This is a genomic window from Gilliamella sp. BG1 (assembly GCF_046635625.1).
GTDB classification, from domain to species: Bacteria; Pseudomonadota; Gammaproteobacteria; order Enterobacterales; family Orbaceae; genus Gilliamella; species Gilliamella bombi.
The window spans coordinates 1-57671 of sequence record NZ_JBIDFG010000001.1 but is presented as its reverse complement, the minus strand read 5'-3'; the positions used below and the strand labels follow the sequence as shown (position 1 = coordinate 57671).

At 34.5% G+C, this 57671-nt stretch carries 49 protein-coding genes (1 of these 49 running past the window's edge); 39 read left to right on the top strand and 10 right to left on the bottom strand.

All coding sequences use genetic code 11. The features are described 5' to 3' along the window. The 19 genes from ACGH80_RS00245 to ACGH80_RS00155 form a co-directional block, all read left to right on the top strand. On the top strand, positions 1–246 hold the 3' portion of the coding sequence (locus ACGH80_RS00245; protein ID WP_174798863.1) for a DUF4312 family protein. It extends 51 nt beyond the left edge of the window; the window shows 246 of its 297 coding nt (coding positions 52–297); the start codon falls outside the window, past its left edge; it ends in the stop codon at positions 244–246. A gap of 20 nt (positions 247–266) precedes the next feature. Then, positions 267–1019, top strand: a complete 753-nt coding sequence (locus ACGH80_RS00240; protein ID WP_034910435.1) for a DUF4311 domain-containing protein — start codon at positions 267–269, stop codon at positions 1017–1019. 29 nt (positions 1020–1048) lie between these two features. Next, positions 1049–1687, top strand: coding sequence for a DUF4310 family protein (locus ACGH80_RS00235; RefSeq protein ID WP_065589668.1), 639 nt, complete (start codon positions 1049–1051; stop codon positions 1685–1687). Between the two features lie 58 nt (positions 1688–1745). Then, positions 1746–2900, top strand: coding sequence for an amidohydrolase/deacetylase family metallohydrolase (locus ACGH80_RS00230; RefSeq protein ID WP_411578239.1), 1155 nt, complete (start codon positions 1746–1748; stop codon positions 2898–2900). After that, positions 2878–4017: a DgaE family pyridoxal phosphate-dependent ammonia lyase gene (locus tag ACGH80_RS00225; protein WP_065589632.1), complete on the top strand. Its 1140-nt coding sequence runs from the start codon at positions 2878–2880 to the stop codon at positions 4015–4017. Before ACGH80_RS00230 ends, ACGH80_RS00225 begins: the two co-directional genes overlap by 23 nt. Beyond that, positions 4017–4757 carry a 2-dehydro-3-deoxy-phosphogluconate aldolase gene (dagF, locus tag ACGH80_RS00220; protein ID WP_065589631.1) on the top strand — a complete coding sequence of 247 codons (741 nt, stop codon included), beginning with the start codon at positions 4017–4019 and terminating at the stop codon, positions 4755–4757. Before ACGH80_RS00225 ends, dagF begins: the two co-directional genes overlap by 1 nt. Positions 4758–4760: 3 nt before the next feature. Then, on the top strand, positions 4761–6680 hold the full coding sequence (locus ACGH80_RS00215) for a BglG family transcription antiterminator (protein ID WP_174798865.1): 1920 nt from the start codon (positions 4761–4763) through the stop codon (positions 6678–6680). 242 nt (positions 6681–6922) lie between these two features. Then, a complete protein-coding gene (gene yceD / locus ACGH80_RS00210) occupies positions 6923–7432 on the top strand; it encodes a 23S rRNA accumulation protein YceD (protein WP_065561382.1) in 510 nt (169 codons plus the stop codon). Positions 7433–7436: 4 nt separating this feature from the next. Then, positions 7437–7604 carry a 50S ribosomal protein L32 gene (rpmF, locus tag ACGH80_RS00205; RefSeq protein WP_025316508.1) on the top strand — a complete coding sequence of 56 codons (168 nt, stop codon included), beginning with the start codon at positions 7437–7439 and terminating at the stop codon, positions 7602–7604. Positions 7605–7637: 33 nt separating this feature from the next. Continuing rightward, the gene (plsX, locus tag ACGH80_RS00200; protein WP_081298000.1) at positions 7638–8684 is read left to right on the top strand and encodes a phosphate acyltransferase PlsX; all 1047 of its coding nucleotides are present in this window, start codon (positions 7638–7640) and stop codon (positions 8682–8684) included. Between the two features lie 4 nt (positions 8685–8688). Next, on the top strand, positions 8689–9642 hold the full coding sequence (locus ACGH80_RS00195) for a beta-ketoacyl-ACP synthase III (protein WP_174798866.1): 954 nt from the start codon (positions 8689–8691) through the stop codon (positions 9640–9642). Between the two features lie 35 nt (positions 9643–9677). Beyond that, positions 9678–10613, top strand: coding sequence for an ACP S-malonyltransferase (gene fabD / locus ACGH80_RS00190; RefSeq protein ID WP_174798867.1), 936 nt, complete (start codon positions 9678–9680; stop codon positions 10611–10613). A 19-nt stretch (positions 10614–10632) separates the two neighbouring features. Beyond that, positions 10633–11367 carry a 3-oxoacyl-ACP reductase FabG gene (fabG, locus tag ACGH80_RS00185; protein WP_174798868.1) on the top strand — a complete coding sequence of 245 codons (735 nt, stop codon included), beginning with the start codon at positions 10633–10635 and terminating at the stop codon, positions 11365–11367. Between the two features lie 150 nt (positions 11368–11517). Further along, the gene (gene acpP, locus ACGH80_RS00180; protein WP_174798869.1) at positions 11518–11751 is read left to right on the top strand and encodes an acyl carrier protein; all 234 of its coding nucleotides are present in this window, start codon (positions 11518–11520) and stop codon (positions 11749–11751) included. 161 nt (positions 11752–11912) lie between these two features. Continuing rightward, positions 11913–13157: a beta-ketoacyl-ACP synthase II gene (gene fabF / locus ACGH80_RS00175; RefSeq protein WP_174798870.1), complete on the top strand. Its 1245-nt coding sequence runs from the start codon at positions 11913–11915 to the stop codon at positions 13155–13157. A gap of 351 nt (positions 13158–13508) precedes the next feature. After that, complete coding sequence (locus ACGH80_RS00170; RefSeq protein ID WP_167370036.1) at positions 13509–13676, top strand: hypothetical protein; 168 nt, start codon at positions 13509–13511, stop codon at positions 13674–13676. 180 nt (positions 13677–13856) lie between these two features. After that, positions 13857–17336 (top strand): DNA polymerase III subunit alpha, encoded by a 3480-nt coding sequence (gene dnaE, locus ACGH80_RS00165; protein ID WP_411630369.1) that lies wholly within the window; start codon positions 13857–13859, stop codon positions 17334–17336. Positions 17337–17580: 244 nt separating this feature from the next. Then, complete coding sequence (gene accA, locus ACGH80_RS00160; protein WP_411630368.1) at positions 17581–18540, top strand: acetyl-CoA carboxylase carboxyl transferase subunit alpha; 960 nt, start codon at positions 17581–17583, stop codon at positions 18538–18540. Between the two features lie 21 nt (positions 18541–18561). After that, entirely contained in the window at positions 18562–18930 is a 369-nt protein-coding gene (locus ACGH80_RS00155; protein WP_034910464.1) for a diacylglycerol kinase, read from the top strand. A gap of 549 nt (positions 18931–19479) precedes the next feature. On the opposite strand, the gene ACGH80_RS00150 is transcribed toward ACGH80_RS00155, so the two are convergent. Continuing rightward, the gene (locus tag ACGH80_RS00150; RefSeq protein ID WP_174798874.1) at positions 19480–19716 is read right to left on the bottom strand and encodes a hypothetical protein; all 237 of its coding nucleotides are present in this window, start codon (positions 19714–19716) and stop codon (positions 19480–19482) included. 21 nt (positions 19717–19737) lie between these two features. Further along, entirely contained in the window at positions 19738–20817 is a 1080-nt protein-coding gene (gene aroB / locus ACGH80_RS00145) for a 3-dehydroquinate synthase (protein WP_034910466.1), read from the bottom strand. 120 nt (positions 20818–20937) lie between these two features. On the opposite strand from aroB, the gene ACGH80_RS00140 reads away from it, so the two are divergent. Continuing rightward, positions 20938–22542: an NAD+ synthase gene (locus ACGH80_RS00140; RefSeq protein WP_174798875.1), complete on the top strand. Its 1605-nt coding sequence runs from the start codon at positions 20938–20940 to the stop codon at positions 22540–22542. Between the two features lie 24 nt (positions 22543–22566). After that, positions 22567–22905, top strand: a complete 339-nt coding sequence (glnB, locus tag ACGH80_RS00135; RefSeq protein ID WP_034910467.1) for a nitrogen regulatory protein P-II — start codon at positions 22567–22569, stop codon at positions 22903–22905. Positions 22906–22911: 6 nt separating this feature from the next. On the opposite strand, the gene ACGH80_RS00130 is transcribed toward glnB, so the two are convergent. Then, positions 22912–23535 carry a hypothetical protein gene (locus tag ACGH80_RS00130; RefSeq protein WP_051634156.1) on the bottom strand — a complete coding sequence of 208 codons (624 nt, stop codon included), beginning with the start codon at positions 23533–23535 and terminating at the stop codon, positions 22912–22914. A gap of 326 nt (positions 23536–23861) precedes the next feature. On the opposite strand from ACGH80_RS00130, the gene ACGH80_RS00125 reads away from it, so the two are divergent. Beyond that, on the top strand, positions 23862–24488 hold the full coding sequence (locus ACGH80_RS00125; RefSeq protein WP_174798876.1) for a TfoX/Sxy family DNA transformation protein: 627 nt from the start codon (positions 23862–23864) through the stop codon (positions 24486–24488). A gap of 153 nt (positions 24489–24641) precedes the next feature. Here the strand turns inward: ACGH80_RS00125 and rhlB are convergent, their stop codons facing one another. Then, positions 24642–25871: an ATP-dependent RNA helicase RhlB gene (gene rhlB, locus ACGH80_RS00120; protein ID WP_065609437.1), complete on the bottom strand. Its 1230-nt coding sequence runs from the start codon at positions 25869–25871 to the stop codon at positions 24642–24644. A 150-nt stretch (positions 25872–26021) separates the two neighbouring features. Here rhlB and trxA point away from each other — a divergent pair, with 150 nt between their 5' ends. The 5 genes from trxA (at position 26022) to nrdG (ending at position 32522) form a co-directional block, all read left to right on the top strand. After that, positions 26022–26348 (top strand): thioredoxin TrxA, encoded by a 327-nt coding sequence (gene trxA, locus ACGH80_RS00115; RefSeq protein WP_085163891.1) that lies wholly within the window; start codon positions 26022–26024, stop codon positions 26346–26348. A 363-nt stretch (positions 26349–26711) separates the two neighbouring features. Beyond that, positions 26712–27974: a transcription termination factor Rho gene (rho, locus tag ACGH80_RS00110; RefSeq protein WP_034910472.1), complete on the top strand. Its 1263-nt coding sequence runs from the start codon at positions 26712–26714 to the stop codon at positions 27972–27974. A gap of 172 nt (positions 27975–28146) precedes the next feature. Then, a complete protein-coding gene (gene gndA, locus ACGH80_RS00105) occupies positions 28147–29562 on the top strand; it encodes an NADP-dependent phosphogluconate dehydrogenase (protein WP_411578244.1) in 1416 nt (471 codons plus the stop codon). A 343-nt stretch (positions 29563–29905) separates the two neighbouring features. Continuing rightward, positions 29906–32041, top strand: coding sequence for an anaerobic ribonucleoside-triphosphate reductase (gene nrdD / locus ACGH80_RS00100; RefSeq protein ID WP_085163892.1), 2136 nt, complete (start codon positions 29906–29908; stop codon positions 32039–32041). A gap of 16 nt (positions 32042–32057) precedes the next feature. Next, positions 32058–32522: an anaerobic ribonucleoside-triphosphate reductase-activating protein gene (gene nrdG / locus ACGH80_RS00095; RefSeq protein WP_065589618.1), complete on the top strand. Its 465-nt coding sequence runs from the start codon at positions 32058–32060 to the stop codon at positions 32520–32522. Positions 32523–32536: 14 nt separating this feature from the next. Here the strand turns inward: nrdG and can are convergent, their stop codons facing one another. Then, the gene (gene can, locus ACGH80_RS00090; protein ID WP_034914468.1) at positions 32537–33196 is read right to left on the bottom strand and encodes a carbonate dehydratase; all 660 of its coding nucleotides are present in this window, start codon (positions 33194–33196) and stop codon (positions 32537–32539) included. Positions 33197–33242: 46 nt separating this feature from the next. Beyond that, positions 33243–34334, bottom strand: coding sequence for an FAD-binding protein (locus ACGH80_RS00085; RefSeq protein ID WP_411630367.1), 1092 nt, complete (start codon positions 34332–34334; stop codon positions 33243–33245). A 483-nt stretch (positions 34335–34817) separates the two neighbouring features. Here ACGH80_RS00085 and murA point away from each other — a divergent pair, with 483 nt between their 5' ends. From murA to ACGH80_RS00040, 9 genes are all read left to right on the top strand, one after another. Beyond that, positions 34818–36071: a UDP-N-acetylglucosamine 1-carboxyvinyltransferase gene (gene murA, locus ACGH80_RS00080; protein WP_174798879.1), complete on the top strand. Its 1254-nt coding sequence runs from the start codon at positions 34818–34820 to the stop codon at positions 36069–36071. A gap of 51 nt (positions 36072–36122) precedes the next feature. Then, positions 36123–36698, top strand: coding sequence for a DJ-1 family glyoxalase III (locus ACGH80_RS00075; RefSeq protein ID WP_174798892.1), 576 nt, complete (start codon positions 36123–36125; stop codon positions 36696–36698). Positions 36699–36709: 11 nt separating this feature from the next. After that, positions 36710–37606 carry a cation diffusion facilitator family transporter gene (locus ACGH80_RS00070; protein ID WP_065589615.1) on the top strand — a complete coding sequence of 299 codons (897 nt, stop codon included), beginning with the start codon at positions 36710–36712 and terminating at the stop codon, positions 37604–37606. A 93-nt stretch (positions 37607–37699) separates the two neighbouring features. After that, positions 37700–38662, top strand: a complete 963-nt coding sequence (gene pfkA, locus ACGH80_RS00065) for a 6-phosphofructokinase (protein ID WP_034914458.1) — start codon at positions 37700–37702, stop codon at positions 38660–38662. 235 nt (positions 38663–38897) lie between these two features. Further along, the gene (locus ACGH80_RS00060; RefSeq protein ID WP_085163896.1) at positions 38898–39158 is read left to right on the top strand and encodes a GNAT family N-acetyltransferase; all 261 of its coding nucleotides are present in this window, start codon (positions 38898–38900) and stop codon (positions 39156–39158) included. 696 nt (positions 39159–39854) lie between these two features. Beyond that, positions 39855–42143: a class 1a ribonucleoside-diphosphate reductase subunit alpha gene (nrdA, locus tag ACGH80_RS00055; protein ID WP_411630366.1), complete on the top strand. Its 2289-nt coding sequence runs from the start codon at positions 39855–39857 to the stop codon at positions 42141–42143. Between the two features lie 144 nt (positions 42144–42287). Then, complete coding sequence (gene nrdB / locus ACGH80_RS00050) at positions 42288–43418, top strand: class Ia ribonucleoside-diphosphate reductase subunit beta (protein WP_065608766.1); 1131 nt, start codon at positions 42288–42290, stop codon at positions 43416–43418. Positions 43419–43596: 178 nt separating this feature from the next. Then, complete coding sequence (glnD, locus tag ACGH80_RS00045; protein ID WP_411630365.1) at positions 43597–46251, top strand: bifunctional uridylyltransferase/uridylyl-removing protein GlnD; 2655 nt, start codon at positions 43597–43599, stop codon at positions 46249–46251. A 25-nt stretch (positions 46252–46276) separates the two neighbouring features. Then, positions 46277–47200, top strand: a complete 924-nt coding sequence (locus tag ACGH80_RS00040; RefSeq protein WP_065609266.1) for an AEC family transporter — start codon at positions 46277–46279, stop codon at positions 47198–47200. Positions 47201–47290: 90 nt separating this feature from the next. Here the strand turns inward: ACGH80_RS00040 and ACGH80_RS00035 are convergent, their stop codons facing one another. Both ACGH80_RS00035 and ACGH80_RS00030 read right to left on the bottom strand, forming a co-directional pair. Then, a complete protein-coding gene (locus ACGH80_RS00035) occupies positions 47291–47968 on the bottom strand; it encodes an HD domain-containing protein (protein ID WP_411630364.1) in 678 nt (225 codons plus the stop codon). A gap of 17 nt (positions 47969–47985) precedes the next feature. Next, positions 47986–49488, bottom strand: coding sequence for a hypothetical protein (locus tag ACGH80_RS00030; RefSeq protein WP_411630363.1), 1503 nt, complete (start codon positions 49486–49488; stop codon positions 47986–47988). Between the two features lie 401 nt (positions 49489–49889). Here ACGH80_RS00030 and mprF point away from each other — a divergent pair, with 401 nt between their 5' ends. Both mprF and ACGH80_RS00020 read left to right on the top strand, forming a co-directional pair. After that, positions 49890–52493 carry a bifunctional lysylphosphatidylglycerol flippase/synthetase MprF gene (mprF, locus tag ACGH80_RS00025; RefSeq protein ID WP_411630362.1) on the top strand — a complete coding sequence of 868 codons (2604 nt, stop codon included), beginning with the start codon at positions 49890–49892 and terminating at the stop codon, positions 52491–52493. 1 nt (position 52494) lies between these two features. Then, the gene (locus ACGH80_RS00020) at positions 52495–53775 is read left to right on the top strand and encodes a virulence factor family protein (protein ID WP_411630361.1); all 1281 of its coding nucleotides are present in this window, start codon (positions 52495–52497) and stop codon (positions 53773–53775) included. Positions 53776–53861: 86 nt separating this feature from the next. Here the strand turns inward: ACGH80_RS00020 and ACGH80_RS00015 are convergent, their stop codons facing one another. Further along, a complete protein-coding gene (locus ACGH80_RS00015; RefSeq protein ID WP_411630360.1) occupies positions 53862–54758 on the bottom strand; it encodes a DMT family transporter in 897 nt (298 codons plus the stop codon). A gap of 732 nt (positions 54759–55490) precedes the next feature. Beyond that, positions 55491–55646 (bottom strand): hypothetical protein, encoded by a 156-nt coding sequence (locus ACGH80_RS00010; protein WP_411630359.1) that lies wholly within the window; start codon positions 55644–55646, stop codon positions 55491–55493. 364 nt (positions 55647–56010) lie between these two features. Between ACGH80_RS00010 and ACGH80_RS00005 the strand changes: the two genes are divergently transcribed. After that, entirely contained in the window at positions 56011–57081 is a 1071-nt protein-coding gene (locus tag ACGH80_RS00005) for an acyltransferase family protein (protein WP_065589605.1), read from the top strand. The last annotated feature ends 590 nt before the right edge of the window (positions 57082–57671 follow it).

The window sequence follows — 57671 nt, the reverse complement described above, 5'->3', positions numbered from 1 at the left end:
AAGCAGCGAGCTTTTGCTATAGCTTTAAGTCAGGTTCAGAAAGAAGTACTCAAAAACATTAATAATATTATGTTGCGAATAGAACCAATTGATATTCAAGTTGTATCAGCAATAGAAAAGATAACAACAGAACGTTTTTTGTTTATCTTTTTGCCAAGGAAAAAGACATTTTATGAAATCACGCTTGATGTATCTGTTAACGTAATTTTTATTGATTTAAATGATATTAAGTTTACTTCAAAATAACATAACGTAAAAGGGAAGTTATGGAAATTTTAATTATTGCATTCAAGTCTATTATTATCGGCGGACTTTGTGGTTTTGGGGTCGGTGCGGGAGCTGCTCGAATGTTTCATGCGCCAACTTATCAAGGGATGGGTGCGTTTCGGACATTAGGTGAACTTAATTCTTGTGAAGGTGATCCTGCAGCGCACTTTTCATTTGGTTTAGGGTTTTTTTTTAATGCGTGGGCTTCATCGGTTGCTGCTGGTTCTTTTACTCAAGACGTTGATCATCGCATCATCCCTAACTGGGGTGGAGCTTTATTGATGATAAAAAATCGTAATCTTGCAGAAACCTTACATGATCCTAAAAAAATGGCATTTGCTTGTGCATTTATTGGGATGATTGTGGTGTTATTTTTAAATACAACCACTTCAGTTATTCCTGATTCGCTAAAAATTACTGCAACGAAGGTTCTTGTTCCTGCCGCTAACTTGTTAGTTGCAACGGTTATGCCTGTTATTTTCTGGTTAGCCGCTCTAGATGCAGGGCGTCGTAGTGGATTTTGGGGAACGTTATTTGGTGGGCTTGCACAGTTAATTATGGGCAATGCAGTACCAGGGTTGGTGTTGGGTATATTGATTGGCAAAGGTGTAGATGATAGTGGCTGGAACCGTGTGATGAAAATTATGTTAGTTGCTGTCATTATTTTATTTGTTATGAGTGGATATTTCCGTGGTTTTGATTTGAAGATGATTAACTCGTTTAGAGATGGTTTATCTTATTGGTTTAAATAATATAGGGACACATTATGAATACACAAACAATGGTCAATAAAAGTTTTTGGTATGCCGATTGGTCTTTCCCTATTATTTGTGGGCTATTATCTGCCGGTATTTTTGCTGGAACGCATACATTCTATGTGTACGGTATTGGTGCATTTAATGAAATTGCATTTGTTGCTATGCTCAAATCAGGAATGACCACTGGCGATTATGGCGCTGTTGCGGCTTTTGGTGCTAGTTTTTTATTTGCTCGTGTTATTGAGGGTTCCTTGGTCGGCATTTTAGATATCGGTGGTGCATTGCAAACAGGTATTGGGCTTGGTGTACCTGCGTTACTGCTAGCTGGCGGCTATACTTTACCTATTGAAAATTTTTTTGCAGCGTTAGCAACTGGATTGATATTAGGTGTGCTTATAGGCTTAATTATTATTATTATCCGTAAATTCACTGTCAATAGTGGTGGTGGTTCGACTTTTGGTGCTGATGTCATGATGGGGGCAGGTAATGCATCAGGACGATTTCTTGGTCCTATGATTATTTTATCTGCGATGGTTGCTTCAATTCCTATTGGTACCGGTTCATTATTGGGGGCGCTACTTTTTTATGTATGGAAAAAACCAATCACAGGTGGAGCTATTTTAGGTGCTATGATTTTTGGTGGTATATTTCCAATTTTATAATATTAGTTATTCCCCTCTGTAATTTATTAAATTGCAAAGAGGGGATTCGGAATAAATTATGTATGATTTAATTATAAAAAATGCCAAACAAATTGATGAATCAGTAACAGATATTGCTATTCATCATGGAAAGATTGTTGCGATTGCTAGTTCTATTACAGACCAATCTGAGCGTGTCTTAGATCTACAAAATAAGCACTATATCAGTGCCGGATGGATTGATTCACACACCCATTGTTTTGCTCATTCACCTATTTATCATGATGAGCCTGATTTGATCGGCGTTAAAGCTGGTGTTACTGCGGTTGTTGATGCTGGTAGCATTGGAGCTATCGATGTAGATGAGTTTTATCAATTAGCTCAGCAAGCAAGTACACATGTTTACTCTTTTTTAAATATTTCTAAAATCGGGTTATTAAGGCAAAGTGAACTCGCCGATATACAAGATATTGATGTACCCTTATTTGATGAGGCATTAGCTAAGTATCCCGATTTTATTATTGGGATCAAAGTGCGAATGAGCCGTAGTGTAGTAGGTGAAAATGGCATTTTACCCTTAATTAAAGCTAAAGAAATGCAAAGAAAGAGTGGTTTACCTTTAATGATCCATGTTGGCAATAATCCTCCAGAGCTTGATGAAATTGCTGATTTGTTAACAAAAGGTGACATTATTACACATTGTTTTAATGGTAAACCCAATCAAATCTTTGATAAACAAAATAAACTGCGTGGTTCAATTAAACGAGCAATTGAACGTGGTGTGATATTGGATGTCGGTCATGGTGGTGAAAGTTTTAGTTTTTCAGTAGCAGAACGAGCTAAATGCTTAGATATTTATCCTAATACTATTAGCTCTGATATTTATTCTAAAAATCGTTTACAGGGACCAGTTTTTAGCTTGGCTAATGTGATGACAAAGTTTATCTGTCTTGGTTATAGTCGAAAAAGAATCATTGATAGTGTGACGAAAAATGTGGCACAAGTTTTGCAACTTAAAAATAAAGGTGTTTTATCGGTTGGTTATGATGCAGATTTGACTATTTTTGATATTAGACAGCAAACAGTTTCATTATTAGATTCAGAAGGTGAAGTTAGACAAAGTGATGAGCAATTTGTTCCTCTAGCCTCTATTGTTGCTGATGAGAAAAACCATTTGATACGAATTGAAATAACAGAAGAAGGTAGTAAAAATGAGCTCAGAATCTCAAACTGAAAAAGATGTTTACAGTAAATATAACCTAAAAAAGGTAATTAATGCATCAGGACGAATGACAATTTTAGGTGTTTCAACGCCAAGGCCTGAAGTGGTCGATACTGTATCCCATGGGCTAAATGAATATTTTGAAATTAAAGATTTGGTTGATAAAACAGGCCAATATATTGCTAAATTGCTTAATGTTGAAAATGCGGTGGTAGTATCATGTGCTTCTGCTGGTATTGCCCAAGCTGTTGCTGGATTAATTATTAAGGATGATCGCGATTTATTATTTAATTTACATTCATCTGACAAATATGTCCCCCGTGAAATCATTGTTCCTAAAGGTCATAATGTTAATTTTGGTGCACCAATTGGCACAATGGTTTCTTTAGGTGGAGGGATTATTGTTGAAGCTGGTTATGCCAACGAGTGTAAGCCTGAGCATATTGAATCACTAATTAATCCAGATACTGCCGCAATTTTATATATTAAGTCACATCATTGTGTACAAAAAAGTATGTTGTCGGTTGCACAAACAGCAGCAATTGCAAAAAAACATAATGTCCCATTAATTGTTGATGCAGCGGCAGAAGAAGATTTACAAACTTATTATCAGCAAGGCGCAGATTTGGTTGTTTATAGTGGTGCTAAAGCAATCGAAGGGCCAACTAGTGGTTTGGTTATTGGTCGTCATCAGGCGGTGGAATGGTTAAAACTACAATCACAAGGTATTGGCCGACCAATGAAAGTAGGAAAAGAAGGTATTTTAGGATTAACAAAAGCTATTGAACTTTATATTACTGATAAAAAGACTGAAACAGGACAGCAAATGGTGACTAAAATGACGCCATTTATTGAAAGCCTAAATACACTTGATGGAGTATCAGCCAGAGTCGTTTGGGATGGCGCAGGACGTGATATTGCGCGTGCAGAAATAACGTTTGATGCAAGTGTAATAGGTAAATCTGCAATTGAGATAGTTGACCTGATGAAAAAAGGCGAAATAGCAGTGTATTTCAGAGAATATAAAGCCAATGAAGGTAAAGTTGATGCCGATGTGCGTAGTGTAACATCAGCCCAACTCGATATTATTTACAACAAAATCAAAAATATTATTCAAGGAGCAAAATAATGCAACTGACTCCAAATTATTATAATGATCGTGTTTGTTTAAATGTTTTAGCAAATTCAATCGATAATGCAAAAGAGATTTATGAAGCGGCACAAAGTCATGTAGTTGTTGGTATCTTATCTAAAAACTATTCAGATAATGAATCGGCGATTGAGGATATGCAAAAATACGCTGCAGCTATCGATAATGCTATTTCTGTGGGGCTTGGTGCAGGTGATCCAAATCAGTCAACTATGGTGTCTGAAATTTCAGCGGTACTTCAACCACAGCATATTAACCAAGTTTTCACGGGTGTTGCGACTAGCCGAGCATTGTTAGGACAAAAACAAACAATCATTAATGGTTTAGTTTCGCCGACAGGTAAAGTTGGTTTAGTTAATATTGCAACTGGACCTTTAAGCTCAAATTCGCCAGCAGGAGTTATTCCAGTGGAAACAGCTATCGCTTTACTGAAAGATATGGGCGGCAGTTCAATAAAATATTTTCCTATGGGAGGTCTAAAACATAAAGATGAATTTGAGTATGTGGCTAAGTGTTGTGCTGAGTACGATTTCTATCTTGAGCCGACAGGTGGAATTGATTTAGATAATTATGAAGCAATTTTAAAAATTGCCTTAGATGCAGGTGTAAAAAAAATTATTCCACACATCTATAGTTCTATTATTGACAAAGCGACTGGTGCAACGCGAACCAATGATGTCAAACAACTTTTAGCTATCACACAAAAACTAGTAGGATAAATGATGTCATCTAAAGTGCTTTTCTCTTATCAGCGATTAGCGTATTTATTTGATACTATAAAAAAAGAGACACTACCTCAGCAAGAGTTAGCTAATCGCTTTTCAGTATCTACTCGCACAATTCGTACTGATGTTTCAGCACTTAACGATGTTTTACGTAGTTATGGTGCTCAAGTTGATTATACTAAAAATGTAGGATATCAACTTGTAGTAACCGATCCAGTCAGTTATGCTCAATTGCCTATTACTCAAGCAATTGAGCAAGTACCAAGAACTAGTAAAGAAAGGGTTTCGGCTTTATTGATTGCTTTTTTAACACAGTCCATTTCTGTGAAATTGGATGATATAGCTGATGAGTGGTTTTTAAGTCGCAGTACTTTACAAAATGATGTTATCGAGGTTAAACAATATTTAGATAAGTACAATTTATCTCTTGAAAATCGTCCTTATTATGGGATGTACTTAGTTGGAGAGGAGTCATCAATTCGAGCATGTTTAACTGATATATTGTGGCAACGTCATATGGCAGAAGATACTATAAACGTAAACAGGCTTCGTCAGACAATATTAAATGATATTGATTTAGATTATCTTGAAAAGATTTTACAAAACCAACTTGAACGTTTTGAACTAAAGTTAAATGCTGAAGGACAGGGATATTTGCTTTACAGTTGCGCTGTATCTATTACTCGTATTACTCAAGGTTATGAGCTGCTTGAATATCAAGTTGATCAAATTAATACAACAGTTATTAGTGCTGCACGTGAAATTTCAGAAGAGTTTTCATATTTTTTAGGCAGTGTACTTTGTGATGCGGAATTTAATTATCTGTGTGTACAAATTATTTCTCGAATAATAACAGAATCCCCAAATCAAGCAAAAAGTTTGGCGTTAGTTGAGCATATATTATCTTATATTAATGATACATATCACTATAATTTATGGGATGATACTAAATTACGCCAAGATATGCTGATTCATACGTCATCAATGTTATCTAGGATAAAATATCAAATAAGAACAACCAATCCTTTATTGCATGAAATTAAACAATATTATCCATTTGCTTATGATATTACGCTTTCTGCGTTAACTAATACAGAAAAATACACTGAATCAAAAATGACAGAGGATGAAATAAGTTATTTAGCCTTACATATTGGTGTAGCATTGGAGCGAAATTATAGTGCAGGGCATGAAAGATTTGCACAAATTCTATTAGTTAGTGAGCTCAGTAACTCAACTTTGCGTATGGTTGAATCAAAAATTAAGAGAGATTTTCCGCATATCCAAATTAATCGTACACTTTCCTATCGAGAGTATGAGCAATTAACACAAATAGAAGAGGATTTTGTTGTATCAACTGTTCGCTTAACCGAAAAAGACAAACAAATTGTCAAAATAGCACCATTTCCGACAGCTTATCAGCTTGAACAATTAGGGCGATTGGCAATGGTTGACCGAAAAATGCCTTATATTATTGAACGTTTTTTTGATGAAAAGTTCTTTATTATTATTGATAAGCCAATGACACAAAAAGAAATTTTTAAAAGTATTTGTGTAAGGCTTGAACAATCAGGATATGTTGGTGGTGATTTTTATCCATCACTTGTTGAGCGGGAAGAAATAGTCTCTACATTATTAGGTGAAAATATTGCTATTCCTCATTCAGTTGGATTGTTGGCAAAAAAAACTGTAGTTACGACTATTTTAGCACCACAAGGTATTGTTTGGGATAAAAATGAAGTTGCGCATGTTATTTTTTTATTAGCAATTAGCAAAGATGAATATGAAGATGCTATGCGAATATATAATTTGTTTGTAAACTTTGTCAAAGAAAAGTCTACCAAACGTTTATTAGATAGCAGAACTTTTGATGATTTTCGAGCGATTATGAAAGATAGTTTGTGTCGATTATCATAATAAATGAAAAGACCAAAATGACAACTTTTATACTGAAATATGGGTGTTTTCTGAAAAAACTTTGCAAGAAAAAAATAATCATTAACAAAATGAATATTAAAGTAATAATCAACAACTAAAACAAATTATATTGTGTGATCCCATTGACGAAACCTTGATTTAAAGGTAATATGCGCGCCTTATGGCATTGTGTAGTTTTTAACTACACTAAAAAAATTTTTTTAAGGTAGTATGCATATCTTATGCAAAATAAATTACCATTTACTATTGATCCGATTAAATCGGCACAAAAACGACTTGATTATATTGGATATTATCCACTTCAAGCGGTAAATAGGGTTGATAGCCCAAAAAGTGATATTGAGTGTAGTTTGTCTTTTTATTATGATGAACAAAAACTCTGCATTATCAATATTGATGCAAAATTAACGTTAGAACAAACTTGTCAACGTTGTTTTAAACCTTTTGTCACTGAAGTTCATGTGACGAATAAATTTAGTCCTGTTAAGAGCGATGCTCAAGCAGAGACGCTACCGGAACATTATGAACCCGTTTTGATGAACGAGTTTGGTGAAGTAGATATATTAGCGTTACTTGAGGACGAAATTATTCTCTCGTTACCAATTGCGCCGGTACATGATAGTAAACACTGCGAAGTGTCAGAGGCAGATATGGTATTTGGTGAAATTCCTACTGAGAATGAAAAAACAAATCCATTTGCAATTTTAGTTAGTTTAAAGAATAAGGGGTAAATCCATGGCTGTTCAACAGAATCGTAAAACTCGTGCAAAACGTGGTATGCGTCGTTCTCATGATGCATTAACTGTTGCTAATATCTCAGTTGATGAATCAGGTAAAACACATTTGCGTCATCACGTAACCGCTGATGGTTATTATCGTGGTCGTAAAGTGATTTCTAAATAATTATTTAGTAATTAGAAATCCTCAGGTGACATTTTGGATAATCTAACCATTGCGTTAGATGCTATGAGCGGGGACTTCGGTCCTCGTATTGTTGTTCCTGCTGCAATACAAGCACTAAATAATTATCCAACTCTTTCAATTTTTCTGGTAGGGTGTCTAACAGAAATCAATCTTTTTTTGCCTAAAGAAAAAGCAAAGTTAATTACTCAATACCAACAAGAAGGTCGATTAATGTTGATAGAATCGACATCAGTAATAGCTAATGATATGAAACCTTCTTATGCAATTCGTCATAGTCAAGGATCTTCTATGAGAATTGCGCTTGAACTAGTTAAAGATAATAAAGCTCAAGCATGTGTAAGTGCCGGTAATACTGGTGCGTTAATGGGGCTGTCAAAACTACTTTTGCATTCATTGACGGGTATAGATCGTCCTGCACTCGTCGCTATAGTTCCAGCATTAAACAATCAAAATACAGTAGTATTGGATTTAGGAGCTAATGCTGAGTGTGATAGTGATATGTTAGTTCAGTTTGCGATAATGGGTGAAATTTTAGCTAAAACAGTGCTTAATATTGAATATCCTCGTGTTGCATTACTTAATATTGGTGAAGAAGACATTAAAGGTTTGGATAAAATTCGTGCGGCTTCTGCTATTTTGAAATCAAATAACAAAATTAATTATATCGGTTATTTAGAAGGTAACGAACTTTTAACGGGTAAAACCGATGTACTTGTTTGTGATGGTTTTGTGGGTAATGTAACGTTAAAAACAGTAGAAGGTTTAATAAAAATTTTTATGTCTTCTTTTAAATTATCGTTAGGTCATCATTCACTATTATTGAAATTATTGAGTAAATGGCTACAAAGGAAAATTGCAAAAAATTTTGGTTATTTAGATCCCGGACGATATAATGGCGCTTGCTTGCTTGGACTTCGAAGTATTGTGATTAAAAGTCACGGTAGTGCCAATCAAAAATCATTTTATGCAGCAATAGAACAAGCTATTTTGGCTATACAAACAAATATACCTGAGAAGATTGCAACGAGCCTTTCTTCCGCACTACCCAAGAGCGAATAATTAGATGTATACAAAGATATTAGGAACTGGGAGTTATCTTCCAAAACAGATAAGAACTAATGCAGATCTTGAAAAAATGGTTGATACCAGTGATGAATGGATCACAACGCGTACTGGTATTAAAGAAAGACGTATCGCAGAGCCAGATGAAACAGTAACGAGCATGGCTTATGAAGCTGCTATAAATGCAATTGAAATGGCCAATATCGATAAAGAAGAAATAGGTATGATTATTGTTGCAACAGCAACTTCGGGCAATGCATTTCCAAGTTCTGCAACAGAATTACAAGCTAAATTAGGTATTGGTGATGTCGTTGCTTTTGACGTGTCAGCTGCTTGTTCTGGGTTTATTTATGCGCTTGATATTGCTGACAAATATGTTAAAAGTGGTGCAATTAAAAATGCTTTAGTTGTTGGTTCTGACATGTTAACCCGTGGTGTTGATCCAAATGATCGAGGCACCATTATCATTTTTGGGGATGGTGCAGGAGCGGTTGTTGTCGGTGCATCAGAAGAACCTGGTATTATTGCTTCGCATCTCCATGCTGATGGTCGTTATGGTGATTTATTAAAATATCCATATGTTGATCGCCGTAATATGAATGATCCTGTTTATATGACAATGCATGGCAATGAAGTGTTTAAAGTGGCAGTTAAAGAGCTATCAAATTTGGTTGACGAGCTTTTAACTGAAAACACGCTCAATAAAGCAGATTTAGATTGGTTAGTTCCGCATCAAGCTAATTTAAGAATTATTTCTGCAACCGCAAAACGCTTAGATATGGATATGAATAAAGTTATTGTCACATTAGATAAGCAGGGCAATACTTCTGCTGCTTCTGTGCCTTGTGCTTTAGATACTGGTGTAAGAGATGGACGAATTCAACGAGGTCATCTAATTTTATTAGAAGCCTTTGGTGGCGGATTTGTTTGGGGATCTGCACTAGTTAGATTTTAGTTTATGAAGTATTTTTAATGATCAAGGATTTAAGAATGACCAAATTTGCAATGGTATTTCCAGGACAAGGCTCTCAAGCTGTCGGTATGTTAAAAGATCTTGCTGATAATTTTCCGATTGTCAAATCAACATTTGATGAAGCTTCTGATGTGTTAGGTTATGATTTGTGGGATTTAGTACAAAAAGGCCCAGTTGAAGAACTAAATAAAACATGGCAGACACAACCAGCACTACTTGCTTCATCTGTTGCAATATTTAGAGTCTGGCAAAGTGTTAATGGTACTCAACCTGATTTTATGGCTGGTCATAGTTTAGGCGAATATTCTGCTTTAGTTTGTGCAGGCGTGATTGAGTTTAAAGATGCGATTAAATTAGTCGAATTACGCGGAAAATTAATGCAAGAAGCCGTGCCAAGCGGCACAGGTGCAATGTACGCTATTATTGGATTAGATAACGAATCAATTAGCAAAGCATGTGAACAAGCGGCTCAAGGGCAGATTGTTGCGCCAGTGAATTTTAATTCACCTGGTCAAGTAGTTATTGCTGGTAATAAGGAAGCTGTTGAACGTGCAGGCTCACTATGTAAAGATGCGGGTGCTAAGCGTGCATTACCGCTTTCTGTTAGCGTACCATCACATTGTGCGTTAATGAAGCCAGCAGCTGACAAATTAGCGACTACATTAAATGATATTGAATTTAATACACCAAAGTTTGCTGTTATCAATAATGTCGACGTTAAAGTTGAAACATCTGCAGAAAAAATTAAAACTGCATTAATTGCTCAGCTTTACAGCCCTGTACGTTGGACTGAAACTGTTGAATATATGGCAAAACAAGATGTAAAACTTTTAATCGAAATGGGCCCTGGGAAAGTGTTAACGGGATTAACTAAACGTATTGTTGATACACTTTCTGGTCTTGTGGTTAATGATAAAGTATCATTAGAAACGGCATTAGAAAACACAAAGTAAAATGGTAAAAGAGGTGGTTATGAACCTATCAGGAAAAATTGCTTTAGTTACGGGAGCAAGTCGTGGAATTGGTAAAGCAATTGCAGAAAAATTAGTTGCTTGTGGCGCAACTGTTATTGGTACGGCAACAACAGAAAAAGGTGCTGAAGCTATTAGCCATTACTTAGGAGCAAATGGTAAAGGTCTTGCTTTAAATGTGACAGATCAAACATCAATTGAGTCAGTTATTGGTGCAATTAAGGCTGAATTTGGTGATATTGATATTTTGGTTAATAACGCAGGTATTACTCGTGATAATTTATTAATGCGAATGAAAGAAGACGAATGGCAAGATATTTTGAATACAAATTTAACATCTGTTTTTCGCTTATCTAAAGCATTATTGCGCACAATGATGAAAAAACGCTATGGAAGAATTGTAACCATTGGCTCAGTAGTAGGCACAATGGGAAATGCGGGCCAAGCTAACTATGCTGCAGCTAAAGCTGGATTAATTGGTTTTAGTAAATCATTAGCACGTGAAGTTGCATCACGAGGTATTACTGTTAACGTGGTTGCACCTGGTTTTATCGCAACTGATATGACCAATGCATTAACCGATGAACAAAAATCTTTAACATTAGCACAAGTTCCTGCTGGACGATTAGGTGAACCAACAGAAATAGCTAATGCAGTAGCATTTTTAGTATCAGATGAAGCATCTTATATTACTGGTGAAACTTTACATGTCAATGGTGGCATGTATATGGTGTAATTGGTTAGAATAGTGTAAAATGAGCCATTATTTTAACGTTTTGAACAAAAACTAAGCAATTGGGTTGGAAAATGATTGGCATCTTTTTCAACATTTTATAAACTTACATTCACCGCCACTTTCGGCGATTTTTATAGGAAAAAAAAGAGTATGAGCACTATTGAAGAGCGAGTTAAGAAAATTATTGTTGAGCAACTTGGTGTAAAAGGGGAAGAAGTTAAAAACGAATCTTCTTTCATTGAAGATCTTGGCGCTGACTCTCTTGATACAGTTGAATTAGTTATGGCTTTAGAGGAAGAATTTGATACTGAAATTCCTGACGAAGAAGCTGAAAAAATTACAACTGTTCAATCTGCAATTGATTATATTACTGCAAATCAATAAGGTTAGTAGAGTTTTTATGATAGGCGGTCAAATGATCGCCTAGTTTGTATTTATATCTTTAATTATTAAATTAAAAATAAGTCGGTATAAATCTTTAGAAAACTCAAAATAAAATTTTTCAATGATTCAAATTTCATTTCAATCCTTTCCTGGAGGGCAATGTGTCTAAACGCAGAGTTGTTGTTACTGGAATGGGCATGATATCTCCTGTAGGTAATACAGTTGAATCCACTTGGCAAGCTTTATTAGCTGGGCAAAGTGGTGTTGAACTCATAGAGCACTTTGATACAGCCCCTTTCGCAACGCGCTTCGCAGCGATGGTTAAAAACTTTAATGGCGAAGATTATAATATTTCACGCAAAGATGCACGTAAAATGGATTATTTTATCCAATATGGCATTGCTGCAGGTATGCAGGCAATGCAAGATGCAGGCATTGAAATCACGAATGAAAACGCAGAACGAATCGGTTGTGCTATAGGTTCTGGTATTGGTGGGCTTGGGTTGATTGAAGAAAACCACAGTGCATTAGTAAATGGTGGACCACGCAAAATTAGCCCGTTTTTTGTACCATCAACAATTGTTAATATGATTGCAGGCCACTTATCTATTATTTATGGATTAAAAGGACCGAGTATTACTATTGCAACAGCTTGTTCTTCAGGTGTTCATAATATTGGTCATGCTGCACGCATGATTGCTTATGGTGATGCAGATGCGATGTTAGCGGGTGGTGGCGAAAAAGCGAGTACCCCATTGGGTATCGGTGGTTTTGGTGCAGCTCGTGCTTTATCAACTAATAACGACAATCCTAAAGCAGCAAGCCGTCCTTGGGATAAAGACCGTGATGGTTTTGTGTTGGGTGATGGTGCAGGAATCATGTTCTTAGAAGAATATGAACATGCCAAAAAACGCGGAGCTAAGATTTACGCTGAACTAGTTGGATTTGGTATGAGTGGTGATGCTTATCATATGACTTCGCCTCCAGCCGATGGTAGTGGTGCGGCCTTAGCAATGAAATGTGCACTTCGTGATGCAGGTATTGCTCCAGAACAGGTTGGTTATATTAATGCTCATGGTACATCGACCCCCGCTGGTGATAAGGCTGAAACCCAAGCGGTAAAAAGTATTTTTAAAGAAAATGCTAGCAAAGTGATGGTGAGTTCAACTAAATCTATGATAGGGCATTTATTGGGTGCAGCTGGTGCAGTTGAGTCAATTTTCACTGTCCTAGCATTACGTGATCAAGCTGTTCCGCCGACAATTAATCTTGATAATCCTGGTGAGGGATGTGATCTTGATTATGTTCCTCATACAGCGCGTCAGGTTAAAAATTTAGAATATGCACTTTGTAACTCTTTTGGTTTTGGCGGAACCAATGGTTCGGTCCTATTTAAAAAAATATAATTTTAATTATTTTCCCATCACTAAAAATGGTGGGAATTTATTCATCTCTTGTTAATGTGTTGTCAATAATAGTCCATTTTTATTAAGTAAAAATGTAGCGTATTCCTCATTTTTCTAACATTCTATTTGGTAAATTGAATGTTAAAGCTTGTTTTATATTTATATCAACAAATATATTTTCTCCTTGATTGGAGACGATATGTTTAGTGTATGTTCAAATTTTATTCTTATATTTTAGAAGCTTTAAATGTGGCGAATGCCTGCTGCTCATGCCATTCATAATGGCTTTACTGTATCAGAAACAACGCATGATTATTGGCTGGAGAAACAGTAGCGATAGGTACATTGGTAATGTTAATCGATAGTAATTCAGATATGATTGAAACTGTATATAATTTCTGCGAATCTGTCGGTTTATCAACCATGCTGGCTGAATTTGGCTTAGCTAATACCAGTGATGAAGAGTTGATGAAAATCGTTATAAAAGTAGCAACTACAGAGGGACTACGTCGTAAATAGTTTTGCACTTTTTTAGATTAATTGTGCTAACTTTAAATGTACTCTGGTTGGTTTTTTACATCAAGAATTTTTATTTCTTTTACATTTTGTTGTAAGTTCATGTAGGTAAAGAGAATAAGAATATTCTTCTTGCTTGTGTTATAATTCAAAGCTAATTTTATCGCTTCATTTCTGGTAATTATGGCAGAACCAAAATTTATTCATCTTCATTTACATAGTGATTTCTCTATGATTGATGGAATTGCTAAGGTAGGTGCATTAGTAAATGAAATGAGCAAGTTGCAGATGCCTGCATTTGCAATCACTGATTTTACTAATCTTTGTGGACTGGTTAAGTTTTACGGCTCAGCAATGTCAAAAGGTATTAAACCTATCATTGGTGCAGATCTCGCTATTAGAAGTTCTCAATTGCCTGATGATATTTATCATCTAACTCTGTTAGCAGCTAATAATCAGGGATATCAAAATCTTACTTTATTGATTTCTAAAGCTTATCAGCGAGGATACATTGGAGATTTGCCTGTTGTTGATAATGAGTGGTTAATTGAGCATCGAGAAGGGTTAATTGTATTAGCTGGACGAGAAAGTGATATTGGTATCGGTATCGTTCGCAATAATCAAACTATTATTGAGCATGCTATTAATTTTTACCTTGAAAATTTTAATGAGCATTTTTATTTTGAGCTAGTACGGACTAAACGAATCAATGAAGAGCTATTTATTCATAGTGCAGTAAGATTGGCTGAACAGTATCAATTACCCGTGGTTGCTTCTAATGATGTTCGTTTTTTAAAAGCTTCAGATTTTGAGGCTCATGAAATTCGTGTTGCTATTCATGATGGGAATACACTTGAAGATCCTTCCCGACCTAAAAATTACTCAGCAGAGCAATATTTACGATCTGAACAGGAAATGTGTGAACTATTCTCTGATATACCAGAAGCGCTTGAAAATAGTGTTGAAATAGCAAAGCGCTGTAATGTAACCATCCGGTTAGGTGAATATTTTTTACCTAAATTTCCTACTGGTGATATGTCGACCGAAGATTTTTTGGTGCATAAATCGCGTGAAGGTTTAGAAGAAAGACTTGAGTTTTTATTTCCCGATCCAGAAGTTAGAAAACAAAGAAGACCTGAATATGATGAGCGTTTAGAAACAGAATTAACGGTTATTAATCAGATGGGTTTTCCTGGATACTTTCTAATTGTTATGGAATTTATTCAATGGTCGAAAGATAATGATATTCCCGTGGGACCTGGGCGTGGTTCAGGTGCGGGTTCACTAGTTGCGTATGCTTTAAAAATTACCGATTTAGACCCATTGGCGTTTGACTTACTTTTTGAACGATTTTTGAATCCTGAACGTGTTTCAATGCCTGATTTTGATGTCGACTTTTGTATGGAAAAGCGAGATCTAGTAATTGATCATGTTGCTGATATGTATGGTCGTGATGCAGTCTCTCAGATTATTACTTTTGGAACTATGGCGGCTAAAGCAGTAATCAGGGATGTTGGCCGAGTACTTGGACATCCTTATGGCTTTGTTGATCGGATTTCCAAATTAATTCCCTTAGATCCGGGAATGACATTGGTTAAAGCTTTTGAAGTTGAGCCTCAACTTCAGGAGTTATACGATAATAATGAAGAAATTAAATCATTAATTGATATCGCACGTCAATTAGAAGGTGTAACTAGAAATGCAGGTAAGCATGCTGGGGGCGTTGTAATTTCACCAACTAAGATTACAGATTTTTCGCCAATTTATTGTGATCCAGAAGGAAATCACCCAGTAACCCAGTTTGATAAAAATGATGTTGAATATGCAGGCCTTGTTAAATTTGACTTTTTAGGACTAAGGACATTAACCATTATTGATTGGGCAATCAAAATGATTAATGAACGTCAGTTAAGAGAAGGAAATAAACCTATCGATATTACTCGAATTCCTCTCGATGATCAGGCGTCATTTGATTTGTTATTGAAAGCCGAAACAACAGCTGTGTTCCAACTTGAATCTCGAGGTATGAAAGACTTAATAAGGCGATTAAAACCTGACTGTTTTGAGGATATGATCGCTTTAGTTGCTTTATTTAGACCCGGTCCGTTACAATCAGGCATGGTAGACAACTTTATTGACCGTAAACATGGCAGAGAAGAAGTATCCTATCCTGATATTAAATATCAACATGAATCATTAAAACCTATCTTAGAACCAACATACGGTATTATTTTGTACCAAGAACAAGTTATGCAAATTGCTCAGACTTTGTCGGGTTATACATTAGGTGGTGCGGATTTATTACGTCGAGCTATGGGGAAGAAAAAACCTGAGGAAATGGCAAAGCAACGCTCTGTTTTTAAAGAAGGTGCCGAAAAGCAAGGTATCGATGGTGAGCTTTCCATGCGCATTTTTGATTTAGTGGAAAAATTTGCCGGTTATGGTTTTAATAAATCTCATTCAGCAGCTTATGCGCTTGTTTCTTATCAAACATTATGGTTAAAAACTCATTATCCAGCAGAATTTATGGCTGCAGTTATGACTGCCGATATGGATAATACTGATAAAATTGTCGGTTTGGTTGATGAATGCTTACGGATGGGATTAAAGGTTAATCCACCAGATATTAATAGTGGTCTTTATCACTTTCATGTGAATGATAAAGGTGAGATTGTTTATGGGATTGGGGCTATAAAGGGTGTCGGTGAAGGTCCTATTGAGGCAATTGTTGAAGCACGTAATAGTGGTGGATATTTTAAAAATATATTCGAACTTTGTGCTCGAACAGATATGAAAAAGATCAACCGCCGTGTACTTGAAAAACTTACTATGGCAGGGGCATTTGATAAATTAGGCCCTCACAGAGCAGCTATTTTGCATAGTATTAATGATGCAATGCAGGCAGCGGATCAATATGCAAAAGCTCAAGATATTGGTCAAGAAGATATGTTTGGAGTCTTAGCTGAAGAACCTGAACAAGTTGAGCATGCTTATGCTGCGGTACCTGAATTACCCGATCAAGTTTTGCTTGATGGAGAACGTGAAGCTTTAGGGCTTTATTTAACAGGGCATCCTGTAACGCAATATTTAAAAGAATTAAATCGTTATACTGGTGGATTGCGAATTAGTGAAGCATCTCCGACAGGCTGGGGAAAAACAGTTACTTTTGCTGGTATTGTTACTGATGCTAGGACTCGAATTACTAAAAAAGGTAAAAAAATTGGCTTGTTTACTTTAGATGATCGTTCAGGTCGTATTGATGGTATGCTTTTTGCAGAATCTTTGGAAAATTTTGGACATTTACTCGTAAAAGATAAGATCTTAATTGTTACAGGCCAAGTTAGTAATGATGATTTTAATGGTGGTTTTAAAATGTCAGTGCGAGATATTGTTGATCTAAAAGATGCCCGTACTAAATATGTAAAAGGACTGTCCATTACATTAACAGAAAGCGAAGCAAATCAAGCAATATTGCAACGTTTACAACAACTTTTAGAACCTTATCGTCATGGTAGTGTGCCTGTTAGCTTATATTATCACCGGGGTGATTCGGTTGTTAGGATTCAATTCGGTACGACATGGAGGGTTATTCCAGAGGACGCTATGATTATTGAATTAAAGACACTTATTGGTATTGATCGTATTGAATTTGAGTTTGAATAAGAAAATAAACTTATTAATAGTAGTCTGGTTGATTAATTAAATTTATTAAATAATGTTACTTTAATTAAATGTAAGTGGTATAACATTTTGAATAGTTGAAGTCTAATAATATAAATTTAGGTGACTTCAATGAGTATTACATAGTAGAATTGGATTAATTTTATTTTAAGAATTAGCCAGTATACTGTATTAGATGTGTATTTTTTTAAAATACCAAATAAATTAAGAGGCAATTACAAGCGTTATGAACAATTTTTTGGAATTTGAAAAGCCGATAGCGGAATTAGAAGCAAAAATTAATTCCTTAAAGAATATTGATTCGCAACAAGTTGAATTAGATATTAATTTAGATAAAGAGATTAAGCAATTACATAAAAAAAGTCGTGAATTAACAAAAAAAATATTTGCTAATTTAACTCCCTGGGAAATTGCGCAACTAGCTAGACATCCAAATCGTCCTTATACATTGGATTATCTGAAAGAAATTTTTACTGATTTTGATGAATTAGCTGGTGATAGGGCTTATGCCGATGACAAAGCAATTGTTGGTGGAATAGCTCGTATTGATGGAAGATCTGTGGTGGTTATTGGGCATCAAAAAGGTCGAGAAACAAAACAGAAAATTTATCGGAACTTTGGTATGCCCGCTCCAGAAGGGTATCGTAAAGCTTTACGATTAATGCAATTAGCGGAGCGTTTTAAATTACCAATTATTACTTTTATTGATACTCCAGGTGCTTATCCTGGTATTGGTGCCGAAGAGCGAGGTCAAGCAGAAGCTATTGCTCGTAATTTAAGAGAAATGTCACGTCTTAAAGTACCAACTATTTGTACAGTAATTGGAGAGGGAGGCTCTGGGGGCGCTCTTGCTATTGGGGTTGCAGATAAAGTTAATATGCTTCAATATAGTACTTATTCTGTCATATCGCCAGAAGGTTGTGCTTCGATTCTATGGAAAAGTGCCGATAAAGCACCAGTTGCAGCTGAAGCTATGAATATGACTGCAGATAAATTACTAAAATTGAATCTTATTGATTCAATTATACCTGAGCCTCTGGGTGGTGCCCATCGTGATTATGCTGTCGTATCTGCTTCACTCAAAACACAATTACTTAGTGATCTTAATGAACTTGAAAGTATGGATTTATCTATATTATTAGAAAGAAGATATCAACGTTTGATGAACTATGGTTACGTAAGGTAATTTTAAATTTGGAATATTGTAATGAAAAAATCGACAGGCTTACTACGTATCCTTAAAGCAACAAAATATTCTTTAAAAGGCTTAAAATCGGCGATCAAACATGAAGCTGCATTTCGCCAAGAGTTAATTCTATTAGTTGTGGCTTATATTGTTGTAATGCTAATTGATTTCTCTATTTATGAACGTATTTTGCTACTTGGTTCAATTGGAGTGGTGATGATTACTGAGTTAATAAATAGTGCAATTGAGTGTGTAGTTGATCGTATTGGCTCTGAAAGGCATGATTTATCTGGCCGAGCAAAGGATTATGGCTCGGCGGCGGTATTTTTGTCGTTATTATTGACTATTATTTTGTGGATTTATCTATTTTCTTGTCATTTTTCATCATGATTTTTGATTTAAACGTAGGTTTTCCTGAAAGTTTTTGACAATAGTTTAATCGCAAAAAACTATTCTTAAACTAGAATAGGATTGGTTTTCCAATAAAAATTTATAAAAATATTATTATAATTACGCTGGAAAATAAAAATAACAACGCTTTTGTAGGAAAATACAGGGTTATTTACACTTTATGGTTAAAATAATCCTCTAAAAACTTATAAGGCGTTTTTTTCGAAATCGCTTTATGGGGTTTAATTGTATTATAATAGTTAATAAATCGTTTAATATTGTGTTTTCTATCTTTTTAATGGCTAAATATTTTCTGATTATTCTACATTTCCATTAAAGATCGTATCACTCTTTTGAGCTTTCCCATTCGTTTGTGGACAGGCTAGTTTCGTGAATTTTTGATGGATACGATGGTTGTTACACGTTTTAACAAATAGCTCTTCACCTGTGCCTTGATATTCATGTCCATTCTTGGAATAAATACATTCAATGATAAAGGATATAGGGTTAACACATTGTTTGTATAAATAGTGCTAGTTAAATCGGGATTTATTGGGAGTAAATGCCTGCATAAAGCTCTTGTGAAAAATCATCAATACTGACCGACAAATAAATACTCTCGCCTCTTTTGTTTGGCTTCGTTTTTAAGTAAAGGTAAACGTTTGGTATTGTAGTATTTCCTCCCAGATAGGTTTTGTTATAGCGTTTAGCTTGTCGCCTTAATTTAACTTCAATGGACTTTCCGCCTTTAACCAGACGTTTAATTTCTATATGTAAATGATGCAACTATTGGTTATCAATTATAGATTAAGTTAATTGTATAGACTGAATTACCATATCTTTATCAATACCATCTATCACTTCAGCATGGCCAATTTTAGTTGGTATAACAAGCCTTAATTGCCCAGATAATACTTTTTTGTCTCGTAACATATGTGGCAGATAAGATTCAATTGACATTTTTTTTGGTCTGTTAACAGGTAGTTTAGCGCGAATTAATAAGTTCTTAATTCGTTCAATATCAGTTTGATCCAATTTACCAAGTAATTTGGCTGTTTGTGCAGCCATTAGCATACCAACACTGACAGCTTCGCCATGTAGCCAATTTCCATAGCCTAGTTCTGCTTCTATGGCATGCCCATAAGTGTGACCAAGATTTAAGATTGCTCGCATGTTTTGTTCTGTTTCGTCAGCAGCAACCACTTGTGCTTTGAGTTCACAGCAATGGTAAATACAGTAGCTTAATGCATTAACATCTAGGTTTAGTAAATCGTTGATGTGTTCTTCAAGCCAATCAAAAAATTTAGCATCTAAAATAATGCCGTATTTTATAACTTCGGCAAGTCCAGCCGAAAGCTCTCTTTGCGGTAATGTTTTTAAACAACTAAGATCAATCACTACAGACTGTGGTTGATAAAATGCGCCAATCATATTTTTACCCAGTGGGTGATTAATCGCTGTTTTACCTCCTACCGAGGAATCAACCTGTGATAATAGCGTTGTCGGCACTTGAATAAACTTAATTCCACGTTGATAAGCTGAAGCGGCAAATCCTGCAATGTCACCAATCACACCTCCACCTAGTGCTATAAGTATACTACTGCGAGTATGATTGTTTGCCAGTAACGTTGTCAAAATGCTATTCCATGTTTCCATGGTCTTATATTTTTCACCATCGGGAACAACAACTGAATCGGTTTTTACACCATGCTTTTCAAGCATATCAATTAGTGTTTGTAAATAAAGTGGGGCTATGGTTTCATTGGTAGCAATGAGTACGCGTTGCCCTGCTTGGAGTTTAAAATGTTGAAATTCACTTAGTAGATTTTCACCAATTGTGATTGGATAACTGCGTTTAGCTAGCGCTACATTTAATGTTTTTTGCATATTAATTTCCAGACAAGTCAAAGTGGATTTATTGTTGCATGTTAGCGATAAAAAAGTGGCAGTGCAACTTAGAATCATTTAAACTTGTCAATAATTTCTATTTGTGATATTAAATTTTATATGTCTTTATCTATTGTTTTAGCACAAAAAAATTGGCGTGTGGGCGACATTGAAGGAAACGCTCAACAGATTATTGAATTGATAAATAGCCACTCATCCGATGATCTCATTATTTTTCCAGAACTTGCTTTGTGTGGTTATCCACCCGAAGATTTAATTTTTCGTTCTGATTTTAAAGCTCGTTGCCAAAAAGCATTATCGTTGATTCAACAAGCGAGTCGGTACTGTGCAGTTATTGTTGGACATCCGCATTGGCAAGATCAAAATATTTATAATGCCCTTTCATTTTTTTATGATGGCGAATTGTTAGCTCGCTATCATAAACAGCGATTACCTAATTATGATGTATTTGATGAAAAGCGTTACTTTACGGCTGACAATCAAACTTGCGTAGTTGATTTTAAAGGTAAAAGGATTGGTTTACTAATTTGTGAAGATCTTTGGCAATTTGAGCCAGTTGATAATATCCATAAGGCTCAGGCTGATTTTGTTGTGGCTATTAACGCTTCGCCTTATGACTGCGACAAGCAGAAAAATCGTCGAGAGTTAGTTAAACAGCATGTTAAACGAACAGGTTTACCTTTCATTTATGTTAATCAAGTGGGTGGTCAAGACGAGCTGGTGTTTGATGGCGGATCATTTGTTTGTAATGAGCTTGGTGAAATTGTTTGTCAGCTAAAATCATTTGAAGAGCAAGTTTCTTCTTTTGAATATGGTGTAAATCATCAGGCGATAATTGATAATAATGAAAATGATCAATTAGCTTCAGTTTATGATGCATTGGTACTTGCGACTCGCGATTATGTTACTAAAAATGGCTTTCAAGGTGCAGTATTAGGACTGTCTGGAGGGATTGATTCAGCTTTAACCCTTGCTATTGCAGTTGATGCGCTAGGAAAAGATAAAGTGCAGGCAGTGATGATGCCATTTCGTTATACAGCCGATATTAGTATTGCTGATGCCAAAGAAGAAGCTGAAATATTAGGGGTTGAATTTGATATTATTTCGATTGAGCCAATGTTTGATGCGTTTATGGCATCGTTAAGTCCAATGTTTGTTGGTACGCCAAAAGATACTACTGAAGAAAATCTTCAAGCACGTTGTCGTGGTGTTGTTTTAATGGCACTATCAAATAAACGGCGCAGGCTGGTGCTGACAACGGGTAATAAAAGTGAAATGTCGGTAGGTTATGCAACTCTTTATGGCGATATGGCTGGTGGGTTTGATGTTCTGAAAGATGTGCCTAAAACCATGGTTTTTGCATTGTCAAAATATCGGAATACTCGTTCTTATGTTATTCCTGAAAGAGTGATTACTCGCCCTCCATCAGCAGAGTTGGCTCCAGATCAAAAAGATGAAGACAGTTTACCGCCTTATGATATTTTAGATGGAATTTTGAAAGGTTATGTCGAACTTGATCTTTCCGTTGAACAACTTATTGCGCAAGGTTATGATGAAGCAACTGTAAGGCGTGTTATTAAATTGGTTGATATAAATGAGTATAAACGTCGCCAATCAGCGGTCGGTCCGAAAATAACAGCTCGTAACTTTGGCAAAGGTCGCCGTTATCCTATTACTTCTGCTTTTGGATTTAAAAATTGGTGATCTTGAATTAAAGGTAAATTAAATATGAAAAAGATTGAAGCTATTATTAAACCATTTAAATTAGATGATATTCGAGAGGCACTTGCTGATCAAGGTATTACAGGTATGACAGTTACTGAAGTTAAAGGTTTTGGTCGTCAAAAGGGGCATACTGAACTTTATCGCGGTGCGGAATATATGGTTGATTTTCTGCCGAAGGTGAAAATTGAACTTATTGTGTCTGATGATATTTTAGAAATGTGTATTGAGACTATTATGAAGACAGCACAAACCGGTAAAATTGGTGATGGCAAAATTTTTGTTTATAACGTTGAACAAGTCATTCGTATTCGAACTGGCGAAATGGATGAATCTGCGATTTAGTTTAAATTACTGAATGTCAGGTCGTTCTTGTTTGAGTAGCTCAGAAGTCACAATACCTTGAATCGAACAAATAAGAAGGTTCATATTTGGGCTTTTTTCGAGTAATAGCAGTTTTTCGGTGGTATCTGGAGCTGGAATGGTTTTAACACCGACAACAGTTCCGGTATTTTTATGCCAAGTCTGGAGATCGTCATTAATATTACGAATCTTTGGATTTGCGATATACAGTAGGTTATCTTCCATATTTTTCCAATCTACAAAATTCAAAGCATCTTTGATTTGATTAATATCATTATCGATTATAAATCCCCAGAAATAATATTTTCCCATTTTGCCAAGATCCATGGCACTATCATAATAGCCAATGATTGTTAGGTTTTTATAAGTCATAGGAGTTTTGAAATAAACGTAGTTTTTAGTTATATCAGAGCGATTTTCAATAACAATATTGGCTTGATTTTTATTAAAAACTTTTATATTAGTATATTTTTCTAGTTCATTTTTATTGCTATAAACTTCTTTAAAAAAATCAGAGTTGCAAAGCATTAACGAATCAATCAATGGCACTTTATCGGCTGATGCGATAAAAGAATAAAATATAAAAAATAGAGTAATGATGTTTTTTATCATATTGATTCGATTAGGCAAAATTTAGGTACCAAAATTAATGACCCCGTGATTGTATAATTATTACGACAGAATAACAATGTTAAAGCTATTTTCTTTTTTTCTAACTATTTAGCTTTGTCTTTCTTTGCTAAAACTCTTTACAAAAATTAATTTAATTTCACAAAAATATAATTTATCAAGTAATAATGTATTTTATATTTATATATGGAATGCAGATCGCATATTTATGTATTAATTTAGAAATAGTTTGAATATAAAATAACTATAATTTAGATTAACTATTAAGTTACTTCAGTTACTCAATAAAGTTTAGATGGAAATTAATTATGTGCTCAACATTTGCAAATCGAATTTTAACAGAGCTTTCTGACGTTGAAGATATTTCAATTAAAACGTTTTTTGGAGGATTTAGTGTTAATAGTAAAGATATAATGTTTGGTTGGGTTACCCAAAAAAGCTTTTATTTAAGAGGGCATCCAGATTATCGTTCACTTTTTATTAATTTGGGTATGCAGCCATTAAGTATAACGACAGGCATGTCTACTAAATTGCTTGATTATTATAAGGTAGGTAATGAACTTTTTAAGGATCATGAAAAACTGTTTTCTATGGTACAGATGGTGATAAAGTATACTAAAAAAGAGCAATATGAAAAAAACGAAATCAAAGCAAAACGGATAAAAGAGTTGCCAAATATGACTTTGTCGTTAGAAAGGTTATTGTGTAGTGTTGGAATTAAAGATGTTGATACCTTTCAAAAGGTAGGTTATTTGAATGCATATTATAAAATAAAACAAAAAAAAGAAACCATTTCCATTAATATATTGTTTGTTTTATATAGTTCTTTACATCGTTTTCATGTTGCAACTTTGTCCAAGGAGACTAAAAAAGAAATTGAACTTGAATATCAATGTTTTTTAAACCAGATGGATAATGACTCATATAAAGAATAATTTTGACTGGCTATGTTGATCAAAGTACTTATAATAATATCACCATAATAATAACAGTTATCTAAAAATGCTTTACGATGAAGTATAATTACATTTTTAGATAATTTTTTATGGTTGATATTATTTATGTTTTCTATCTACTATTTAGTTTAGTCAATTTGATGGTTTTCTACGTGGTGGACGTCTAAATGGTTTTGGATGAGGCAAATCAACCAGTAGCGCAGAAGGATCATATTGGCTAACAGGAATAGCATGATCAATTGCTTTTTCAATAGCAGGTAAATTTTGCGAATAACGTTCACAGGCTAATGAAATTGAGTAACCTCCAGCTCCTGCACGCCCTGTTCTTCCAATTCGATGACGATAATCATCACAATCATCGGGCAGATCATAATTAAAAACGTGAGTAACATTAGGTATATGTAATCCTCTGGCTGCGACATCGGTAGCAACTAAAATATCAAGATGACCTTGGGTAAATTGTTCTAAAATTGATAAACGTTTTTTCTGAGCAATATCACCAGTTAATAATCCAACACGATGACCATCAGCGATAAGGTGCCGCCAAATCTTTTCGCAAGTTACTTTGGTATTAGCAAACACAATGCAACGATCAGGCCATTCTTCCTCAATTAGTGTTTGTAAAAGTGCTAATTTATCTTCGTTAGATGGGAAAAATAGTTCTTCTTTAATGCGATGCCCAATTTTTTGTTCTGGTTCAACTTCAATATACTGAGGATTATTCATATGCTCAAAGGCTAATTCACGCACGTTGTGTGTTAATGTTGCAGAAAACAACATGGTTAATCTTTTTTGTGGTGGTGTCATATGTTTGAAAACCCAACGTATGTCACGGATAAATCCTAAATCAAACATGCGATCGGCTTCGTCTAATACGACAACTTGAATTGCGTCTAAATTAATATAATTTTGCTTTGCATAATCAATCAATCGTCCTGTTGTGGCAATTAAAATATCGACCCCTGTGGAAAGCATTTTTAATTGTTTATCATAGCCATCACCACCAAAAGCTAATCCTAATTTTAATCCTGTTTCTTCAGATAGCCGTTCAGCGTCATGGTATATTTGTACAACTAATTCGCGTGTAGGGGCAATAATTATTGCCCTTGGTTGATTTATTTTGTGATCAGGTAAAGGCTCATGATTCAACAAGTGATTAAATGTTGATGCTAAAAACGCCATGGTTTTGCCTGTTCCTGTTTGTCCTTGCCCTGCAATATCCATTCCGTTAGTGGTTAGCGGTAATGTCTTTTCTTGAATTGGTGTGCAATAAACAAATCCTTTTTTTTCAAGTGCTTTTAACACTGAAGGATGAAGAGGAAATTGGCTAAAAGTTGTTTTGGTAAGATATGATTGAATCATTATTGTTGTGAATATAATTATCAGAATTGTCAGATTATAACACACTAAATATAGTGACATCACTAATAATTATATCCTATTATACTAATTGCTAGTAGAGAAATTCAAAGTATTCTATTATTGTAAAAAGTAAAAATGTAGGAGACAAAAATGAGTGATAATATCGTTCAGTTATCAGAAGCAACTTTTGATAAAGTAGTTAATGAATCATCGAAACCAGTACTCGTTGATTTTTGGGCTTCATGGTGTAAGCCTTGTAAAATGGTTGCTCCGATTTTGGAAGAAATAGCTCAAGAATATAGCGATAAGATAGTTATTGCCAAATTGAATATTGAAGAAAATCCCAATATAGCACCTAAATTTGGTATTCGAGGTATTCCTACTTTATTGATTTTCAAAAACGGACAAGTAGCTGCCACTCAAGTAGGAGCTTTATCTAAAGCTCAACTTAGAGATTTTATTAATCCTCAATTGTAATAGTTACTTTATGTTTTTATAATATGGTTAATAGAGTAATGAATTTTGCATTACTCTTTTTTTGTGTCTTTAATTTTACTAGATTTATTAATTTATAATAGTTATATTCAATTAATTGTAGACAAATTAATGATTTTAGTGTAATCTGTGCTTCTCTTACATGTATCCCTTTCTGTAATTCATTGTTTTTATTGGTAAAGTGGTGAAATTCTATATTCAAATGTTCAATTATCATCAAAAGCTTAGCAATCGATTGAATTTAAGTGTTGTAAGAGAGCTTTTTTATAAGCGAATTAAACAAATATACAAAAATAATATTAAATTGCAAACATATCAATTTTATCCTCAAGAATTTTTAACATTATGAATTTAACTGAATTAAAAAACACTTCTGTTTCCGAGCTTGTAGCGCTTGGAGAAAAAAAGATGGGGCTTGAAAATCTTGCCCGACTTAGAAAACAAGACATTATTTTTGCAATCTTAAAACAACATGCCAAAAGTGGTGAAGATATTTTTGGTGATGGCGTACTGGAAATTTTGCAAGATGGATTTGGCTTTTTGCGTTCAGCTGATAGCTCTTATTTAGCTGGTCCTGATGATATTTATGTATCACCAAGTCAGATTCGACGATTTAATTTAAGGACTGGTGATACCATTGCAGGTAAAATCCGTCCGCCAAAAGAAGGTGAACGATATTTTGCTTTGTTAAAAGTAAATGAAGTAAATCACGATAAACCAGAAGATGCCCGCAATAAAATTCTTTTCGAAAACTTAACTCCACTTCATCCAAATTCTCGTTTACGAATGGAACGAGGTAACGGTTCTACCGAAGATATCACCGCAAGAGTTCTTGATTTAGCATCACCAATTGGTAAAGGTCAACGTGGCTTGATTGTTGCACCACCAAAAGCAGGTAAAACAATGCTTTTACAAAATATTGCACAAAGCTTAGCGGTTAATCATCCTGAATGCGAGTTAGTTGTATTAATGATTGATGAGCGTCCCGAAGAAGTGACCGAAATGCAGCGTCTAGTTAAAGGTGAAGTTGTTGCATCGACATTCGATGAACCAGCAGCAAGACATGTTCAAGTTGCTGAAATGGTTATTGAACGCGCAAAACGTTTGGTTGAACATAAAAAAGATGTGATTATTTTATTAGATTCGATCACCCGTTTGGCTCGTGCATACAATACAGTTGTTCCTTCATCAGGTAAAGTGTTGACTGGTGGTGTGGATGCGAATGCATTACATCGTCCGAAACGTTTTTTTGGTGCAGCACGTAATGTGGAAGAAGGTGGTAGTTTAACAATTATTGCAACAGCATTGATTGATACTGGCTCTAAAATGGATGAAGTTATCTATGAAGAGTTTAAAGGTACAGGTAATATGGAAGTCCATTTATCGCGTAAAATTGCTGAACGTCGTGTGTTTCCTGCTATTGACTTTAATCGTTCAGGTACACGTAAAGAAGATCTAATGACTTCGCCTGATGAACTACAAAAAATGTGGATTTTACGCAAAATTCTTAACCCAATGGGTGAGACTGATGCAATGGAGTTCTTGATCGATAAACTTGCCATGACTAAAACTAATGATGAGTTTTTCGAAATGATGAAACGTTCATGATTTATTCAGTTGATAGTAAATATCATTAAAGTCATGAAAAAGAGCCGTATTGTATTCTGATACGGCTTTTTTTATGGCAAAATATAGCGTAATTTATAAAACTTAATTAAGTTTTAGGTGTTGTTAAAACCTTATGGTTAAGGTTATAGAGGTTTAATAAAGGAGCCAAATCATGTCAAAACAACAAATCGGTGTTATTGGAATGGCAGTTATGGGGCGAAATCTTGCGCTCAATATTGAAAGTCGAGGATTTTCTGTTGCTATTTATAATCGCTCTAAAGATAAAACAGAACAAGTCATGGCTGAACATTCTGATAAGAAATTGGTTCCTTATTATACAATTGAAGATTTTGTCAATTCTTTAGAAAAACCACGCCGTATCCTGATTATGGTGCAAGCAGGTAAAGGTACCGATGCGGTAATTGATGAGTTGCGTCCACTTTTAGATAAAGGTGATATTATTATCGATGGCGGGAATGCCTATTTTGAAGATACAATTCGTCGAAACAAAACATTGTTAGCAGAAGGATTTAACTTTATTGGTACTGGTGTTTCAGGTGGCGAAGAGGGAGCGCTAAAAGGTCCATCAATTATGCCTGGTGGGCAAAAAGAGGCTTATGAATTAGTTGCACCAATATTAGAGAAGATTGCTGCTAAGGCTAATGGTGAGCCTTGTGTTGCTTATATAGGTCCAAATGGCGCTGGTCATTATGTAAAAATGGCTCATAACGGCATTGAGTATGGCGATATGCAACTGATAGCTGAAAGCTATTCGGTATTAAAACATGTTGTTGGTTTAACTAATGATGAACTTGCTGAGGTGTTTACAGATTGGAATAAAGGCGAGTTAGACAGTTATTTAATCGAAATTACCGCTGATATCTTTAAGCATAAAGACGAAGATGGTAATTATTTAATTGATGTGATTTTAGATGCGGCAGGCAATAAAGGTACAGGTAAATGGACCAGCCAAAGTGCTTTAGATTTGGGTGAGCCTTTATCTTTAATCACTGAGTCTGTATTTGCTCGTTATCTATCAGCAATTAAAGATCAGCGAGTTGCGGCGGCAAAAGTGTTAAAAGGTCCTCAAAAAGCGCCTTATAGTGGTGATAAGCAGGAGCTCATAGAAAAAGTCCGTAAAGCACTGTATATGGGTAAAATTATTTCTTATGCACAAGGTTTTGCACAGCTAAAAGCTGCTTCTCATACATATCAATGGAATTTAAATTATGGTGAAATAGCTAAGATTTTTAGAGCAGGGTGTATTATTCGTGCACAGTTTCTTCAAAAAATTACTGATGCTTATGCCGATAATAATGAGATTGATAATTTATTGTTAGCGCCTTATTTTAATCAAACAGTTGAGGCTTACCAACAATCATTACGTGATGTGGTATCTTTAGCGGTACAACAAGGTATTGCTGTTCCAACACTTTCAGCAGCGATTGCTTATTATGATAGTTATCGATCAGCGGTATTACCAGCTAATTTGATTCAAGCTCAGAGAGATTATTTTGGTGCTCATACCTATGAGCGTATTGATAAAGAAGGTGTGTTCCATACCGATTGGTTAAATATTGAATCTTAATATTTTCAATTTATAATCTTATTTTGCTATACAAGAGTGCAAGTAAGTTTGCACTTTTGTATAGCTTTTTCCCCTTTTGTATCTCAATATTTCATAACTCCTTGTCATTATTGATTTTAAATTTGTCAAGTGATTTCATTTATTAAAAAGCCTAGAAAAACACTATATATTGTGTATAATTGAATATTATTTACTATATATAGTGTTATTTAAGCGGTAGAAAGCCTCGGGATTATATCAAAAAACTAATGATTTGATAAAAAATGAATAATAACAACGAATATTAATGTTGGTATAACACCTGTGACTAACGCGAGTTATTGATGGATATTGAGGAGTATATATGCCTGTAGTAATAAAACGAGATGGTTGTCAAACTGCATTTAATGAGACTCGAATTAAAGATGCAATTGTCAAAGCAGCTGTGGCGACGAATGTTCATGATCCTGATTATTGCGAAACGGTTGCTCGTGTTGTTACTAATCAAATGAGCGAACGTGAAAGTGTTGATATCAACGAAATTCAAAATGCAGTTGAAAATCAGTTAATGTCAGGCCCTTATAAAAAATTAGCGAGAACTTATATTGAGTATCGTCATGATCGTGATCGTGCTCGAGAAGAACGTAGCCGTCTAAATCAAGATATTCGAGGGTTAATTGAGCAAAGTAATGTCGCCATTTTAAATGAAAATGCTAACAAAGATAGCAAGGTTATTCCAACTCAACGTGATTTACTTGCGGGTATTGTAGCAAGGCATTATGCAAAGCAGTATTTATTACCTAAAGATATTTCTCGTGCTCATGATTGTGGTGAAATTCATTATCATGATTTAGATTATGCGCCATTTTTCCCTATGTTTAACTGTATGTTAATTGACTTAGATGGTATGTTAACAAATGGTTTTAAAATGGGTAATGCTGAGATTGAGCCTCCAAAATCAATTGCTACAGCAACTGCGGTAACTGCACAAATTATAGCGCAAGTGGCTAGCCATATTTATGGTGGCACGACCATTAATCGTATCGATGAAGTTTTAGCAAAGTTTGTTACTATTAGTTATAACAAACACAAACAAGTGGCTGAAGAATGGAATATCCCAAATCCAGAAGCTTATGCTGAAAGTCGCACTCAAAAAGAGTGTTATGATGCATTTCAATCTCTTGAATATGAAGTAAACACTTTACACACAGCTAATGGACAAACTCCGTTTGTTACTTTTGGTTTTGGTTTAGGAACTAGTTGGGAATCACGCTTAATTCAAGAGTCTATTTTAAAAGTTCGTATCAAAGGATTAGGTAAAAATCATAAAACAGCAGTTTTTCCAAAACTTGTTTTTGCCATTAAAGATGGTATTAACCATAAACAGGGCGATATTAATTATGATATTAAGAAACTTGCACTTGAGTGTGCAAGTAAACGGATGTACCCAGATATTTTAAATTACGATAAAGTTGTTGAAGTGACGGGTTCATTTAAAACGCCAATGGGTTGTCGAAGTTTCTTGGGCGTTTATGAAGAAAACGGCCAGTTAATTCATGATGGGCGCAATAATTTAGGTGTAATTAGTCTAAATTTGCCTCGTATAGCTATTGAAGCTAAAGGTGATGAAGCTCGATTTTGGGAAATTTTAGATAAACGTTTAGAACTATGTAAAAAAGCATTAATGACGCGTATTGCTAGACTTGATGGCGTAAAAGCAAGAGTGGCACCAATTTTATATATGGAAGGTGCTTGTGGTGTAAGGCTTAACGAAGATGACAATGTTTCTGAAATTTTCAAAAATGGGCGAGCTTCAATTTCTTTAGGTTATATTGGTCTTCATGAAACATTAAATGCACTTTACGGAAATCAAACGCATCCATTTGATAGTGATAAATTACGCGAAAAAGGTGTGGCAATTGTTGAGCGTTTACGTAATGCGGTGGATCAATGGAAGAACGAAACTGGTTATGGGTTTAGTTTATATAGCACACCAAGCGAAAATTTATGTGATCGATTTTGCCGACTTGATACGGCTGAATTTGGTGTAATTCCAGGTGTTACTGATAAAGGTTATTACACTAACAGTTTCCATCTTGATGTTGAGAAAAAGGTTAATCCGTACGAAAAAATTGAATTTGAAAAACCTTATCCTCAAGTTGCTAATGGTGGTTTCATCTGTTATGGCGAATATCCAAATATGATTAACAATATCAAAGCATTAGAAGATGTTTGGGATTATAGTTATTCACGAGTTCCTTATTATGGGACTAATACGCCAATAGATGAATGTTATGAATGTGGTTATACCGGTGAATTTTCTTGTACCAGCAAAGGCTTTGTTTGCCCAAGTTGTGGTAATCATGATTCTTCAAAAGTATCGGTTACTCGTCGTGTTTGTGGATATTTAGGTAGTCCTGATGCCCGCCCATTCAATGCAGGTAAACAAGAAGAAGTAAAACGTCGAGTTAAACATTTAAATAATGGTCAAATTGGTTAATAATCAATAAATATTTATGAATTATCATCGTTATTATTCTGTCGATGTTGTTAATGGGGAAGGAACTCGCTGTGTTCTTTTTGTTGCCGGGTGTGTACATCAGTGCCCAGGTTGCTATAACAAAAGTACATGGGGAGTAAATTCTGGTTTACCATTTACACAAGCACTTGAAGATCAAATCATTAAAGATTTACAAGATACTGAAATAAAACGTCAAGGATTATCGCTTTCTGGCGGTGATCCTTTGCATCCTCAAAACGTTGCAACTATATTAAAACTGGTCCAACGTGTTAAATCTGAGTGCGATAATAAAGATATCTGGCTTTGGACTGGGTATAAGCTTGATGAGTTAACTGCTGAACAACAAGCAGTTATTCCTTATATTGATGTGTTAATTGATGGAAAATTTGTGCAGGAACTTGCTGATCCTCGTCTATTATGGCGAGGAAGCAGCAATCAAGTTATCCATCGTTTTAAATAAAAATCATGGGCTAATTAGTGAGATTTATGTAAATTTAGAAGATAAGAAATAGCTTCTCGGTAGTTAATTTCAAGATTTTCGCTACTTGATGAAGTGATATGCAAATCAGTAATTTTGCCATTATGAATTCCATAAACCCAACCATGCAAATTAACCTTTTGACCTCGTTGCCATGCAGATTGAATAATTGTAGAGTGTCCAAGATTGTAGACTTGTTCGATTACATTAAGTTCACATAAAACATCCAAACGGATATCGGGTGGAAATTCCCCTAGAAGTGAGCTGTTTCGAAACCAAAGATCACGAATATGCAGTAACCAGTTATTAATTAGCCCTAAATCAGGATTTTCAACCGCATCACGAATTCCACCACAACCTAAATGACCACAAACAATGATATCTTCAATTTTAAGTACATCCACTGCATATTGAACGACAGATAAACAGTTTAAATCAGTGTGTATTACAAGATTACCGACATTACGATGCACAAATAACTCACCTGGCTTTAACTTAATGAGTTTTTCTGCTGACACACGACTGTCTGAACAGCCGATCCATAAAAATTTAGGATTTTGTTCAACTGCAAGTTGTTTAAAAAATTCAGGATCTTCTTGCTCTATTTTTTCTGACCATTCGTGGTTAAAACGGATCAGATCGTTTACATCAAACATAATTAATATTTCCCAATATATTTCATTATTATTTTTTTATTTTAAGTTATTCAATATGCTGAATCTTACTTTTCATTATTAATTTACGCCACAAAGGAGTTGTTAATAGTTTGGCTTTAACAATTTTACTATAAAGTTTGAAGCGTAATGGTATTGTACGTTGATAATAACATTTATTAGGTTTTGGATGGCCACTATTTAATATTTTACTTAAAATTTCAGCGCTATCTAAAGCATAGCTAATACCTTCTAACGAACTTGCACTAATAAAACCAGCAGCTTCACCAATTAAAAAAATATTTTCATTACCAGTATAAAAATCACGTAGCCGATTTGGATAAACCACTAAACATTTTTCTGTTTTGAGAGGTTTGCCAAAAATAAAACCTTGTGTAGTCAATTTTTCTTTTAATTGTTCAAAATTTTGATTCGCTACTTTTTTAGGAAAAGCACCGCCAAAGATAAAATAACCATTTTTTGAAATACTCCACGAGTAGCAATTTGTTAATTCATTGTCGAATATACAAGAATTAAATGGAGTTGGATGTTGCTCTATAAACCATTGTTGTATCGCTACATATTGTCTTATCGTATGTTGAGGATATCGCATTCGTCTAACCAGAGAATTGGCACCGTCAGCACCGACCACATATTGAGCAGTGGCGTTGTGTTCATTTTTATTTTCATCAAGATAAGTGATCTGATAACCATCAATAATGCGCCTTACTTCTTTACAGAGTGTATTATGAAGAACGGTTACATTTGATGGTATTAGTGACTTTAGCCACAGATCAAATTTGTGCCGATCAAAACTCACATAACTTCGCTGATAGTTGCGAATAAGTTTGGTTTGTAAGTCATAAGTTCTGACATTAAAAATTTGAGGATCAGTTAAAATATCAGCGGGTAAGTTTATATTTTGCCTAGCAAAGGCTTTTTGTGCATCATCTGCTAATAGTCCCCCACAAGGTTTATGAAATCCGCCATTTCCCGTTTTATGTTTTGTATCTAATGCAATGACTTTGAATGAAGGACTCAGTAAACGGGCTAGCGTACTGCCAGCAGGCCCTAGTCCTATAATCGCGATATCGTAATCCATGTTATTGTGTAGTTCTTTTTTACCATGTTTAAAAGCCATTTATGTTAGCAAATTAAATTATGTGTGACTATTAAAGATGAGCACTTCTCTATGCCAGTTAACTTGTAAAAAAGTTTCAGGTAACTATGTGTTTCAGTATAAAATTAGATATAAACGTTCTTTTTTAATGAATTTATTTTTGTTATTAATCTGACTTGTTTTTGCAAGTGAATCAAATATATTTTTCCCTCGACTGAATATTATCGTATTGATATAAGGACATCTTGCGGTATATGTCATATAACCCAAATTGTATGTGAAAATAGTATATTCACTATAAGGCGCTAATTTGTTTGAGTCAATCATTGATTAATCGTAATTATTTACTAGATTCAAAATAAGATAAAATTTTTAACTTATTGATTTTTAGTTGTTTTTATTGATCTCAAAAAAGCGATATTTTTAATTTTTAATGAAATTCATTTAACTATTAGTAAATAGCTTCTATAATAATCGCCAATTTATCACGCATAAGAGTTAACAATGGAAAAGTTTCACGTAACAGGTCCAACATCGCTAAATGGCGAAGTGGTTATTTCTGGCGCAAAAAATGCTGCGCTACCCATTTTATTTTCTGCAATTTTGGCAGAAAAACCAGTAGAACTTCGAAATGTTCCTAAATTAAAAGATATCGATACAACTTTGGAATTGCTAGGCCAGCTAGGTGTAAAATATGAACGAAATGATTCTATTTACCTTGATGCAGGTCATCTGAATAACTACTGTGCACCTTATGAGCTAGTAAAAACTATGCGTGCTTCAATTTGGGCTTTAGGCCCTCTTGTCGCTCGTTTTGGGCAAGGACAAGTTTCATTACCTGGCGGTTGTGCTATTGGTGCAAGACCTGTTGATCTTCATATTAGTGGTCTTGAACAACTTGGTGCGACAATCGCACTTGATGAAGGCTATGTTAAAGCGTCAGTCAATGGAAAACTAAAAGGTACTCATATTGTCATGGATAAAGTGAGTGTTGGCGCGACCGTTACGATTATGTCAGCCGCAACTTTAGCTGAAGGCAAAACTATCATCGAAAATGCAGCATGTGAACCTGAAATTGTTGATACCGCTAAATTCTTAAATATGTTAGGCGCTAAAATTACTGGTGCTGGTACAATGCGTATTGAGATAGAAGGGGTTGAACGTTTAGGTGGTGGTATACATGAAATAGTTCCTGATCGTATTGAAACAGGGACTTTTTTAGTTGCGGCAGCTATATCTAGAAGTAAAATCACTTGCCGTAAAACTGATCCAACCCTACTTGATGCGGTGCTTTCTAAATTGAAGGAAGCTGGTGCTAAGATTGAGGTAGGTGAAGATTGGATTTGTTTAGATATGCAAGGAAAAAGGGCAAAAGCTGTTAACATTCATACTGCTCCGCATCCAGGTTTTCCTACTGATATGCAAGCACAATTCTCATTGCTAAATATGGTTGCTGAAGGTACAGGAATCATTAAAGAAACCATTTTCGAAAATCGATTTATGCATGTTCCTGAGCTAATTCGCATGGGTGCAAAAGCAGAAATTGAAGGTAATACCTTAATTACCCATGGTGTTGAAACATTGAGCGGTGCACAAGTGATGGCGACGGATTTGCGGGCGTCAGCGAGTCTAGTTTTAGCTGGTTGTATTGCTGAAGGTTTAACCACTGTTGATCGTATTTACCATATAGATCGAGGCTATGACAATATTGAAGCAAAATTAAGAAAATTAGGCGCCAATATTGAAAGGGTGAAATAATTCATTTTCGATAAAAAATTAATAAGTTGTTTTTTCAAAAGGAGCGTAATGATGACAAAGCAAGCATTGGTGTTTTTATCGAATGGTTGTGAAGAAACAGAAGCAGTAACCACTATCGATTTATTAACCCGAGCTGATATTAAAGTTACTACTGCAAGTATTTCAAATTCTCGTGAAATTGAATGTTCTCGAGGGGTAACCATTTTGGCCAAAAAAATACTTTCGGATGTTCAATACATTGATTTTGATGTTGTTGTTTTACCTGGAGGTGTTAAAGGTGCTGAAAATTTTCGAGATTGTCCATTGTTAATCGAAAAATTGAAACAAACGCACCAAAGTGGCGGTATTGTTGCTGCAATCTGTGCTTCTCCAGCTATGGTTTTACAACATCATAACTTATTTCCACACGCATATATGACTGGTTATCCAACCACTAAAGAGGCGTTTAAAAATTGGAAGTCCGATAGAGTTTATTTTGATGAGTTGTATAAAGTTATTACTAGCCAAGGTCCCGCAACGTCTATTGATTTTGCTTTAAAAATTATAGATGCGTTGTTAGGCCGAATAAAAGCAGCTGAAATTGCTCGGCAATTAGTTCTTCCTTTGGGAATTGAATCCTATCAATAAATAGGTACTAAATGTCAAATTCACATTTGTATGAAAAATTAGTTAAAAGAGCGACGCTAGGTGCCGTTTCAATCTCTATTTCCTTAATTTTAATTAAATTTATTACTTGTTGGTTTACTGGTTCAATAAGTTTATTTGCTTCATTATTAGATTCAAGTATCGATTTACTTGCTTCTGGTGTTAACTTTTTTTTAGTTCGTTATGCACTAAAGCCTGCAGATGCTGATCATACTTTTGGTCATGGCAAGGCCGAATCTTTGGCAGGATTATTACAAAGTGCGTTTATTATTGGTTCTGCAATAATTTTATTACTTTCTAGCATTCGCTCTTTTATTTATCCGAATGAACTGCAGGAACCTTTATTGGGGATTATTGTCTCAACTGTTTCTGCTGTAGTGACATGCATTCTTGTTTTGTATCAAAGATATGTTGTAAAAATCACTAAAAGTAATGCTATTCAAGCCGATATGTTGCATTATTCTTCCGACATGTTGTTGAATATTGCTGTTATAATTGCACTTTGTTTAAGTTGGTATGGCATTACTTATGCTGATGCGGCTTTTGCAATTTTTATTGCTTTGTATATTTGTTATAATGCTTATCACATTGCACATAATGCAATTAAAGACCTATTAGATCATGCTTTACCAGATAGTGATAATTTGCGAATAGCTGAAATTGTTGCTTCATATCCAGATGTAAGAGGTTTTCATGATCTAAAGACCCGCCAAGCAGGCCCTCTCAAATTTATTCAATTGCATCTTGAATTAGACGATGATATGCCTTTAATCACTGCTCATGCCATTGCTGATGCTATTGAAAAACATATTTCTAAAGAATTTTCTCCTGCAACGGTGATTATTCATCAAGATCCAATTTCTGTTGTGCCCATCGAAATGATGAAGTAGAAAACTTAATCAAAAATAGCTTTTATTGTCTATTGTTAGATATCTGTTAAGACTCTATAATAACTAAAAGTTAATAATTTGGAGTTATTTTATATGATAAAAAAAATAGGTATTTTAACCAGTGGTGGCGATGCTCCAGGAATGAATGCTGCTATTCGAGGTGTAGTGAGAACAGCATTATCAGAAGGGTTGGATGTTTTTGGTGTTTATGATGGTTATATGGGACTTTGTGAAGATCGCATTGTTCAACTAAAGCGTTCAAGTGTATCTGATATTATTACTCGTGGTGGTACATTTCTTGGTTCGGCTAGATTTCCAGAGTTTAAAGATAAAGCTGTAAGACAAAAAGCCATTGCTAATCTAAAAAAACATCAAATTGATGCTTTAGTTGTTATTGGTGGTGATGGTTCATATATGGGCGCAATGCGATTAACTGAAGAAGGTTTTCCATGTATTGGTTTACCAGGAACTATTGATAATGATATTCGTGGTACTGATTATACTATAGGGTATTTTACGGCACTTAGTACTGCAGTTGAAGCAATCGATAGATTACGTGATACTTGTTCTTCACATAACCGAATTTCAGTTATTGAAATAATGGGGAGAGATTGTGGTGATTTAACCTTAAATGCAGCAGTTGCTGGTGGTTGTGAATTTATGATTATTCCAGAGGTTTCTTATACGAAGGAAGATCTAATCGAAGAAATTAAACTAGGCTTTGCAAAAGGTAAAAAACATGCAATTGTGACTGTTACAGAACATATGTGTGATGTAAATCAACTTGCAGTAGACATTGAAGCTGCTGTTCATCACGAAACTCGTGCCACAGTATTAGGGCACGTTCAACGTGGTGGTTCTCCTGTCCCTTATGATCGTATTTTGGGGTCTCGTATGGGGGCTTATGCTGTTGAATTACTGCTACAAGGCTATGCAGGTAGAAGCGTTGGCGTACAAAATGGTAAATTAGTACATCACGATATTATAGATGCTATCAATAATATGAAGCGTCCATTTGATATGGATCTATACAATACAGCCAAACGATTATTTTAAATTGTTAATTGTGCCATTTAAGCATAATTAGTAGTAGATAAATATCTGATTGTTTTATTAATAGGTGAACTGGTAAAAATGATATTTTATGACAGTCACCTATTTGTTTATCTACTAACTCCTTTAAAATGAGTCGATATGGAATTAGGCTGCTTTTAATAATAAAAGAGTTTTTATTTATCAAGTATGGATGTGAATCATAGTAAACTAATTACAATGTTATATTGGTAATTTTATGACACTACATTTTTTAGAAGATAATGATCGTTTTTATGCTTGTGATGCTAATAATAAAGAAATAGCTGAAATGACCTTTGCAAGGGTAGGGAAAGATAAAGCTACTATTAATCATACTTATGTTGATTCTGCGTATCGTGGTCAAGGTATTGCAGATAATTTATTAGACCTTGTAGTAGAAAAATTACAGCAAGAAAAGCGTGAGATTATTCCTATTTGCTCGTTTGCTATTAAGAAATTAACTAGAAAATCAGATTGAAAGGCACTACCCTAAATTTTGTGTATTTACCTATTCAAGGTGACGGTTGATTCAGTCACCAAATTTTATAATGAACCGACTTATAGCATTTTTTTAAGTTTTGGATTGATATAGCCAATTTATTACAAGCGTGTGGTATTGTCCAAAAAATGACTTTTTTAACTGATTTATCTGTTTGTAAAACTTTACATTTCTTGATGATATGGCGAATAGGACTGTTTAAAGACTCTATTGCATTGGTAATGTAAATTTGCTTTGCGAATGTCAACGGGTAAGTACAAGGTGCTGAGGTTTTCCCAGTTCCTATACGCTACGGCTGGCTAGTATAGCCCTACTTTTCAACCCAAATTGACCCAAAATGCGTAAATGCTTGTGCTTGCTGTTCTGTTGTAGCCTGATAAATCGCTTTCAAATTTTTTGTTATCGCTTTACACAAATTTTTACTTTGTCGATAATCAATTAAATGATATCGACAGCACGACGGTAACTGGCATAAGTTCTTTTTTTCATTTTTTATGAAAAAATAAATTCTAGCTATTAAAATCAATAACGTTTTATTTTAATTAATAAATCTGCACTATTGATTAATAATACTACATATAGTGATAAATTTAATTAATAGGTACTACATATTGTATATTTTGATAAATATCAATTATCATAATTAAAAATATACTTTAACATTGGAATGAAAGAATGAATAAATCAATACTCGTTACCAAACGAGATGGAAAGAAAGAACCAATAAACCTTGATAAAATCCACCGTGTTATTACATGGGCTGCTGAAGGATTAGAAAATGTTTCTGTTTCTCAGGTTGAATTACGTTCACATATTCAATTTTATGATGGCATTCGTACATCGGATATTCATGAGACAATTATTCGTGCTGCAGCCGATCTGATCTCACAAGAAGCGCCAGACTATCAATATTTAGCTGCACGCTTAGCAATCTTTCATTTACGTAAAAAAGCCTTTAATCAATTTATCCCACCTTCACTTTATGAACACGTTAAAAAATTGGTCGATAACGAGCTTTATGATAAACACTTGCTTGAAGATTATACGCAAGAAGAATTTGAACAAATGGATAAGATTATCGATCACTGGCGAGATATGTCTTTTTCGTATGCCGCAGTTAAACAACTTGAAGGAAAATATCTAGTACAAAATCGTGTCACTGGCGAGATTTATGAAAGCGCGCAGTTTTTATATATTCTAGTTGCAGCTTGCCTTTTCGCTAATTATCCTAAAGATACACGTCTTAGTTATATCAAACGCTTTTATGATGCCGTTTCAACCTTTAAAATTTCGCTACCAACGCCAATTATGGCGGGGGTTCGCACTCCTACTCGACAGTTCAGTTCTTGCGTATTAATTGAATGTGATGATAGTTTAGATTCTATTAACGCCACAGCAAGCGCTATTGTTAAATATGTATCACAACGGGCTGGAATTGGGGTTAATGCAGGGCGAATTCGTGCGTTAGGAAGCTCAATTCGTGGTGGTGAAGCTTTTCATACAGGCTGCATTCCATTTTATAAATATTTCCAAACAGCGGTTAAATCTTGTTCGCAAGGTGGTGTGCGAGGAGGAGCAGCAACTGTTTTCTATCCTCTTTGGCATTTAGAAGTTGAAAGTTTATTAGTATTACGTAACAACCGTGGCGTTGAAGAAAATCGTGTCCGCCATTTAGACTATGGCGTACAAATCAATAAATTAATGTATCAACGTTTAATCAAAAACGAAAATATTACCTTATTTAGCCCATCGGACGTTCCTGGTCTTTATGATGCTTTCTTTGCCGATCAAGATAAATTTGAAACACTTTATAAACAATATGAACAAGATCCAAATATTCGTAAACGCGAAGTTAAAGCCGTTGAACTCTTTGCATTATTAATGCAAGAGCGAGCATCAACTGGACGTATTTATATCCAAAATGTCGATCACTGTAATACTCACAGCCCATTTAATGCACAATTAGCACCTGTTCATCAATCTAATTTATGTATGGAAATCGCACTGCCAACAAAACCGCTTAACAACGTTAATGATGAACATGGCGAAATTGCCCTTTGCACATTATCAGCCTTTAATTTAGGTAAAATAGAATCCCTAGATGACTTTGAAGAACTAGCCGATTTAGCAGTACGCGCTCTTGATTCACTACTTGATTACCAAGATTACCCTGTACCTGCAGCTCGTCATTCTTCATTAAATCGTCGTACATTAGGTATTGGTGTTATTAACTATGCCTATTATTTAGCAAAACATGGGGTTAAATATTCCGATGGCAGCGCCAACAATTTAACTCACCGTACCTTTGAAGCAATGCAATACTATTTGCTAAAAGCATCGAATAATCTAGCTAAAGAAAAGGGTGCCTGCCCATTATTTAGTCAAACCACATATTCGCAAGGTATTTTACCTATTGATACTTATAAAAAAGATTTAGATACCATTACTAAAGAGCCGTTACACTATGACTGGGAATCACTACGAGCATCAATTAAAACCTATGGACTTCGTAATTCGACATTATCGGCATTAATGCCATCAGAAACTTCGTCACAAATTTCCAATGCAACAAATGGTATTGAACCACCACGTGGTTTTATTAGTGTAAAAGCATCAAAAGATGGTATTTTAAAACAAGTGGTTCCTGAGTATAACCATCTGAAAAATTTTTACGAATTACTTTGGCAAATTCCAAATAACACTGGTTATTTACAATTAGTTGGCATCATGCAGAAATTTATTGATCAATCAATTTCTGCTAATACTAATTATGACCCAGCTAAGTTCCCAAATAATAAAGTACCCATGAAACAGCTATTATCAGACTTATTGACTGCTTATAAATTTGGCGTAAAAACACTCTATTATCATAATACACGCGATGGCGCTGAAGATATTCAAGGTGATATTGTTCCAACAACCCATTCGGATGATGGCTGTGAAGGTGGTGCTTGCAAAATTTAACCTTGATTAAAACTAAATAGCTACACGCTAAAATTCAATTTTTTATCGGGGAAAACTAGTAATTTCCCCATTCAACTTGCCTTTTACACTGTCAAAAGGAAGCGGTAAAAGCAACAGTAAATGAGTAGGAGTTCTTTTATGAGTATGAATTACAGTACCTTTTCGCAAGTGCATAACGACCAGCTTAAAGAACCAATGTTCCTTGGACAATCAGTGAATGTTGCGCGTTATGATCAACAAAAATATGAGATGTTTGAAAAGCTAATTGAAAAACAACTTTCTTTTTTTTGGCGCCCAGAAGAAGTCGATATTTCACAAGACCGTATTGATTATGCTGCGTTACCAGAGCATGAAAAACATATTTTTATCAGCAATTTAAAATATCAAACTCTGCTTGATTCCATCCAAGGTCGTAGCCCTAATGTTGCTTTACTGCCACTTATTTCAATACCTGAATTGGAAACATGGGTAGAAACTTGGTCGTTTTCTGAAACCATTCATTCTCGTTCATATACTCATATCATTCGTAATATCGTTAACGATCCATCTGTGGTTTTTGATGATATTGTCACAAATAAAGAAATTCAAAAACGTGCTGGGGACATTGCAGGTTATTATGATGATCTTATTAGCTATGCAAGTTACTATAATTTATTTGGTGAGGGTGAACATAACATCAATAATCGCACTGTTTGCATTAATTTACGTGAACTTAAAAAGAAACTTTACTTATGTTTAATGAGTGTCAATGCACTTGAGGCTATTCGCTTCTATGTTAGTTTTGCCTGCTCATTTGCTTTTGCTGAACGAGAACTAATGGAAGGGAATGCCAAAATCATTAAACTTATTGCCCGCGACGAAGCGCTACATTTAACTGGTACTCAGTTTATGATCAACACACTACGCAGTGGTGAAGACGATCCCGAAATGGCTGAAATTGCCAAAGAGTGTGAACAAGATTGTTATAACTTATTTTTACAAGCCGCTAATCAAGAAAAACAATGGGCAGAATACCTGTTTGAGGGCGGCTCAATGATTGGTTTAAATAAAGATATATTATGCCAATATGTCGAGTATATAACGAACATTCGTATGCAAGCGGTCGGACTAAAATTACCTTTTGAAGCTAAATCCAATCCAATTCCATGGATTAATAACTGGCTTGTTTCCGATAATGTGCAAGTAGCACCACAAGAAGCCGAAATGAGCTCATATTTAGTTGGACAAATTGATTCTGAAATTAATGAAGATGATTTAAGCGATTTTACTTTATAATTTTATACTCAAACACATACTTACCTGAAACTTTTTGACAAAGGGAACAAATTATTGTTCCTTTTTTGTTGTTAATATCAATTAATAATAATTTTCTTTCTTCTAACCGTAGCTTGACAGTCATTTAAAATCGGGTAACGATATAGCTATTGAATTGTCTTAATTTGATAATATATCTATGACTAAAACCCATTTGTGTTACCCAGTCTCTCCACTTAATTTCAATGATGAACAGATAAATATTACATATCTAAAACAGCAGCTTGAGGAGTTTCAACAGTGGTCCATGGTCCAGTTTGAACAACAAGCTGACATTGATACCTTAGTGCATTTACGCAGTCAATTTATTGACCGTTTACTTGAGCGCTTATGGCGTTTTTATCAAATACCTAAACATGTTTCTTCCTTCTTTAAACGTAATCGTATCGCTTTGATTGCTGTTGGTGGTTATGGTCGAGCGGAATTACACCCACTGTCAGATATTGATATTTTAATTTTAAGTGATTATCCGTTGACTAAAGAGATAGAAAAACAGATCAGTGATTTAGTTCGCTTGTTATGGGATTTACATTTAGATATAGGGCACAGTGTTAGAACATTAAGAATCTGTCTACAAGAAGCAAAAAATGATATCACAATAATGACTAATTTGATTGAATCAAGGCTTATTTCTGGCAATCAATTACTATTAGATGAACTACACAAGCAAATTTTTAGCGATAAAATCTGGCCGTCTCGTGCTTTTTATAAGGCAAAAATACAAGAACAACATGAACGTCATAAGCAATATCACAGCACCTCTTATAACCTAGAGCCTGATTTGAAAAATAGTCCAGGTGGATTGCGAGATATGCAAATTATTCAATGGATAGCGATTCGTCACTTTGGTGGCGAATTTCTACAAAAAATAGCTGATTTCAACTATTTAACCCCTGAAGATATTGAAGACTTTAAAACTTGTCGTAAATTTTTATGGAGAATACGTTTTGCGCTTCATTGTGTCATAACTCGTTATGATAATCGTTTGTTATTCGATCGTCAGTTAAGCATTGCTAACATGTTAGGTTATCAAGGCGAAGGTAATGCTCCTGTTGAGAAAATGATGCATGATTATTATCGTGTTGCTCACAATATTACTGAACTTAATCAAATGTTATTACAACTGTTTTATGAATCTATACTTGAACATAATCCACACAACAAACCTTACGATATTGATAAATATTTTCAAGTTCGAGACAACCTAATTGATGTAAAAGATAATGACATTTTCAAAAAAGATCCCGTCATGATTATGCAGCTTTTTCACACTATTTTGTTGAATCCTCAAATTACAGGAGTGTATTCTAATACAATTAGACAATTACGTTCCGCTCGGCGCACACTAACCACTTTACTTTGTGAAGATGCCAAAGCAAGAGTGCTTTTCATGTCGATTATCAAGCACCCAGATGCAATTAATAAAGCCATTTTACCAATGCATAAATACGGTATACTTTCTGTCTATATACCGGGTTGGAAGCATATATCTGGGATGATGCAATTTGATCTGTTCCATGCTTACACTGTTGATGAACATACTATCCGCTTACTGCTTGAACTTGATAGTCTTAAAACCGAAAGTGGCAAACAAAAACATCCTAATAGTGCAAAAGTATTTGCTAAATTACCTAAACTCGAATTATTGGTAATTGCTGGTCTATTTCATGATATTGGCAAAGGTAGGCATGGCGATCACTCGGAAATTGGCGCTCATTTAGTTGAAAAATTTTGTCAACTACACGAACTCGAAACCAAAGATACTGATTTAATTTGCTGGCTAGTACGTTATCACTTACTGATGTCTGTTACTGCTCAAAGCAGAGATTTACAAGACCCTGCGGTAATTGGAGAATTTGTTCAATTGGTCAAAAGTAAGCGTCGCTTACAGTATTTGTTATGCCTAACAGTAGCTGATGTTTGTGCTACAAACGAAACGCTTTGGAATAATTGGAAACAAAGTTTAATGCGCGAACTCTATCTTAGTGCAGCAAATTCCTTTGACTCTGGTATACACCAAATACCCGAACAGCGAAGTGTTGCACGTAAAAATAAGCAAGAAGCATTAACCATTTTAGTTAAACAAAATTATGATGAACAAATTATTAAAGAGCTTTGGCAAAACTATCGCATTGACTACTTTGTCCGTTATACAACCGAACAAATTGTATGGCATGCAAAAATTCTATTGCAACATGACTTGGGCAAAACATTAGTAGCCATAAATCCAAATCCATCTCATGGTGGTAGTGAGCTTTTTATTTATTCGCCAGATAGACCTTATCTATTTGCAACTGTGTGTAATACGCTAAGTATGCATAATTTAACTATTCATGATGCACTTATCATTACGAATAAAAAAGGATTTGCACTCGATACATTTATCGTATTAGAGCCTAATGGACAGACTGTACAAGAAGATAGAAACCAAGGTCTAGTAAATGCACTTGATAAAGCACTACAACAACCTGTATACAAACCTGTCACCATAAAACCACCGAAACAACGATTGCGATCGTTTTCAGTGCCGACTCAGGTTAACTTTCTTTCAGCCTTTAATGACAGCCAAACCTATATGAAGCTCATAGCACTTGATAGACCGGGATTGCTGGCTTGTGTGGGCGAAATATTTGCTAATTTAGATTTATCATTACGGAGCGCTAAAATAGCAACTATCGGCGAACATATTGAAGATCTGTTTATTCTAACTGATAAAAACAATCAAGCGCTTGATGATGAAACATGTCAAAAACTTCGAGAATCAATCATTATAGCTTTTGATTCAATGAATTAATTTAATTAACCAAAAGATATAACTTATGCAATTTTTTATTATTTTATTTCCTATTTTTTGTATCTTTATTGTAGGTTTTATCGCACAAAAAGCCTTAAAATTTGATGTCGCCAACCTATCGAAAATGTCACTTTATGTGCTATCGCCCTTTTTGGCATTTAAAACGTTTTATACTCATACTTTAACCACAGATTATCTATTTTATATTGGTTATGTCTTTGGTTTATGCTTTTCATTAGTTATTATTGTCTCAATTTGGTCGATACTCATGAAGTATTCAGTTAAAGAGCGCTGTGCAATGATTTTGAGTTCCTGTTTTATGAACAATGGTAACTATGGCACTCCTGTACTATTAATCTTTTTTGGAGCAGTCGGCTTTGATCTTGGCGTAATAATGATGGTATTACAACAGTTTGTAATGAGCACTGTCGGCATTTACTATGCGGCTAAAGGTAGCGCTCATAGTGACATTGTAAATCAAAAAGACGTTATTAATAAAGTTATTCGCATGCCTGTAGCGTATGGCGCTTTTTTAGGTATTATTTTCCAATTGTGCCACATCCCTTTATCTAAATCGATTATGACTTCAATCGGAATGATCGGTGACGCATCAATTGTAGTGATCATGATTATTTTGGGCATGCAACTGGCAAAAATAAAACTTACTCAGCTTGATTATCCTAAAATCTCATTTGCCTTGCTTGCACGTATGGTGATTTCACCAATTGTGGCATTTTGTATGGTTTACTTTATGCCAATTGAGCCTGTTTATAAACAAGTTTTAATTGTCCTAGCTGCAATGCCAAGTGCCGCCAATACCACATTAATGTCAGTACAATTTGATACTCATCCAGAACTGGTATCAAGTGCGACCTTGCTCAGTACTTTATTAAGCTTGATCACTCTTCCTATTGTACTCGGATTAGTTGGAACACCAATTCCATTTTAGTAAAACCTGCCTTCTTAAAAGAGGCAGGCGTTATACAAATTTTTCAAAAATTAATTATTCATACTCTAACTATTATCGATAAACTAATTTTCAGTAAGAATAATCCTCTCCTTGCCATTCTTTTTCAAATTGTTTAACAAACTGAACTAAAAAATGATGTCTTGGCTCGGCTAGCTTTTTTGCTATGGGGGTATTCATCATATCTTTAAGTAAAAAAAGTTTTTCATAAAAATGATTAATAACGGTATTAGGATGTTTATAATTATTTTCATCCAGTGCAGTTCGTGGTGAAATATTAGGATCGTACATAATATTATGCTTATTACCGCCATAATAAAAGGTGCGAGCAATACCAATTGCACCCAATGCATCTAAACGATCGGCATCTTGTACGATCTGCCCTTCTAGTGATAATTCTTTTTTCTGATTAAGATTTTTTCGATATGACATATTCTCGATGATAGCAAAAATCATCTTAATTTCGGTGTCGGTAAGTTTTAGAGACGTTAAATAATCACGCAATTCCATTATTGCTTGACTTACATCAGCAACCACTTTTTCATCAATCACATCATGTAAATAAGCGCTAACAATCACAATAAAACCGTTCGCTTTTGGTTCATGCTGTAAAATCTTTTTTGCTAACTTTACAACACGTTCAATGTGTGCCATATCATGACCTGAAAAATCATTGGATAATTTCTGTTTAACAAAAGATTGTATAGCTTGAATAATCCCCTGTTGTTGCTTATCATTTTTATTATTCATAATATTATTTTGCTAATTTAATTTACACAAACTGTATTTCCATACGGTCTAACACCAATGGCTCCATCCTTAGCATATACTGCAAGGTTATAGAGGGATTCGTAATTATATGTATTTTGAGTCCAATAAACAGCATAGTTTTCCATATTGGTACCAGGATATCGGTAATCATACACATCCCCCCACTCAGCTAAAAGCCCACCACCAATACGACGTTGGTAGTTATTACCTTGACCAGCTAAACCTTGATTCCACTCTTGAGAATTAGCATTAGTCAGTTGATCAACTGTAGGTATTTGATAGCCCAATTGATTACAGTATTGTTCAGCCTGAGCATAACTACGATTGCTACCACTATAATCCTTTCTTGCGATAAACCATTTTTTGATGGTAAAACTATATACTTTATTGGTTTTGGCTTTATCGGAATATAAGATAAAGGTCGTCGGCACTGCGGTTGCTGCCTCGGCAGCGCTAGCCCCCTCTTTGGGTCCGACTAATCGAATCTTGGCAATGCTGCCATTGCCCGTTATAGTTAAATCAATACCCGATGTAGCTGGTGACTTGTCAAACGTCATCTCACTGCCTAAGCTATCAACCATATCCATCTCAAAAAATAACCCATTCATTCCAGTTGTAGGGAAGTTTGATGCTGGGTTATTCAGATCTTGACGTTTAAAGCCTTTTGCATCATCCCATTGGCTTGGTGGACCTGAATAATTTGACCCACCCCAATTATTTCGACGACTATTACTTAAATATAAGTTAGGCTTGGCAGAATAAGTACAAGCGCCTTTAGGCGGATTTAGGTAATAGGTGGCGCGATTAGCTGCTATCTGAGTTGAATTCGGTTTGCCATAAGCCGTTGATAAAATGCTATTATCACTTTGCATTGTTACACTATAGGGCGCATTGCAATCCTGAAAGGTATCATCTAATCCCATTTCGGTACCATTGGCATCTCGACCAATAATAGTTAAATTCCCCGTTGCGGTAATATCACCATCGCCATCTTTATCAGCCCAAAAACCATTATTATTCAGCAAATCGGTCATTGAAATAGCACTTTGACCCAATGGAATAAGCGTTTTAATATCGCTAAGTTTTAAACCATCATGCGGCAATGGTATCGGATTGGCTTTAGTTGAGGGATTGTTTTTTGGTGTTAGCACCTTACCATCAGGTAGCTCAATATTTAAAAATCTATCCGTATCCCATGATTGGGTTTTGCCGCCATCAAACGTTAAATAAGGTGCTGAACCCTGTATTTCTTTTACGGTTTTTGCAGACTTAACTTTAGGTAATACCCCAAATACAAATAAAGGATGACTAATTCCTATACAAAAAAACAGAAATAAAATTGATTTTAAAGTGATGAGTTTTTTTTGCAACATCAACAGTAAATCGCTACAGAAGCATAATCGACATATAACAAAACGAAAATAACTTAATGCTAACTGCTTAATTAACCCACTCTTATTCTTCTTTTTTATTCTAACATGTTGTACCTTTGACTTCATGATAATGTTCCTTTACATTAATATCCACATCATACAAATGCTATACCATAACGTTGCTAGCACAATTTCTTGTCAACTTACCACATCGCATAGTGATTACTTGGTAATGATCGATTTTTGCAAATACATTTTCAACAAAAAATCTAGTTTCACAAATTAAAAATTAAGTCAACACGATTATAGCGTAAAGGCTATTTTTTTACATAAAAATTTCAATAAAATAATTGTCTATCACATGCAAAAAGACATTTTCCATCGTCTAGATACAATATTAATAGTAAAATTTCAGTAATTAATGTTTTTTTATTGTTTCTTTATTTTTTTACGATTGTTTTCACTAAAATGGAAAGGTAGAATGCGCGAATCAAAATATTATCAAAGCAAATATTGGAGTTGATTAAGTGAAAATATCAACGCGTAAAGTTTTGCCTTGGCAGTTAATAGAATACTTCACTCGTTATCGCCAATTTATAGCTCTACTATTTGGTCTATCTATCTTTTTTATAGCACTGATTGTGTGTTGGCACTTACTTAAGGAAATTAATGTTAATGAGTTAAAAAGAGCTATTCATCACCTTTCAATGTCTACAATTTTATTTTCGTGTTTATCTGCCATTGGTAGTTATTTAATGTTGATCTGCTACGAATGGTCAGCTGCACGTTATGCGGGTGTCAAATTGAAACCCGCAACTATTGTACTAGGCGGAATTTGTGCCTCAGCTATTGGTAATGCAATCGGATTGTCGGCATTATCTGGTGGTGCGGTGCGTTGTCGTCTCTATTTTAAACAAGGATTAACAACTATTGATGTTGCCAGAATGTCAATTTTTGTTACCTTATCATTAGGATTCACTTTACCACTATTAGCAGCGATTACCGCTTTAATTCATCCCCAAAATACGATGTTAGCTTTGCATTTATCAGCAAATAGTGTGTGGATAATTGCATGTAGCGTAATTTGCTTTTATGGTGTGCTATTTATCTTTTTGCAAAATAAGCGATTAGCAGAAAAACCAAATAACAACACCCAATTATATCAATTATTTCGATGGTCTATCCGTCTTCCTAATCTTCGTTTAGCATCTTACCAATTTATTATTACTCTATTTGATGCCATTTTAGCTGGCGCAGTACTTTATTTTCTTTTACCAAAACACCCTGATTTTGTCACCTTTATTATGATCTATATTCTGGCGTTAGTAGCTGGAGTATTGAGTCACGTTCCTGGTGGTGTTGGTGTATTTGAAGCCATTATGCTAGCAGCATTCTCATCCGAAATTAATATAGCTTCATTAACCGTTGCATTAATCATTTATCGCATTATTTATATTTTAATCCCCCTTATTTTGGCAGCTATTTTACTTTTAATAAATGAAGGAAAACATTTTTTAACCGCACCTCAAGTCAAAGAGACAGAAACAGGAATTGCAGCGCCCATCATGGCGGCAGCTGTATTTTTTGCCGGTGTGGTGATGATGTTTTCAAGTGTACTTCCTGGGTTTAATCACCATTTAGTCAGCACCTTTATCCCCAGTAAAATAGTCAATATTGCTCATCTAATTGCAAGTTTAATTGGCGTTTTATGCTTATTACTTGCGGTAGGAGTAAGACGAAGACTCTATTTTGCATGGGGCATTTCGATTATTTTATTATTTTTAGGTAGTATCTGCTCGCTTTTACGCGGATTACATTGGATTGAAGCCAGTGTATTATTAATTATAGCAATATTATTAATCCATTTTAAACATGCTTTCTATCGTAAAAGTCGATTAAGCATATTACCTTTTTCAATTAAATCCTTTGTCATTTGCTTTTGCATTATTGCGCTTTTTGTATGGCTAATTTTATTTATATATCAAGATATTCCTTATAGTCACGATTTATGGTGGCAATTTGAGTTAGACAGCCGAGTACCGCGTGCTCTTCGTGCCGCTTTAGGCAGTTTTATTTTGTTAAGCTTTATTATGTTGTTTTGGTTATTTCGCCCTGCACCACCAATTCTAACTCAACCAGAACAAAACGAGCTAAATAAAGCCTATCAAATCATTTTAGATTCAAAACAACCTGAAGGTGGGCTTGCCATGAGTGGCGATAAGTCATTACTTTTTAATGAATCACAAACAGCTTTTATAATGTATGCCAAACGAGGCAGAAGCATGGTTGCCCTTTATGATCCAATTGGAAACAGTACTGATCGTGCTAGTTTAATTTGGACTTTTCGAGATTTGTGCGATCAACATAATCTTCGTCCGGTTTTTTATCAAGTTAAAGCAGCAAATTTACCTTTTTATATGGATATTGGTCTTAGAACTATTAAGCTAGGTGAAGAAGCCTTAGTTAATTTAAAACAATTTGATTTAAGCTCAAAAGATTATAAAGATCTTCGCTACACTTGGAATCGTGGTCAACGAGATGGTCTATCTTTAGTATTTTATTCTCCAGGCACAGCACCACTTGATGAATTAAAAGCAGTTTCAGATGCATGGTTAAAAAGCAAGCACGCTAAAGAAAAGCAATTTTCGTTAGGATCTTTTTCCGAGCAATACTTGAACAATTTCACTATTGCGGCAATAAAATATGAAGGTCGTATTATTGCTTTTGTAAATCTGCTAGAAACAAATCAAAATTATAGTGCAAGCATTGATTTAATGCGTGTTGTCCAAGATATTCCTAAATTAACTATGGAGTTTTTAATGGTTGGGTTGATTTTGCATTATCAACAAAAAGATTTTAAATTCTTCAGTTTAGGGATGGTTCCACTTGCAGGTATGCAAAGACGTCGAGGAGCTCCCATGATTCAAAGACTAGGTGCATTAGTTTTTAGACGGGGGGGACGTTTTTATAACTTCCAAGGATTACGTCGCTTTAAAGAGAAGTTTGCAACACACTGGGAACCACGTTATATGGCCGCTCCAGCAGGGCTTGATCCTTTAGTTGCAATCATTGATACCACCATGCTAATTTCAGGTGGAATAACGGGATTAAAAAAGAATAAGAGATCATAATATGAAAAAAATAATACACGGCATTTTGTTGTTAATTGTTATGATACTCATAGTACTATTAGGATTTGTTGGTTGGTATTTGATAAAAAACCAAGATAGTGCGTCAGTAAAAACGATAACAATCGAAAATGACTTCTCTATTATATCGGCAAAACCTAAACAAACAGCCGAAGCTGCGGCTATTATTGTCGCAACTAACAACAATCATTTTACAGAACAACAACTATTAAACTTATCTGAAAAAATGGGCGCCAAACTAGTTCAGTTTGAATTAAAACCGCAAGCAACTTGTGCTGAGCAAAAAAATCGCTTTAACCAAGCTGTAAACATATTAGGAGAGTCTAATTTTGCTGTCGCAGGTATGAGAGAAGGTGCCACTTTTGCTTATCGATGGCTAGCAGAACAGCAAAGTGATGATGCTAAAGCATTATCAATAGAATTCATATTAGATCATAAAGATTGTGATGATCCATTGCCAAGTCAAGCTAACCACGGAACGTGGCAAGTAATTTGGAATAACCCACCCGAAGAAAATGTTGCCGTATTCCCACGAGAACAGAAAAAGATTGCTGTCACCACAGGAATTGGCGAATACCAAACCTCACCTGTTGAGCTTTTAAGTTTGCATTTATCTTCAATTTTATTTGGTGATCACCAACAGCTACCTGTTATTGAATTACCCGCAACGAGTAAAGAAGTTCATCCTAAAACCGTTACTCTTTATTATTCTGGCGATGGGGGCTGGCGTGACTTAGACAAAGTATCTGCTGAATATATGGCAGCGCATGGTTACCCTGTTGTTGGTGTCGATGCTTTAAAGCTGTTTTGGCAACACCGTTCTGTTGAGCGTAGTGCAAAAGATCTCGCCTATTTGATGCAACAATATCGCGAAAAATGGGGTACAACTCGTTTCGTGCTTACAGGCTATTCATTCGGTGGAGATATTTTACCTGCACTTTATAACCGGTTATCAACTACAGATCAAAATAGTGTTCAAGCGATTGTGATGATCGCATTTTCAAAAAATGCTAATTTTGAAATTGAAATCAGTGGTTGGCTTGGTCAATCTGGTAATGAAATGAAAACAGGTCCAGAAGTTAATAACATACCAGCGAGTAAACTATTTTGTATTTATGGTGAAGAAGAGAAAGACGATACTGGATGTTTACAGCCAGAAATGAAAGGTGAAGCATTCAAATTACCCGGAGGCCATCATTTTGACGAAGATTATCAGCATTTAGGGCAAATTATCATGGATGCAATCGATAAAAGAACGCAATAACTTAATTAACCATCTCAAATATAAAAACCGTTTTCAGACCCAAAGCTCTCATGTGCCTTTGGGCTTTTTATAAGTATTAAAATTAATTAGTTTCTTTTTATGCGAATTTTACCTTCTGACAATAACACACCACAAAGCGTAAATAATGTTCCGATAGCAGCAATCCAGGTGAAAGGTTCGTTCAAAATAATAACAGCCGCAATAATAGTAAGAATTGGAACTAAATATAAATAAATACTAATTTTAACTGCACCTACTAATTTAACAGCATAATTCCAAGAAGCAAAACAAATAGCTGAGGCACCGACACCCAAGAATAAAAAATTAAAAATGTTAACGGGATCGGTAAAACGTGATAAATTCCAATCAAAGTCGAAGAGAGATAACACAGGAAACATTAACATCAAACCATAAAAAAAGAATCGCCTTGTTAACAAAATAGTATTGTAACCATAATTGCTACTTTTTTTAGTTAAAATCGAATAACAAGCCCAAAATAAACAAGCCAACATAGTAAGCAGATCACCAAGTGGATTTAACGAAAGCACAAACTTACCATTAAAGCTAATTAGTCCAACACCAATAATTGCAAATAAACAACCAATATAAAAACGTTTAGGTGGTGTTTCGGTTTTTAAAAAGAAAATAGATAGTATTGCAGTAAATATTGGTGCTAAAGTGGTAATTACTCCAACATTTGAAACTGTAGTATAAGTTAATGCAATATTCTCACATAAAAAGTAACAAGTTACACCACACAGCCCTGCACATAAAAACATAAACTCTCGCTTAACCCCCTGCCAAGCCAAAAAGCGCGGTGATAAGATCCAAAGGGCTAGATAGCCAAGTCCAAATCGAAAAAACAAGATCTCTATTGGCTTAAAATCCGTCAATAAAACTTTAGTTGCAATAAATGTTGTTCCCCAAAGAAACACTGTCATTAATGCGATTAAGTGCCCTTGTGTCCTTTTTGAAAATAACATAATAATCTCTCTGCTCACATAATTATTTCGCAACCAAAGTACAGTTCATTGCTTAATCTTTTATTTAAAATAGTAGTATTCAAAAAAATTTAAAACAATTTATAAGAAGATTTGATAACGAAAGAAAAGGCGCTATTTAAATAATTAAAATTCTAGCAATACTAGCTTTCTATACGTATTAGTGCAAATTATATCAAACAAAATAAGCAAAAAAACTAAAGCAAGTAGTTCTTAATAGATAATGGAAGAAGAAAGGATTTTACAAAATATGCAAATGGAAAAAATATCAGGCAAAAAAAATCCACCCGAAAACTCGAATGGAAGGCAAAAAATGAAAAACGTAATCTGTTAATATAGACAAACTAAATGGGGAAAAGTTCAATTTAATTTCATATATTTCTTAATATTTAATGATAAAAAAAGTAACTTAATGATTTTTAATATAAATTATTTTTAAATTTTTATAAAAATCATCATTCTTATCCATTTAGTTTAATCAAATTACTAAATGATAATACTACAAATTTCCCAATTTATCTGTTATAAGCTGTATTTTTATACTGAAACACATAGTTACCTGAAAGTTTTTAACAAATTTTTAAATATTCAAATTATGATTGAATTGCTATCCTAAAATTAACAGCGATAGTTATACATCTAATTCTAGTTATGTAGTTGTTAAAATCACGGAGGTAGCAAAAAATATGTGGGATAAAGGGTTGGAAGTAGCAATTAAACAAGTTGGAGTTGTAATCGGTGATTAATTTTTTCAATCAGTGTTTCTCTATCTCGTGAAATGGTGAGTTCTAACTTGCCATCATCACTTATAACGGTTTTTGTGCTATAACCCTTACATGTGTTGCTTCTTCGTTTTCTGGTGTTTTTCATGACCTAGATGCTTGGTTATTTTTTCATTTAATGCGGTATCAATCACTAGTTTGTTCATAAAACCAGTTAATTTACCTAAATCTTCCTACGCTTTTATGTTTTTAGCTAGCTCGACTGCCATTTGTCTTACTTTTTATTCATTCATTTTATATTTAACTTGTTTTTGCTCATTAGAGTAGTTCAAAATAGGTAAATTCACAAATTCATTTGCACGGTCAATTCAGAAAGATGTTTATAATTAATTAATTTTAAATGATATTTTATTTTTTATTTGTTTGGACATTTATTTTTGTAAATTGTAGTTTCAGTTACATAGAAATGTGATATTGTACGCTAGTTTATTTCATTATTCACAGTATCTAAAATGGTAACAGATAAACCGCAAAAAATTCATTCTATACATGTATTACGTGGTGTTGCAATTATAATGATTGTTTTTAGTCACTGTTTGGGTGTGTTTAAAAATACTCATTTAATTGCTAATAGTTATTTATTTTCTTTTTTAAATTTATTTGCCTTTAATTTCACTACTTTTTTTGTATTAATTGCTGGTTTTTTATTTCAACATCTAACTTATAAATTTGATACCAAAACTTATTATTTATCAAAGTTTAAAACTGTTGTTTGTCCTTATATTTCAGTATCTATTTTTTGCTTTGTTTTTTTTCATTATCAGTATTTATCTAATTTACCTTGGTTTTCATCGACTGAAACTAGTGTTGTTAGTTCAATAGTTAGGATGATGCTGACGGGAACACAACTGCTACCATTGTGGTTTATCCCGATGATTATCATTATTTATTTAATGGCTCCTTTATTATATTTTTGGTCGAAAAAGAATTTAATTGTAGCTGGTCTGATTGCTATGTTTTGGGTTGTGGTGTTTACTAAACCTGATTTTACTCAACCTATTTTAAATTTGTTGCATTATGGACCAGTTTATTTAATTGGCATGATGATAAAACAAAATTATCAAATTATTATCAAAACAGTTAAAGATAATTTATTCTTAGTTGTGTTTCTTTTTAGTTTATGTTTTTTTGTTCCATTTGCTTATCGCTATATGAGTCATTTAGGTGTAGAAAAACTTTATTATGATACATTACAAAAAATCGTTTTATTTATATTAGCGCTTTATTTTTTAGATGGGCTGAATCATAAAACGAATGAGGGGAAGTTATATAAATTCTTTTCTTATATGGCAAATATTAGTTTTCCTATCTATTTTATTCATGAAATTATTGTTTTAGAACTTGAACAGCTATTGTATATTTCTCCTCTAGGTTATGTAATCAAAACCGACAACGGTTGGTTAGCATCATTGGGAGCTGTAATCTTTTTAGTGTCAACTTTAATCGTAAGTGTCATCATCGCTAAAATAATAACGCTAGTTTTCAAAAATAAAGCAAAATACCTTATTGGTGCAATTCGTTAGATAATATCATCTATTATTTGACTTGGTGCTTTGAAATATCTTTATTAAATTTAAAACTTAGAATGTAAATTAATATTCTAAATTCACGTTAAAAATATGAGGTTCTTTATATTTACCATGTAAATTAACTTAATGAATTGTTTTTTCTATAGCAAATAATGTTTATTTTGTTTATGCCAAATATATTAAACATGTAGATTTGAACAAATAAAATGCAAACGAAAAAAAAATTGCAATTAACACTTGCAGGAAATTTTTAAGCCCCTATAATGCGCACCCACTGACACGCAGTCAGCGACAAGCAGACGGAAAGTTAGTGATTAAGTGAGATCAAAAATTTTAAAAAAGATCTTGACGAATAAAAAAGGTTAGCGTAGTATACGCAACCCTTGAGACAGCGAACTAAATCAACGAAAGGTTGACGAGAGATGTAAGCTGTTAGCTCTTTAAAAAGAAGAAACAGACAATCTGTGTGGGCACTTACGAGACAAAAGATTAAAGTCTACGGACTAAAAAAATTAAGTCTTGATAAGTGACACTGAAGATTCATTTGAATATGTCAGAGACAGTTATTGAGCATCAAACTTTAA

Coding starts and splice junctions, on each gene's coding strand:
- ACGH80_RS00240 (WP_034910435.1), top strand. CDS start 267: ATGGAAATTTTAATTATTGCATTCAAGTCTATTATTATCGGCGGACTT.
- ACGH80_RS00235 (WP_065589668.1), top strand. CDS start 1,049: ATGGTCAATAAAAGTTTTTGGTATGCCGATTGGTCTTTCCCTATTATT.
- ACGH80_RS00230 (WP_411578239.1), top strand. CDS start 1,746: ATGTATGATTTAATTATAAAAAATGCCAAACAAATTGATGAATCAGTA.
- ACGH80_RS00225 (WP_065589632.1), top strand. CDS start 2,878: ATGAGCTCAGAATCTCAAACTGAAAAAGATGTTTACAGTAAATATAAC.
- dagF (WP_065589631.1), top strand. CDS start 4,017: ATGCAACTGACTCCAAATTATTATAATGATCGTGTTTGTTTAAATGTT.
- ACGH80_RS00215 (WP_174798865.1), top strand. CDS start 4,761: ATGTCATCTAAAGTGCTTTTCTCTTATCAGCGATTAGCGTATTTATTT.
- yceD (WP_065561382.1), top strand. CDS start 6,923: ATGCAAAATAAATTACCATTTACTATTGATCCGATTAAATCGGCACAA.
- rpmF (WP_025316508.1), top strand. CDS start 7,437: ATGGCTGTTCAACAGAATCGTAAAACTCGTGCAAAACGTGGTATGCGT.
- ACGH80_RS00195 (WP_174798866.1), top strand. CDS start 8,689: ATGTATACAAAGATATTAGGAACTGGGAGTTATCTTCCAAAACAGATA.
- fabD (WP_174798867.1), top strand. CDS start 9,678: ATGACCAAATTTGCAATGGTATTTCCAGGACAAGGCTCTCAAGCTGTC.
- fabG (WP_174798868.1), top strand. CDS start 10,633: ATGAACCTATCAGGAAAAATTGCTTTAGTTACGGGAGCAAGTCGTGGA.
- acpP (WP_174798869.1), top strand. CDS start 11,518: ATGAGCACTATTGAAGAGCGAGTTAAGAAAATTATTGTTGAGCAACTT.
- ACGH80_RS00170 (WP_167370036.1), top strand. CDS start 13,509: ATGTTAATCGATAGTAATTCAGATATGATTGAAACTGTATATAATTTC.
- dnaE (WP_411630369.1), top strand. CDS start 13,857: ATGGCAGAACCAAAATTTATTCATCTTCATTTACATAGTGATTTCTCT.
- accA (WP_411630368.1), top strand. CDS start 17,581: ATGAACAATTTTTTGGAATTTGAAAAGCCGATAGCGGAATTAGAAGCA.
- ACGH80_RS00155 (WP_034910464.1), top strand. CDS start 18,562: ATGAAAAAATCGACAGGCTTACTACGTATCCTTAAAGCAACAAAATAT.
- aroB (WP_034910466.1), bottom strand. CDS start 20,817: ATGCAAAAAACATTAAATGTAGCGCTAGCTAAACGCAGTTATCCAATC.
- ACGH80_RS00140 (WP_174798875.1), top strand. CDS start 20,938: ATGTCTTTATCTATTGTTTTAGCACAAAAAAATTGGCGTGTGGGCGAC.
- glnB (WP_034910467.1), top strand. CDS start 22,567: ATGAAAAAGATTGAAGCTATTATTAAACCATTTAAATTAGATGATATT.
- ACGH80_RS00130 (WP_051634156.1), bottom strand. CDS start 23,535: ATGATAAAAAACATCATTACTCTATTTTTTATATTTTATTCTTTTATC.
- ACGH80_RS00125 (WP_174798876.1), top strand. CDS start 23,862: ATGTGCTCAACATTTGCAAATCGAATTTTAACAGAGCTTTCTGACGTT.
- rhlB (WP_065609437.1), bottom strand. CDS start 25,871: ATGATTCAATCATATCTTACCAAAACAACTTTTAGCCAATTTCCTCTT.
- trxA (WP_085163891.1), top strand. CDS start 26,022: ATGAGTGATAATATCGTTCAGTTATCAGAAGCAACTTTTGATAAAGTA.
- rho (WP_034910472.1), top strand. CDS start 26,712: ATGAATTTAACTGAATTAAAAAACACTTCTGTTTCCGAGCTTGTAGCG.
- gndA (WP_411578244.1), top strand. CDS start 28,147: ATGTCAAAACAACAAATCGGTGTTATTGGAATGGCAGTTATGGGGCGA.
- nrdD (WP_085163892.1), top strand. CDS start 29,906: ATGCCTGTAGTAATAAAACGAGATGGTTGTCAAACTGCATTTAATGAG.
- nrdG (WP_065589618.1), top strand. CDS start 32,058: ATGAATTATCATCGTTATTATTCTGTCGATGTTGTTAATGGGGAAGGA.
- can (WP_034914468.1), bottom strand. CDS start 33,196: ATGTTTGATGTAAACGATCTGATCCGTTTTAACCACGAATGGTCAGAA.
- ACGH80_RS00085 (WP_411630367.1), bottom strand. CDS start 34,334: ATGGCTTTTAAACATGGTAAAAAAGAACTACACAATAACATGGATTAC.
- murA (WP_174798879.1), top strand. CDS start 34,818: ATGGAAAAGTTTCACGTAACAGGTCCAACATCGCTAAATGGCGAAGTG.
- ACGH80_RS00075 (WP_174798892.1), top strand. CDS start 36,123: ATGACAAAGCAAGCATTGGTGTTTTTATCGAATGGTTGTGAAGAAACA.
- ACGH80_RS00070 (WP_065589615.1), top strand. CDS start 36,710: ATGTCAAATTCACATTTGTATGAAAAATTAGTTAAAAGAGCGACGCTA.
- pfkA (WP_034914458.1), top strand. CDS start 37,700: ATGATAAAAAAAATAGGTATTTTAACCAGTGGTGGCGATGCTCCAGGA.
- ACGH80_RS00060 (WP_085163896.1), top strand. CDS start 38,898: ATGACACTACATTTTTTAGAAGATAATGATCGTTTTTATGCTTGTGAT.
- nrdA (WP_411630366.1), top strand. CDS start 39,855: ATGAATAAATCAATACTCGTTACCAAACGAGATGGAAAGAAAGAACCA.
- nrdB (WP_065608766.1), top strand. CDS start 42,288: ATGAATTACAGTACCTTTTCGCAAGTGCATAACGACCAGCTTAAAGAA.
- glnD (WP_411630365.1), top strand. CDS start 43,597: ATGACTAAAACCCATTTGTGTTACCCAGTCTCTCCACTTAATTTCAAT.
- ACGH80_RS00040 (WP_065609266.1), top strand. CDS start 46,277: ATGCAATTTTTTATTATTTTATTTCCTATTTTTTGTATCTTTATTGTA.
- ACGH80_RS00035 (WP_411630364.1), bottom strand. CDS start 47,968: ATGAATAATAAAAATGATAAGCAACAACAGGGGATTATTCAAGCTATA.
- ACGH80_RS00030 (WP_411630363.1), bottom strand. CDS start 49,488: ATGAAGTCAAAGGTACAACATGTTAGAATAAAAAAGAAGAATAAGAGT.
- ACGH80_RS00020 (WP_411630361.1), top strand. CDS start 52,495: ATGAAAAAAATAATACACGGCATTTTGTTGTTAATTGTTATGATACTC.
- ACGH80_RS00015 (WP_411630360.1), bottom strand. CDS start 54,758: ATGTTATTTTCAAAAAGGACACAAGGGCACTTAATCGCATTAATGACA.
- ACGH80_RS00010 (WP_411630359.1), bottom strand. CDS start 55,646: ATGAAAAACACCAGAAAACGAAGAAGCAACACATGTAAGGGTTATAGC.
- ACGH80_RS00005 (WP_065589605.1), top strand. CDS start 56,011: ATGGTAACAGATAAACCGCAAAAAATTCATTCTATACATGTATTACGT.